The sequence below is a fragment of the Streptomyces sp. NPDC048419 genome (assembly GCF_043200415.1).
Lineage (GTDB): Bacteria > Actinomycetota > Actinomycetes > Streptomycetales > Streptomycetaceae > Streptomyces.
Map to the genome: position 1 here is coordinate 221420 of NZ_JBICXT010000011.1, position 53071 is coordinate 274490.

A 53071-nucleotide genomic window follows, 5' to 3' on the forward strand; every position below is an offset into this window, starting at 1 on the left:
CTCGATCGCCGGCCTCGCCGGAAACGCCGGGCAGACGAACTACGGCGCGAGCAAGGCCGGCGTCGTCGGCCTGGTCCGCTCCCTGGGGCCGCGCGCGCTCGCCGAGCACGGGGTGACCGTCAACGCGGTCGCGCCGGGATTCATCGAGACGAAGATGACGGCGGCCGTCCCGCTGTTCATCCGAGAGGCGGGGCGCCGCATGAACTCCCTTGCGCAGGGCGGGGTTCCGGCGGACGTCGCCGAGACCACGGCCTGGCTCGCGCACCCTGCGTCGGGCGCGGTCAACGGCCAGGTCGTCCGGGTCTGCGGCCAGAGCCTGCTGGGGGCGTGATGTCGACGTCCGTCGTCCTGCCCGGCTCCCCCGCTCTCGCGCCGCTGCTCGCCCGAGGCGCGGTGCTCTCCCCCTTCAAACACCCGCGCCCGGACGCCGACTTCCCCCGTGACCGGCTCGTCCTGCCCGGACTGCGCATCGACCTCGCACAACTGGCGGCCTACGAGCGGGTGTGCGGCATCCCCACCGGCGACGACGCGCTGCCGCTGACGTACCCGCATGTACTGGGCTTCCCGCTCGCGATGCGGCTGATGAGCGACCGTGACTTTCCGCTGCCGCTGCTCGGTCTTGTCCACACGTCGATCGAGATCACCCGGCGGCGGGCGCTCGCCGCCACCGGGGTGTACGAACTCTCCGTCCACGTCGGCGGGTTGGAGCCCCACAGACGCGGCACCGAGGCGTCCGTGATCACCGAGGTGCGGACCGGCGGAGAGGTCGTGTGGGAGTCACGCAGCACCTATCTGGCGCGGCACCGGACCGAGCGGACGGACGAGCCGCGCCGGGCCGTGCGCGAGCCGCTGCCCGCCGTCGACGAATGGCACCTGAGCGGGGACGTCGGACGCCGCTACGGTGCCGCGTCCGGCGACCGCAACCCCATCCACATGTATCCGCTCACCGCCCGCCTGTTCGGCTTCCCGCGCGCCATCGCGCACGGCATGTGGACGGCGGCCCGCTGCCTCGCCGCGCACGGGGCGCCCGAACGCGCCCGTGTACAGGCGGAGTTCAGGGCGCCCGTGCTGCTGCCGGGCACGGTGACGTACGCGGCGCACGGGGGACGGTTCGAGCTGCGCGGTGGGGAGCGCGTCCATGTGAGCGGCGTCGTCGAGGACCTCAGCCCCGGCTGACGCTGACGCCACCGAGCAGGCCCCAGACGTCGATACGGACCGTCGGGCCGCCGGGCTCGGCCGGGCCGTCGTCCTTCACACCGCCCAGGCGGATGCCGTGCACCTCGACGCGGACGTCGGGACGGACCCGGAGGCTGACGCCGCCGATCAGGCTCAGCTTGGTGATGCGCACCTCGGCGCCGTCCGGGATGTCGATGTCGGTCAGGTCGATGTCGGCGCCGCCGACGAGGGAGACGGTGAGCGTGCGCTCGTGCAGGGTCTCGCCCTGGAGGCGGTGGCCGCCGATGAGGCTCACCTTGACGTCGGTCTTGTGCTGGTCGTCTGCGCCGCTGGTCTTCGTCATGGCCAAGAAGGTAAGGGCGGAGGGGTGCGTTCCCTCAGTGCCCTGCGTCCCGATCGGCGCATGACAGTTGTCACGCCTCCGCGGTGAGCGGGGGTGACCACGGCCGGCCCTCCATGAGGTTGCCCAGGCCCGCCCAGGCGAAGTTCATCAGGGTGGCCGCCGCCTGCCGGGCCGTGGTGCCGGGGGTGGCGTTGGCCCAGGCGGCGAGCGACTCGGCGGCGCCGACCAGGGCCTCGGCGAGCCCGGCGACCTCTCGTTCGGGCAGGTCGGGGTCGCGGTGCGCGTCCCGGGCCGCGACGACGATGAGCTGGGTGACGAACGCGACGATCTCCTCGCGCATCGCGGTCACCTCGGCCGCGAACGGTTCACGGGTACGGGCCTGCAGATGCAGCACCGCCCAGCCGTCGGGGTTGTGCGCGGTGTGCGTGAAGAACGCCCGCAGCCCCTCCCACAGTTGGCGGTCGGCGGGCAGCTCGGCCCGTACACCGGCCCGGACCGCCTCGACGAGCGCCGTCGCCTCCCGCCGGATACAGGCGGTGAACAGGTCTTCCTTCGAGTTCAGGTACAGATAGACCAACGGCTTGGACACACCCGCCAGTTCGGCGATCTCGTCCATCGACGCGGCCATGTACCCACGCTGCCCGAAGGTCCGCACGGCGGCGTCCAGCATCTGCTGCTCACGGACCGCCCGCGGCATGCGCTTGGTCTTCACGGCACCCATGGGAGAAGGGTAATTGGGCGGGCGTTCCCCGAGACCCCCGCTTGCCTCACGACTACGGGGTGTGCCCTCGACGGCTACGAGGTCTGGCCCTGCGCGCGGGCCGCGTCGTCCGCGCCGTCCTCCTGGCTGCGGTTGGCCTCCAGGTTGGCCTTGGCCCGGTCGACCCGCTCGACGATCTGCACCGAGGCCCGGTCGCGCTCCTTGCGCAGGACCACGAAGCTGATCGGGGCCGAGATCACCAGGGCCAGCAGGACGACCCACATGCCGTTGGACTCGCCGAGCCCGCGCGGGACGATGCCGGAGTAGACGAGGCCCCAGACGACCACGAGGCAGCCCGCGAAGATCCCGAGGCGCATCAGCGTGTAGCGGAGCATCTCAATCCACTCTTCCGTCTCTGACAGTTTCGAACGGCCTCAGAAGGGCCACCGTCCAGTGAAGCACGCCTGACCGGCGATCTTCCAGCGGGGTCAGGTCAGCGGCAGCAGCATGAAGACGTCGTCGCGGTCGTCGTCCGGGGCGACGCGGATGGCGCCGGGCACCCGCCCGACCTCCTTGTAGCCGCAGGAGCCGTAGAACCGCTCCAGGCCGTTGCCGCCGCGGCAGGTGAGCCGGATCGCGCCGATGCCGTCGAAGCCGCGGGCCGCGTCCTCGGCGGCGGCGAGCAGGTCGCGTCCGTATCCCCTGCCCTGGTGCCGGGGGTGCACCATCACCGTGTAGAGCCACACCCAGTGCTGCATCAGCCGGTGGGTGTTGAAGGCGAAGAAGGCGGTGGCCGCGACCTCGCCGGACTCGTCGTGGCCGACCAGCAGCCGGGTGCGGCCCTCGGCCATGCCGGCGAAGTGCTTCACGAGCTCCGGGCGTATGTCGTGCGCTGTGACCGGTGGCACGAAGCCGACCGAACCGCCCTCGTTCGAGACGTCCGCCCACAGCTCGAGGATGCCGTCGCGCAGAGCGGGAGTGACGGCGGGGTCAAGAGTGAAAGTAAGGGACACCGGGCCATGGTACGCATTACCTACAGCAGACGTGCCGCCGCTCCGAGATCCGAGACGAGCCCCTGGTACGCCGCCTCCCGGTCGTCCGCCCGCAGCACGGACGAGGGGTGCACGGTCGGCACGAGCCGCTCCGCGCGCCCGTGGATCTCCTCCTCCATGACCGTCCCGCGCACCTGCGTGACCCGGAACGACGAGCCCAGGAGCGCCTTCCCCGCGGTCGCGCCCAGCACCACGATCAGCTCGGGTTCGACGACCGCCAACTCGGCGGCGAGCCACGGCCCGCAGGCCGTCATCTCGCGGAGCGTGGGCGCCTTGTGGATACGGCGCTTGCCGGGCTCGGCCTGCGTGAACTTGAAGTGCTTGACGGCGTTGGTGACGTACGCGTCCGCCGGGTCGATGCCGGCTTCCTCGAGAGCGCGGTCGAGGAGTTTCCCGGCGGGGCCGACGAACGGCTTGCCCTGGCGGTCCTCCTGGTCACCGGGCTGCTCGCCGACGAGCATCACGCGCGCGTGTGCGTCGCCCTCGCCGAAGACGGTCTGCGTGGCGTCCCGGTGCAGGGGGCAGCCGCGACAGTCGGCGGCGGCTTTGCGTAGTGCCGGGAGCCCGCCCCGCTCAGGAAGAAAGGGTTCAGCGGTATAGGCATCCTCGGGCGCCTTGTCAGCCATGCGGCCCGAGTACCCCACCTGGGGCGCGGGGAACTGTGCGACCAGCCCCCACGCGCCCGCAGCCGAAGTAGCAGCCCTCACACCCGCATCGGCTGCGGCGACTCCCGGCGGGCGGGGTCCGGGGCGTCGTACTCGCGGATGATCTCGTAGCGCGTGTTCCGCTCCACCGGGCGGAAGCCGGCGTCGCGGATCAGGTCGAGGAGGTCCTCGCGGGTCAGCTTGTTCGGGGTGCCGTAGTTGTCGGCGTCGTGCGTGATCTTGTACTCGACGACCGAGCCGTCCATGTCGTCCGCGCCGTGCTGGAGCGCCAGCTGGGCGGTCTGCACGCCGTGCATGACCCAGAAGACCTTGACGTGCGGGACGTTGTCGAAGAGCAGGCGGGAGACCGCGAAGGTCTTCAGGGCCTCGGCGCCGGTGGCCATCTGGGTGCGGGCCTGGAGGCGGTTGCGGACCTTGCCGTCCTTCATGTCCACGAAGTCGTGCTGGTAGCGCAGCGGGATGAAGACCTGGAAGCCGCCCGTCTCGTCCTGGAGCTCACGCAGGCGCAGCACGTGGTCCACGCGGTGGCGCGGCTCCTCGATGTGGCCGTAGAGCATGGTGCACGGGGTCTTCAGGCCCTTCTCCTGCGCCAGGCGGTGGATGCGCGACCAGTCCTCCCAGTGGGTGCGGTGGTCGACGATGTGCTGCCGGACCTCCCAGTCGAAGATCTCGGCGCCGCCGCCGGTCAGCGACTCCAGGCCCGCGTCGATCAGCTCGTCGAGGATCTCGGAGGCGGACAGCCCGGAGATCGTCTCGAAGTGGTGGATCTCGGTCGCCGTGAAGGCCTTCAGGGAGACGTCCGGCAGGGCGGCCTTCAGCTCCCGCAGCGAGCGCGGGTAGTAGCGCCACGGCAGGTTCGGGTGCAGGCCGTTGACGATGTGCAGCTCGGTGAGGTTCTCACCCTCCATCGCCTTGGCGAGCTTGACCGCCTCCTCGATGCGCATCGTGTACGCGTCCTTCTCGCCCGGCTTGCGCTGGAAGGAGCAGTAGGCGCAGGACGCCGTGCACACGTTGGTCATGTTGAGGTGGCGGTTGACGTTGAAGTGGACGACGTCGCCGTTCTTCCGCGTCCGCACCTCGTGCGCGAGGCCGCCGAGCCATGCCAGGTCGTCCGACTCGTACAGCGCGATGCCGTCCTCGCGGGTCAGGCGTTCCCCCGCCCTGACCTTCTCCTCCAGCTCACGCTTGAGCCCGACGTCCATGCCCACACCTTTCTCCGACGACACCGACAACCGTACGTCCCGTCCGCTACACCTCTTCGGGCAGCTCCCCGACCCGGTTCTCCCACTTCGTGGAGAGAATGATCGTGGTACGGGTGCGGGAGACACCCTTGGTGCCGGACAGCCGGCGGATGATCTTCTCCAGGCCGTCCACGTCCGCCGCCCGCACCTTGAGCATGTACGAGTCGTCGCCCGCGATGAACCAGCAGTCCTCGATCTCGGAGAGGTCCTTCAGCCGCTGGGCCACGTCCTCGTGGTCGGTGGCGTCGGACAGCGAGATGCCGATGAGGGCGGTGACGCCGAGGCCGAGCGAGGCGGCGTCGACTGTGGCGCGGTAACCGGTGATGACACCGGCCGCCTCCAGCCGGTTGATGCGGTCGGTGACACTGGGTCCCGACAGGCCGACGAGGCGTCCCAGCTCCGCGTAGGAAGCCCGGCCGTTCTCCCTCAGGGCCTGGATGAGCTGCCTGTCCACCGCGTCCATGCGATCGAAGCCTTCCGCTGAAGAGTTCCTGAAGTGATGAGAGGTGCTGGGGGTGCCGCGGCGTGCGCTACTCGCCCGTCCCGCGGTGCAGTTCGCCCTTCCAGCGCCGGTACAGACCGTGCTCGACGCCCGCCGCGTCCAGCACCCGTCCGCCGACGAAGTCCACGAGGTCCTGGATGTGGGCGGCCCCCGCGTAGAAGCCCGGTGAGGCGGGCACCACGCTCGCGCCGGCGTCGTCCAGCGCGACCAGGTGCCGGAGGGTCTGGCCGTTCAGCGGGGTCTCCCGTACGGCCACGACCAAGGGACGGCGTTCTTTGAGGGTGACGCTCGCCGCCCGCTGCAGCAGATCCTTGGACAGCCCGAGCGCGACACCCGCGACACAGGCCGTGGAGGCGGGCACGATCAGCATGCCCTTGGTGCGGTACGACCCGGAGGACGGTCCGGCCGCGAGGTCGCCCGCGTTCCAGTACCGCACGTCCGAGAGGTCGGTCGCGAAGGCCCCGGGCTTGCCGTCGGCGCCCCGGGTCAGCCATTCCCGCAGGTCGTCCTGCCAGTGCGCGTCCCGGAAGGCGATGCCGGTCTCGTCCAGCAACGTCAGCCGCGAGGCCCGCGAGACGACGAGGTCCACGCTCTCGCCGGCGTCGAGGAGTGCTCGCAGCACCGACGCGGCATATGGCGTGCCGGAGGCGCCGGAGACCCCTACGATCCAAGGCGTACGCGGCGTCTCTCCTGGCTTGACTGGGTTCACAACACCGAGCCTATCCGGCGTCGCAGGATGGGAACCGGCCAAGGGGTCCGGTCGTTCCCCGGAGGGGACGAGCGAGTGGTGGGGGGTGCCATGCCGGGTACGGAGCTCGAGTGGTCGCGCAGCGACCGTGCGAAGGCCGCGGCCAAGCTGATGGTGGGCTGGGTCGCGCTGCTGTGGCTGCTGGAAGTGGTCGACGTGCTCAGCGGCCACGCGCTGGACGGCCTGGGCATCACGCCGCGCGAACCGTCCGAGCTGATCGACGTCGTCCCCGCCGCGTTCATCCACTTCGGCTTCGCCCATGTCGCCGCCAACAGCGTGCCCTTGCTGGTCATGGGCTTCCTCGCGGCCCTGGGCGGCCTGCGCAGGTTCGCGACCCTGTGTCTCGCGATCATCGTGGCCGACGGACTCGGCGTGTGGCTGATAGCCCCGGCACACACCAACACCGCGGGCGCCTCCGGCCTCATCTTCGGCCTCTTCAGCTTCCTGCTGGTCAACGGCTTCGTGGAGCGCCGCCCGCTCGGCGTCCTGGTCGGGCTGCTGGTGGGGGCGGTCTGGGGCGGCTCGATCCTGCTGGGCATGTCCCCGCTGCAGACCGGCGTGAGCTGGCAGGCCCATCTGATCGGCCTGGCGGCGGGAGTGACGGCGGCGTTCTGGTTCCGCCACGGCACGCCTGCGGCGCCCGGGCGGTGAGATCCGCACACCCGGTCCGATGAGATCCGCGCCCCTGCCCGGTGAGATCCGCGTCCCTGCCCGGTAAGAGGCGGGCCCCCTCCCGGCAGGCCGCGGGCCCTCTCCCGGCAATGGGCCTTGTCCCTGCAACGGGCTGGCCTTCTCCCGGCAATGGGCGGACCCTCTCCCGGCGATCCGGCACGGCGTCTTCCGGTGGCGGCCGCCTCGGCGAGCATGCGCGGCCACTTCCTGGCCGCCGGGCCCTCTCTCCTGCTTCCGCCGCCGCACGCCTGCGGCGCCCGGGGGGTGAGATCCGCGCACCCTGCCCCGTGAGAACGGCTCAGACGGTGAGGCCGCGCACCAGCAGGTCCAGCAGCGCGCACGCGAACAGGGCGATGCCGATGAAGCCGTTGACGCTGAAGAACGCCCTGTTGAGGCGGGACAGGTCGTGCGGGCGGACGATGGAGTGCTCGTACACGAAGGCGCCGGCGACGATCATCAGGCCGAACCAGAAGAAGCCGCCCGCGTCCGTGGTCACCGCGTAGGTGACGAGCAGCGCCATGACCGCGGTGTGGCAGACGCGGGCGCCCCAGATGGCGGCCGGGATTCCGAAGCGGGCCGGGACCGACATGACGCCGATCTCACGGTCGGTCTCGACGTCCTGACAGGCGTAGATCAGGTCGAAGCCGCCGATCCAGATGCCGACCGCGAGGCCGAGGATCACCGCGTCCCAGGACCACTCCCCGCTGATCGCCAGCCAGCCGCCGACCGGGCCCATCGCCTGGGCGAGACCGAGGATGGCCTGCGGGAAGTTCGTGAACCGCTTGCCGTAGGGATAGACCACCATCGGGATCACGGCGATCGGGGCCAGGGCGAAGCAGAGCGGGTTGAGCAGGGCCGCCGATCCCAGGAAGACCACGACCGCGATCAGCGCGCCCGTCCAGGCGTGCTTGACCGACATCGCGCCGGTGACCAGCTCGCGGTGCGCGGTCCGCGGATTCCGGGCGTCGATCTCGCGGTCGATGATCCGGTTGACCGCCATCGCGAAGGTGCGCAGGCCCACCATGCAGATGGTGACCAGGAGCAGCCGCCCCCAGTGGATGTTCCGGTCCCACTCGAACATCGCCGTGAGGGCGGCGATGTAGGCGAAGGGCAGGGCGAACACCGAGTGCTCGATCATCACCAGACGGAGGAACGCCTTGGTTCTTCCTGGCTGCGGGATCGCGGCGGAAGCGCTGCTCACAGGCCGTACTCCTTCCATCGGCGGTCGACCTTCGCCGCCGTCTCGGGATCGGACAGGACCATGTCGGGCCAGCCGCCGTCGCGCGTGTAGCCCTCCTCGGGCCACTTCTTCGTCGCGTCGATCCCGGCCTTCCCTCCCCAGAACTGCTGGTAGGAGGCGTGGTCGAGATGGTCGACGGGGCCTTCGACGACGCTGAGATCACGGGCGTAGTCCGTGTTGCCGAGGGCGCGCCAGGCGACCTCGTGCAGATCGTGGACGTCGCAGTCCGAGTCCACCACCACGATCAGCTTCGTCAGGGACATCATGTGTGCCCCCCAGACAGCGTGCATCACCTTTTGGGCGTGCTTGGGGTATTTCTTGTCGATCGAGACAATCGCGCAGTTGTGGAAACCGCCGGCTTCCGGCAGGTGGTAGTCCACGATGTCCGGCACGATGATCTTCAGCAGCGGGAGGAAGAACCGCTCCGTCGCACGCCCCAGCGGTCCGTCCTCCGTCGGAGGGCGGCCTACGACGATCGACTGAAGCAGCGGCCGCTTGCGCATCGTCACGCAGTCGATGGTCAGCGCGGGGAACGGCTCCTGCGGCGTGTAGAAGCCGGTGTGGTCGCCGAAGGGCCCCTCGGGCAGCATCTCGCCGGGCTCCAGCCAGCCCTCGATGACCACCTCGGCCTGCGCCGGGACCTGCAGCGGAACGGTCTTGCAGTCGACCATCTCGATCCGCCTGCCGGCGATGAACCCGGCGAAGAGGTACTCGTCGATGTCGCCGGGGAGCGGGGCCGTGGAGGCGTAGGTCACCGCGGGCGGGCAGCCGAAGGCGATCGCGACCGGCAGCCGCTCGCCCCTGCTCGCCGCCACCTGGTAGTGGTTGCGGCTGTCCTTGTGGATCTGCCAGTGCATGCCGATGGTGCGCCGGTCGTGGCGCTGGAGGCGGTACAGCCCGAGGTTGCGGATGCCGGTCTCGGGGTCCTTGGTGTGCGTGAGGCCGAGGTTGAAGAAGGAGCCGCCGTCCTGGGGCCAGGTGAACAGCGCGGGCAGGGCGTCGAGGTCGACGTCGTCGCCGGTGAGCACGACCTCCTGCACAGGGGCGTCCTTCACCTTCTTCGGCGGTACGTGCGTCATCGCGCCGAGCTTGCCGAAGGCCTCCCGCACGCCGACGAAGCCGTGCGGCAGCTCGGGGCGCAGCAGTCCGCCGATCCGGTCGGAGATCTCTCCGTACGACTTCAGGCCCAGCGCCTTCAGGAGCCGGCGGTCGGTGCCGAAGACGTTCATCGCGAGGGGCATGGACGAGCCCTTCACGTTCTCGAAGAGCAGTGCGGGGCCGCCCGCCTTCTGCACGCGGTCGACGATCTCCCCGACCTCCAGGTACGGATCGACCTCGGTCTTGACGCGCTTGAGGTCGCCCTCGCGTTCCAGTGCCCTGAGCAGGGAGCGAAGATCGTCGTAAGCCATGCGTCCCAGTATCGGCCACCCGCTAACCTGACCCCGTCACCGGGGCCGGACAGCGCCTCGCCACCGTCTGTTGGGGGATCGCACCACCATGCTCAGGTATCTGCCGTTCCTGCTGGTCCTGGCGCTGTGGATCTTCGCTTTCATCGACTGCCTGAACACTCCGGAGGAACAGGTGCGCGGGCTGCCCAAGGTGGTCTGGGTGCTCATCATCCTGTTCTTCGGCGAGGTGCTGGTCGGCCCGATCGCCTGGCTCGTGGCGGGCAAGGTCCGGCACGCCCCCACGGGCGGCGCCACGCCCTCCGAGTGGCACCGCAGCCACCGCACCCGGTTCGTCGCCCCCGACGACAACCCCGAGTTCCTGAAATCCCTTCGCGAGGAGAACAAGAAGGACGAGACCCTCCTCAAGGACTGGGAGGCGGACCTGCGCCGCCGCGAGGAGGAGCTGCGGCGGCGGGAGCAGGGAAACCGGGAGAGCCAGGAGAACGAGGACAAGGGGTAGCTCATCCCGCGTCCGACGGCTCGGCCTGATCGGCGTGTTCGACCCTGATGTACCTGCTGCCGCTCTCCCCGTAGGCCTCCTTGAGGATCGGGCCCGCCCGGCCGGGATCGTCGACCCCGACATGGACGAACCCCCGCTCGTCCGCGGCGACTTCGCGCAGGACGAAGGTGCCGTCCCAGCGATGCATGTCGTCGGCGATCCGGTCGGACAGGGCGTCGAGCGTCCTCCCGCTGACGTCGGCCTCGTGCAGCCGCACCGTCACGCCTCGCACGGCGCTGCCGCAGACCTCGTCGTCGAAGGCGGCGGAAGGGATGCGCCAGACGTCGGCCGTCCGGTGGACCTCGTCGACGGAGAGACCCGTGTAGACGTCCGGGTACTTCGTCCGGGCCAGCTCGCCGATGTGTGCGACGACGCGTGTCAGCGGGGTGCCGCCGTCGCGGTCGGGCAGGCTTTCGGCTGGGCGGGTGCCGGCACAAGTCCGGTTCGTGGCAACGGGCTTGACGCCTCCCGGGTCCACCCCGAGCCCGCCGTCGGTGTGGCCGGTGCGCAGCGCGTCGGCGTACAGACCCGTGGCCACCAGCAGGGCTACCGTCGCCCCGGCCGACGCGATCCAGGTGCGCTTCCTCATGGTCCCTCCGTCCGCTGCCTTCGGACTGTGACGCCGGAGGGGGTGGAGACGTTCAGGCGGTCGGATCGTCCCGCAGGACCAGGGCGAGCAGTCCCGGGAAACGCGCGTCGAACTCCGTCCGGCGCAGCCGGTTGACCCGTCGGGCCCCCTCGTCGCGCTGCTCCACCAGCCCGGCGCCCCGCAGTACCGCGAAGTGGTGGCTGAGGGCCGCCTTGCCGACGGGTACGTCGAAGCTGCCGCAGCTGCGGGTCCAGTCGGCCGAGGCCGCCAACTCCCTTACGAGGGTGAGGCGTACGGGATCGGCGAGGGCGGCGAACGCCGTCAGGACGGGGACCTCGTCGGGGTGCGTATGGCCGGGGGCGGCCCGATGACCGGTGGTGCGCTGCGCCACGCCCTGCTCCTTGCCGAGGACTCGCTCGCCGGGTAATCGCTATCCGAGTGTCCGCTTGCCGAGTATCCGCTTGCCGAGTGTTCGATGAAAACCATACACTCAGCAGTGTTCGCTTCCTATCGAACACTCGTGAGGAGTGCTGTCATGCGCGCGGTCGAGTTCCAGGAGTACGGCGGACCCGAGGTCCTGAAGGTCGTGGAGGCGGAGGTGCCCGAGCCGGGCCCCGGCCAGGTGAGCCTCGACGTGGCGTACACCGGGGTGAACTTCGCGGACCTCAAGGCGCGCGCCGAGGGATACCGCGTGCCCCGACTCCCGTTCGTACCGGGCCTGGAGGCGTCCGGCCGGATCCGCGCGCTCGGCGCGGGCGTCACCGGACTGTCCGCCGGGCAGGAGGTGACGGCGCTGACGGAGGGCGGCGCCTACGCGGACGTGCTGCTCGCGCCCGCCTCGACCGTGTTCCCGGTCCCGGCCGGGGTCGGACTGCGTACGGCGGCGACGCTGCCCACCGTGCTGCCGACGGCGTACGCCCTCGTCCATTCCGTCGGCCGGCTCCAGCCCGGCGAGACGGTGCTCGTGCAGGGCGCGGCGGGCGGAGTGGGCACCGTGGTGGGGCAGTTGGCGAAGGCGGCGGGCGCCGGGGCGGTGTACGGAGTGGTGTCGGGCGCGGCCAAGGCGGACTACGCCCGCGAGCAGGGGTACGACGAGGTGTTCGTCGGCGAGTTCACCGAGGCGGTGCGGACCGCGACCGGCGGCCGTGGCGTCGACCTCGCACTCGATCCCGTCGGCGGCGAGACCCTCCGCGGCAGCCTCGCCTCGCTCGCGGTCTTCGGGCGTCTGGTCTCCTTCGGCAACGCGAGCTCGGCCCCGGCCTGGACCGTGGGGCAGGCCGAGCTGTATCCCTCCGGTGTCTCGGTGGGCGGCTTCTCGATCCTGACCCTGGCGAAGACGGCCCCCGGCGAGCTGCGCGCCCTGGCCGACCGGGCCTTCGCCAAGGCCCTGGACGGCACCGTGTCGCTGCCCGTCACCGCCGAGTTCGGCTTGGAGGAGGCGGCGGAGGCGCACCGCCTGATGGGCACGCGCACCAGCACGGGCAAGCTCCTGCTCAGGGCGAACGGCGAGTAGCGGGTCAGCCCTCCGGGTCCGCCTCCAGCCACGTCAGCTGGAGGTCGTCCAGGAGCGACTGCCCCGGCCGCCCCGAGGCGTGCGCGTTGATCTCCACCTGGACCGTCGCCCAGCACGCGAGGCTCATGGCGAGGACCCGCAGTCCGTCCGTGCCGTACCGGTCCAGGACGTCGTCGGCGCAGTCGAGCGCCTCCTGGGCGACGCGTTCGGCGGGGTAGCTGCCGACCGCACGGCGCAGCAGGTCGATGGAGAGACGGGAGACCTCCGGAGCGATGGCGGACAGATGCCGGTCCTCTTCTTCGTCCACGCCGTCACACTAGGGGACCTGGTCGTTCTCGTACGGATTCCGCCATGAATCTGCCAGTTGGTGAAGATCCGGCAACGGGCGACGGCGGGCCCGAAGCGGATCCGCACCCGCTGGTCAAGGGGTACGGCCCGGTGGCGGCGACGCACATCATGCGGTCGGTGCACGCCGGCGACGTCGCCGGCGCCCTCGCCCTGGTGGACGCCGCACATGCCGCCCCGCACACCGAGCCGACGGATCCACGCGCGGCGACCGCGGCGCCGGAGGCGCTGGCGGGGGTGGGCGGCGATCACCGCGCACGGGGAGGCGCTGACCTCCACGGCCGGCTCCCGATCGCCGGGCCGCTGGACAATTCGCGGGGAATTTTGACACGGTGAGGCGCACCGGCCCGTAATCGAACACGTGGCCGATGACGCCGAAAGGGAGGCTTCGTGCCCCTCTCCTTCTACGCAGCGCAGAGCACCTTCTCCGACCCCGGTGAACTCGTCACCCACTACGCCGACCTGCCGTCTGATCCGGCCCAACTCGCCCGCATCACACGGGACTTGCTCATCCACCGCCTGGAAGACGGCATCTTCGGCCACACCCACCCGTCCGACCGCCTGCACAACGACGCCGAGACCCGCTACGTCGACGACATCCTGCGCGTCCTCGTCTCGCGCGACGACGCACCGCTGGCCCAACGGCGCGCGCTCGAGGGCCGGTTCGTCGGGACCTGCCGGGACTTCGCGCTGCTGCACTGCTCGTTCCTGCGCCACGCCGGCATCCCCGCCCGCACCCGGAGCGGCTTCGCCGACTACTTCGGGGACGGCCGCTTCCACGTCGACCACGTCGTCACCGAGTACCTGGACGAGGAACGGGGCTGGCTGCTCGCCGACCCCGAGCTCGCCGACCCCTTCGTCGCCGGCCACTGGAACGTGGACTTCGACCCGATGGACGTCCCGCGCGACCGCTTCCTCGTCGCGGGCGAGGCCTGGCGGGCGATCCGGGAGGAGGGCGCGGACCCGGAGACCTTCGGACTGCATCCGCCGGAGCAGGGCCCGTTCTGGGGCGAGCGGTTCGTCTCGGGCAACGTCCGGCTCGACCTGGCCGCACTGAACAAGGTGGAGCCGCTGCTCTGGGACGTCTGGGGCGAGGCCGAGGGCGAACCCGGAGATCCCCTGCCCGAGCCGGCCCGCCTCCTCTACGACCGCGTCGCCCCCGTCGTCAGCGGTGACATCTCCTTCGACGCCGTACGGAAGCTGTTCACCGAGGACGACGTCCTGCGCACTCCGAGGACGGTGACGTGCTACGCCCCCTTCAACGGGCCGAGCCGGGTGACTCTGCGCTGACCGCCCGCCCTCCTGGGCCCGAGTGCGGCGTTGCCCGGACGCCCCGCCCCCTGGACAGTGGGAGACATGGATCAGGCACAGGCACGCACCTGGCTCACCACCGCCGTCGAGGAGGCCCGCGCCGGACTCGCGGAAGGCGGCATCCCGATCGGCGCCGCACTCTACGGAGCCGACGGCACCCTCCTCGGCCGCGGCCGCAACCGGCGCGTCCAGGACGGCGACCCCTCCATGCACGCGGAGACGGCCGCGTTCCGCGCGGCGGGACGGCAGCGCACGTATCGCGGGACGACCATGGTCACCACGCTCTCGCCGTGCTGGTACTGCTCCGGGCTGGTCCGACAGTTCGGCATCTCGCGGGTCGTGGTCGGCGAGGCGGCGACCTTCCACGGCGGGCACGACTGGCTGGCCGGGCACGGCGTGGACATCGTGCTGCTCGACGACCCCCAATGCGTCGGGATGATGCGCGACTTCATCGAGAGGGAACCGGCGCTGTGGAACGAGGACATCGGTGAGTGACTCCCCCGCCCCGCGCATCCCGGCCATCGACCTGCGGCCCTGGACGTCCGGCGGCCCCGAGGACCGCGCCAGGATCGCCCGCACCGTCGACGCCGCCCTCCAGACCGCCGGATTCCTGCTGGTCACCGGCCACGGTGTGGACCCCGGACTGCGCTCACGCATACGGGAGTCGGCCCGCGCCTTCTTCCGCCTGCCGGCGGAGACGAAGAGGGCCTACGAGGCGAAGGTCGGCGGCCGCGGCTGGCTCGGCCCCGGCGCGGAGGCCAACGGCTACGCGGAGGGGACCGAGACCCCGCCGGACCTGAAGGAGTCGCTGACCTTCGCGACCCACGAGCCCTTCGAGGACCCGGTCGTCAACGCGGAGTGGTACGCGCCCAACGTGTGGCCCGCGGAGGTGCCGGAACTGAAGGGGCTGTGCGAGGCGTACCTGGAGCAAATGGCCGGGCTGGAGAAGCAATTGCTCTCCCTGCTCGGCGAGGCCCTCGGGGTCGCTCCGGACTTCTTCGCCCGGCACATGGACCACCCGACGTACGGCTTCAACATCAACTGGTATCCGGGCACGGAGGTCGTCGGCGAGCCGCAGCCGGGGCAGTTCCGCATCGGCCCGCACACCGACTTCGGCACGGTGACCATCCTCGACCGGCAGGCCGGCAGGGGCGGTCTTCAGGTCTACACGGACGAGGGCGGCTGGGAGGACGCGCCGTACGACCCCGAAGCCTTCACCGTCAACATCGGCGACCTGCTGGCCCGTTGGACCGGCGACCGCTGGCGCTCGGGGCGGCACCGGGTGCTGCCGCCGCCCGCGGACGCGCCCGCCGAGGAGCTGATGTCCCTGGTCTACTTCGGCGAGTGCACCCCGGGCACCCTGGTGGAGTCCCTGCCCGCGCCGGTGGGGCGGGTGGCGCACCCGCCCGTCGACTCGCACGTGTACCTGCGCGCGAAGCTGGACTCGATCACCGTGGGCTGAGCGCGCCGCCCGCTCGGCTCACACGCCCGCGTAGGAGTGCTTGCCGGAGACGAAGATGTTGACGCCGTAGTAGTTGAACAGCCAGCAGCCGAAGGCGATCAGGGCCAGGTAGGCGGCCTTGCGGCCCTTCCAGCCGGCGGTGGCGCGGGCGTGCAGGTAGCAGGCGTACGCGACCCAGGTGATGAACGCCCAGGTCTCCTTCGGGTCCCAGCCCCAGTAGCGGCCCCAGGCCGACTCGGCCCAGATCGCGCCCGCGATGATCGTGAACGTCCACAGCGGGAAGACCGCGGCGTTCAGGCGGTAGGCGAACTTGTCGAGGGACGAGGACGCGGGCAGGCGCTCCAGGAAGGACGTCGCGAAGCGGCCGGGCGTGCCGCCGTTCTCCAGCTTGGTCTCGTAGGAGTCCTTGAAGAGGTAGAGCAGCGTGCCCGCCGCGCCCACGTAGAAGACCGCGCCGCACAGGATGGCGGTGGAGACGTGGATGTAGAGCCAGTACGAGTGAAGGGCGGGAACCAACTGGTCGCTGGCGGTGTACAAGACAGTGACGGCGATGCCGAGATCGAGGAGGACCGTCGTGACCAGGAACAGGCCGAGCCAGCGGACGTTCTTCTTCAGCGCCAGCAGCGTGAGGTACACACCGACGGCGACGGTGGAGAAGGTGATGTTGAACTCGTACATGTTGCCCCACGGCGCGCGCTGCACCGAGGCCGCGCGGGCGATCACGCCGACGAGGTGGACCAGAAAGGCGAGCACCGTGAGCGAGATGGCGATACGCCCGTAGAGGTCGCCCTGCTCGTCCCCGCCGTGCGCCCCGGGCCCGTCGGGCACGTCACGGGACCCGGCCGAGGACCGTACGACGACCTTGGGCCGCTCGAGCACGGCCGTACCGCCCGCCGTCTGCACGGTGACGGCCGGGGCCCCCTTGCTCTTCCCCGTCGTGGTCAGCGCGGCCGCGGTGCGCGCGACCTTGCTGCGGCTGCCGAAGAGCCACTCGGCGATGTAGGCGAAGAAGGCCAGGGTGTAGACGGCCATCGCGGAGTAGATCAGCGTGTTGCTGATGTTCGCGAGGTGTTCGTTGGCAGCGGTGGCCAACTCGGTTCCGGCGGCGAGAGTCACTGCTCAGCCCCTTCGGCAGGTACGACTTGGGGGTCGGGGGTGGTGTCGTGGTCTGGGGAGTCGTCGGGCTCGGGTGCGCCCGGCGCCTGGTCGTACAGGATTCCGGCGAGGTCGCCGAGTTCCTCGGGTACCTTCGCGGACTCGCTGCGGCCGAGTCCGGCCATCTCCACGACCGTCACGCCGTCGGCGCCCCGGACCGCCCGCACCCAGACGCGGCGGCGCTGGATGAACAGGGAGCCGGCGAGGCCGAAGATGGCGGCGAGCGCGCCGCCGAGCGCCCAGGCGGTGCCGGGCTGCTGGACGACCTGGAAGTTCGCCCACTCCTTGGTGCCCTCGTAGGTGATCGTGCCCGCGCCGTTCGGGAGCGTCATGGTCTGGCCCGGCTTCAGGTTGTCCCTGAGCTGGGCGCCCTTGGCGTCCTTGAAGCCCTTCACATGCGACTTGTCGAGCTGGTACACGCTCTGCGGGATACCGGAGTCGACGCCGAGGTCGCCGTAGTACGGCGTGAGGTTCAGGACCGGGTTCCTCAGCGCCGGGAAGGTGGAGGCCGTCTCGCTGCCCTTGGTGTAGGTGGGCAGCAGGAAGGCCGAGATGCCCAGCTGCTGGCTGACGCCCTTGGCGTTCTTGTAGCCGTCGAGGACCTTGATCACGCCGGTGGAGGTGACGTTGGAGTCGAGCGGAAGGAGGGGGACGGCGTCGCGGTAGACGACCTTGCCCCTGCCGTCGCGGACGGTGATGAGCGGTGCGTAACCGTGGGCGGTGAGATAGACGTTGGCGTCGCCGATCTGCAGCGGCTCGTTGACCTTGACGAGGTCCTTGTGGTCCTTGCCGTAGGCGCCCTTGCTGTAGGTGAGGGCGGCCTGGTAGGTGCGCGGGGTGCCCTTGTTGGGGCCGCTGGCCTCGTAGGTCCCGGTGAACTTGTCCAGGGTGAAGCTGAACGGCACCAGGTCGTCGGAGGTGAAGAGGTTGCCGGACTTGAAGTCGTCGTACTGCGTGGTGGTGTTGGAGAAGCCGTCGCCCTCGACGATCAGCTTGTTGCCTTCGGACTTGAAGAGCTGGCCCCAGGCGAAGGCGATCAGCAGCACGATCAGCGCGATGTGGAAGGCGAGGTTGCCGATCTCGCGCAGATAGCCCTTCTCGGCGGCGACGGCGTCACCGGCGCGGTGCGCGCGGAACCGGCGCTTCTTCAGCAGGGCGAGCGCGGCCTCGCGGACCTGCTCGGGCTCGGCCTCGGTCCGCCAGGTCGTGTAGGCGGGCAGCCGGGTCAGCCGCTTGGGCGCACCCGGCGGGCGGCCGCGCAGCTGCCCGACGAACTGATAGGTGCGCGGGATGATGCAGCCGATGAGGGAGACGAACAGCAGGATGTAGATCGCGGAGAACCACACCGAGCCGTAGACGTGGAACAGGCCGAGCCGGTCGTAGACCGGCGCGAGGAAGGTGTGGGCCTTGCGGAAGTCGGCGACCTTGGTCTCGTCGGTGCCGGCCTGCGGGATCAGCGAGCCCGGGATCGCGCCGAGCGAGAGGAGCAGGAGCAGGAGCAGGGCGACCCGCATGGAGGTGAGCTGCCGCCAGAACCAGCGCGCCCAACCGATCACGCCCAGCGAGGGCAGGTTCGGCAGGTACTCCTTGGGGGCGGTGGACAGCTGCGAGCCGGCCGCACCGAGGTCGTCGTCGGCCCGCTCGGCGCTCGTGCCGGACGCGGTCTTTGGAGTGGTGCTCATCGAGTCAGATCCCCACAGTGAAGCCGGCGGACCAGGACTGCATGTCCTGCACGAGGCGGTCCCAGGCGCCGGTGAGCAGCAGCAGACCGGTCACGATCATCATCGTGCCGCCGATCCGCATCACCCAGACGTAGTGGCGCTTGACCCAGCCGAAGGCGCCGAGCGCCTTGCGGAAGGCGACCGCGGCGAGCACGAACGGCACTCCGAGGCCGAGGCAGTAGGCGACGGTCAGTATCGCACCGCGCCCCGCGCTGGACTGCTGGGAGGACAGGGCCAGCACGGAGGCGAGGGTGGGTCCGATGCACGGCGTCCAGCCGATGCCGAACAGCGCGCCGAGGAGGGGGGCGCCGGCGAGTCCGGCCACAGGCCGCTTGTGGAGGCGGAATTCGCGCTGGCTCATCCAGGGCATGAGGCCCATGAAGAAGACACCCATGACGATCATGAGCGCGCCCAGCACCTTCGACAGGACGCCCTTGTTGTCCTGCAGCGTGTCGCCGAAGAAGCCGAAGAGGGCACCGCTGGAGACGAACACGGCGGTGAACCCGAGCACGAAGAGCGAGGCGCCGGCGACCATCCGCCCGCGCCGGGCCTCGGCCAGATCGGTGCCGGTGACGCCGGTCACGTACGACAGATAGCCGGGCACCAGCGGCAGGACGCACGGGGAGAAGAAGGAGACGAGGCCGCCGAGGAGCGCGATGGGCAGGGCTGTCAGCAGGGCGCCGTTGAGCACCGTGTCGTTGAGGCCCGGCTCGGCGAGCGTGGTGAGTGGGCTCACGTCACTTCTCCGCGAGGACCGGGGCGATCATCTTGCGCAGCTTGTCATCGCTGAGCGCGGCGAGCGAACGCGCGGCGATCTTGCCCTCCCGGTCGAGGACGAGCGTGGAGGGGATCGCCTGCGGATTGAGGGTGCCTCTCTTGAAGCGGAGCATCAGCTTGCCCGTGGGGTCGTACAGGCTGGGGAAGCTGACGCCGTACTTCTCCTCGAAGGCGCGGGCGCTCGCGGTGCTGGTGTCGCGGGTGTTGATACCGACGAACTGGACGCCCTTGCGCTGGAGGTCCTGGGAGACCTTCTCGAAGCCCGGCGCCTCTGCTCGGCAGGGGGGACACCAGGAGCCCCACACGTTCAGGACGACGATCTTGCCCTTGTAGGAGGTGACGTCGAGCTGTTTGCCGTCAACGGTCTTGCCGGACAGGTCGGGCGCTACTGCGCGCTCGCCCTTCTTGGCGGTGGAGATGCCGTCCTTGCCCATGACGAAGTTGGTGTCACCGCCTCCGCCGGAGGTCCCTCCGGACGAGCAGGCGGACATCAGCAGCGCGGCGACCGCGGCACCGGCGGTGGTCAGGACGACGCGGCGGTGTGCGCGGTTCGAGCGCATGGGGGCGCGGCTGGCGGCACTCATGTGAAAAGTTTCGCATGTCCGTTCCGGGGATCTTGCGCACCCCCCTCGCGGGGGGATTTCCGCCTCTCAGGCGGCCTGCCCGGAGGGCGAGGAGGAGGACGACGGGGCGGCCTGGAGGAAGGTCTTCCAGCCGCCGGCCGGCGCCTGTCCGACGTCAAGGGTGCGCAGCTTGCCGAGCACCTCGGGCTTCTGCACGTCCATCCAGTCGACGAACTGCCGGAAGGAGACGAGGCGTACGTCCGCGCCCTTCTCCTTCTCCCGCGCGATGTGCTTGAAAGCCTCCTCGACGGCGTCCATGTAGATGCCGCCGTTCCAGTGCTCGAAGTGATTGCCGACGAAGAAGGGTGCCCGGTTGGTCTCGTATGCCCGCTTGAAGCCGGATATGTAGGCGTTCGCGGACTGGGTGCGCCAGGCCGGGTAGTTGTAGGCGGGCGCGTTGGTCGAGTTGACCGACTGGTTGGCGAGCATGTTGTAGTCCATCGAGAGCACCTCGAAGCTGCGCCCGGGGAACGGGATCTGCTGCAGCGGCAGGTCCCAGACGCCCTGCTTCTTGTCGGGCCAGGTCTGGCGGCCGCCGGGCGAGGAGGCGTCGTAGCGCCAGCCGAGCGACTTGGCGGTGGGCAGCAGGTTGTTCTGGCCGAGCAGACAGGGCGTACGGCCGCCGACGAGTTCCTTCTCGTAGTCGAAGGGCAGGGAGGGCAGGTTCGTCCACCCGGTGTTGGTGCGCCACTCCTTCACGAAGGACTTGGCCTGCTCGATCTCGCTGCGCCACTGCGCGGGCGTCCAGTTGCCGACGGTGCCGTAGCCGGAGCAGAAGTGGCCGTTGAAGTGGGTGCCTATCTCGTGCCCTTCGAGCCAGGCGCGGCGCACGTTGGTCAGCGTGGCCTTCACGTGCTCGTCGGTGAGGTAGCCGATGTCGGAGGCGCCGCGCGGGTTGTTCGGCGGGTTGTAGAGGCGCTTCTTCGACTCGGGCAGCAGATACAGCCCGGAGAGGAAGAAGGTCATGGCCGCGCCGTGCTCCTTCGCGAGGTCGAGGAAGCGCGGGAAGAGGCCGTTGCCGACCTCGCCGGCCCCGTCCCAGGAGAAGATCACGAACTGGGGCGGGGTCTGGCCCGGCTCCAACGGCTCGGCCTTGGCGGGCTGGTGGGGCTGCCTGCCGGTGTAGGACGTCGAGCCGTCACCGATGGGCCGGGCCGGGTGCGACGTGGCACCGGACCCGGCCGCGTTGGAACCCGATGCATGGCTCGAACCGTCTGAGGACTTGAGGGCCCCGCAGGCCGAGAGTGAGGCGGCTGCCGCGGCGCCCGCGCCGAGACCGAGCATTCCCCTGCGAGAGAGCGTGCGCATTCCATCCCCGATTCGTCATGTGCTCTGGTGGTCACCCAGTCAGAGGACATGACGAACGGGGAGGTTCCTCGCGAATATGTTGCTTTCGTAACAAAATGTCACGGACGCGTCAGGGAACCCAAAGGGGATGAATCGCCTCTTACCCTCAGGCGCCGAAAGCTTTCCCTTGGCCCTTCACCGGCTTGGCGCCGGCGAGCAGATGAGCCGGGACGAGATCGCGGGCCGGCTCGCTGTAGCCCACGGAGAGGAGCTTGTCGCCCTGGTAGGTGAAGCTCGTCAGCGAGGCGAGCGTGCACTGCCGCTTGCGCGGGTCGTGCCACAGCCGCCGCTTCTCGACGTACGACCGCACGATCCAGATCGGCAACTGGTGGCTGACGAGCACCGCTTCGTGCCCGCGCGCCCGGTCCTTGGCGGAGTCCAGCGCCTGCATCATCCGTACGACGATGTCGACGTACGGCTCGCCCCACGAGGGCTTGAAGGGATTGACGAGGTGCTTCCAGTTGCCGGGCTGCCGCAGCGCGCCGTCACCGACGCCGAAGGTCTTGCCCTGGAAGACGTTGTCTGCCTCGATCAGCCGCTCGTCGGTGGCGAGGTCGAGGCCGTGCGCCTTGGCGATCGGGGTCGCCGTCTCCTGCGCCCGCTCCAGCGGGGAGGCACAGACGTAGGTGATGTCGCGCGGGGCGAGGTGCTCGGCGACCCGGTCGGCCATCTGCCGCCCGAGCTCGGAGAGGTGGTAGCCGGCGAGCCGCCCGTAGAGGACCCCGCTCGGGTTGTCGACCTCGCCGTGCCGCATGACGTGGACGACGGTGATCTCGCTGCCCGCCGTGTCGTTGGTCTCGCTCATGCTGCCGTGGCCTCCGCCGCCGCTCGGGCCGCCGCCGGGAGGGCGTCGGCGATGCGCTGTACGGCCTGTTCGTCGTGGGCCGTGGACACGAACCAGGACTCGAAGGACGAGGGCGGCAGATAGACGCCCTGCGCCAGCATCGAGTGGAAGAACGCGGTGAAGCGGAACGACTCCTGCCGCTTGGCGTCCTCGTAGTCCCGGACCTCACGGTCCGTGAAGAAGACCGAGAACATGTTGGAGGCGTTCTGCAGCCGGTGCGCGACGCCCTCCTTCGCCAGCGCCTCGGTGACGAGCGTGCGGATCTGCTCCGAGACGGAGTCGACCTTGGCGTAGGCGGCGTCGTCGAGCAGACGCAGCTGGGCGAGGCCGGCCGCCGTGGCGACCGGGTTCCCGGAGAGGGTGCCGGCCTGGTAGACGGGACCGGCGGGCGCGAGGTGCGCCATGACGTCGGCGCGGCCGCCGAAGGCCGCGGCGGGGAAGCCGCCGCCCATGACCTTGCCGAAGGTCATCAGGTCGGGCGTGACCCCGTCGATGCCGAACCAGCCCGCGCGGCTGGTGCGGAAGCCGGTCATGACCTCGTCGGAGATGAACAGGGCGCCGTTCTTCGAGCAGGCGTCCTTCAGCCCCTGGTTGAAGCCGGGCCGCGGCGGCACCACGCCCATGTTGCCGGGCGAGGCCTCGGTGATCACACAGGCGATCTCGCCGGGGTGCCGGTGGAAGGCCTCCTGTACGGCCTCGAGGTCGTTGTAGGGAAGGACGATCGTGTCGCCCGCCTGCGCGCCGGTGACACCGGGGGTGTCGGGCAGGGCGAAGGTGGCCACACCGCTGCCCGCCGAGGCCAGCAGCGAGTCGACGTGACCGTGGTAACACCCGGCGAACTTGATCACCTTCGTGCGCCGGGTGAAGCCCCGGGCCAGCCGGATGGCGCTCATGGTCGCCTCGGTCCCGCTGGAGACGAGCCGCACCTGCTCCAGGGGCTCGATCCGGGCGACCATCTCCTCGGCCAGGGCGACCTCGCCCTCGCCGGGCGTACCGAACGACGTACCGCGCGCGACGGCCGTCCGGACGGCGTCGATGACGGCCGGGTGGGAGTGCCCGAGGATCATCGGACCCCAGGAACACACCAGGTCGACGTAGTCCCGCCCGTCCGCGTCCGTCAGATAGGGGCCCTCGCCGGACACCATGAACCGGGGCGTGCCGCCCACGGCCCGGAAGGCGCGCACCGGGGAGTTCACGCCGCCGGGCGTGACGGCCGCGGCCCGGTCGAACAGAGCCTGCGAGACAGGCGCTTCGTATGCATATGGCAGTTCACTCATGACCTGCGACTTCTCCGACCTTCTCCGAATCGTCCGGCTCCGGGTTGCCAGTGACCTCCTCAGGGTAGGCCAGGGTGTGACCACGCCAGCGGGGCACCGCTGCTGACCCGGGAGACAGCCGCCCGCCGGATCGATCTGCGAAACTGACTCCTGATACACACAGCTCAAACGGCCCTCGCGTACGTATAGCAGTACGGAAGGGTGTACGGAGGCTTGTCCAGAGGCTGCGGAGATCCTGCGGGCAGGTGTTTCGACGCACGTTTCGGCGGGCGGCCGTGGGGGAGGTCACTGACACGATGATCGGGTTGCGCGGCGGGGGCCACGCGTCCTAGAAAAGCACTCGGGTGGAGATATGCATCGCGGTGGCGGACTGGGCGAGGGGACTGATGACCTGGGTCCTCGACGTGCCCGGCGGGGAAGGCACCGACGCGAGGCGGAGGAGGCCGAGTCCCGGCAGGCTCAGGGTGTACCGAGTGACTCCGAGCGGATCGACCGGCGGATCGACCGGCGGGGCGAGACGCTCCGGGCGGGGAGCAGGAATGGTGGTCGGGTGGGGGTGACCTACAAGTACTTCGGCGCGCCGGACGGTGCGACGGCGGCCCGCGTCCCGATCTCGATGCGCCCCGAGGAACTCGGCGGCGACGAGCTCGGGATGAACGGCATGTTCACCAAGATCAAGCCGGAGACGATGGCGGCGATGGTGCTCACCGGCATCGAAGGCGTCCCCCTGCACAAGGTCCCGCCGCTCGAACTGGTCGTCCTGCACCCCGACTACGCGGTCGTCAAGCTCCCCATGACGGTCGTCGACCCGCTGCGCGGCATAGGCGAGGAGGCGGTGGGCGCGGCGGCCTTCATCTGGTCGACGGTCCCGGACCGCGGCGGCCCGCGCGACGCGTTCAACGTCTACCAACTGCTGCACGAGTGGCAGGACTTCAGCCACCGCCTGCATGAGGCGGGGCATCAGCCGTACTGCCTGGTGTGGCCCTGACCTGAGGGTCGGTGGGCGAGGGCGGGCTCTCGGGGCGCCCTGTTCACCAGATGGCTACACCGGTCGGCTTCCGGAAAGCCGTCAGGCAGGGCCCTGTGACGCGTTTCCCGGCACCCCCACCACCGTGAACCCGATGACCGACCCGCCGCCCTCCCGCTGGAAGGCGAACGGTGCGCCGCCGTGGGCCGTGGCGACCTCGCGGACGATCGAGAGGCCGAGGCCGGAGCCGGGCAGGGAGCGGGCGTCGGCCGCGCGGTAGAAGCGGTCGAAGATGCGGATCAGGTCGCAGTCGGCGATGCCGGGGCCGCGGTCGAGGACCTCGACGCGGACCGTGCCGGGCCGGGCGGGACCGGAGACGGAGATCTCGATGGGGCCGGTGCCGTCGCGGTCGAACTTGGCCGCGTTCTCCACGAGGTTGGAGATCGCGCGCTGGAGCATGCCGGGGCGGCCGTCGGTCGTCGTGTCGCCGCTCGCGCGGACCCTGACCTCGTGGCCGGTGCGCCGCCGGGCGAGCCCCGCGACGTCCTCGGCGATCTCGGCGAGGTCCACCCGCTGCGGGGGCTCGGTGTCGGACTGCCCGGCGGCGAGGTCCACCAGCTCGTTGACCAGGTCGGTCAGTTCGCGGGCCTCCTGGCCGAGGTCGGCGACCAGGTCCTCGCGGGCGGCCAAAGGCAGTTCGTCGATACGGCGCAGCAGCGAGATGTTCGTACGCAGCGAGGTGAGCGGTGTGCGCAGTTCGTGGCCCGCGTCCTGGACGAGCCGGCGCTGGTCCTCCTCCGACTGCGCCAGCCGGCCCAGCATGCGGTCGAAGGCGCGGCCCAGGCGGCCCACCTCGTCGTAGCCGGTGACGGGCACGTCGATGCCGAGCCGGCGGGTGCGGGCGACGTCCTCCGCGGCCGAGGTCAGGATGATCAGCCGACGGGTGATGCGCCGGGCCAGCCACCAGCCGAACAGGCCCGCGGCGACCACCACCGCGCCCATCAGGATCAGCGTGCGCTGCTGAAGCGCCCGCAGCAGGTCCTCGGTGTCGCTGAACTCCTGCGCGACCTGCACCGCGCCCCGCCCATCGCCCAGGGAGACGGTCGCGATGCGGTAGACGTCCGCGGCGACGTAGACGTCCTTGTGCTCGACCATCTTCCCGGACGTCCGGCTCGCCGCGATCGCCCGGTCGTCCGCGCCGACCGGCAGCCCGGGCCGGCCCCGGTCGACGACGTCACCGGCCGGCCCCAGCACCTGCACGTCCGTGCGCGCGGGGCGCACCACGTCGTGGCCGGGCGCGGACGAGGAGAAGTCCTCGGGCGTCATCCGGTGCTGCCGCACCTCGTCGCGTACGTCCTGCACGACCTGGTCGAACACCGACTCCTGGTCGACCCGGACCAGCCGGGCGGCCGCGCTGTACGACAGCACGCCGACCAGCACCGTCACGGCCGCGGTGACGGCCGCGAACGACACCGCGAACGTGGTGCGCAGCGAGACCAGCCCGGGCCGCCGTCTGTCCAGCAGCCGCCTGAGCCGCCCCACTCAGTCCTCCCGCAGCACGTAACCCACACCGCGGACCGTGTGGATCAGCGCCGGTGCCCCCGGTTCGTCGAGCTTGCGGCGCAGATAGCCGACGTAGACGGCGAGGTTCTTGGAGCCGGGCCCGAAGTCGTAGCCCCAGATGCGGTCGTAGATGGTGGAGTGGTCGAGGACGATCCCGGCGTTGCGGACCAGCAGTTCCAGCAGCTCGAACTCCGTGCGGGTCAGCTCCAGCTCGCGCTCGGCGCGCCAGGCGCGCCGTGCCTGTACGTCCATGCGCAGTCCCGCGGCCTCGATCTGCCGGTCGGAGATCTGCGGCTGCTCCTTCGGCGCGTCCACCGGGATGCCCTGGTCCGGGCTGGTGCGGCGGAGCAGGGCGCGCAGCCGCGCGAAGACCTCGTCGACGTCGAACGGCTTGACCACGTAGTCGTCGGCGCCCGCGTCCAGGCCCGCGATACGGTCCGCGGTCTCGACGAGCGCGGTGAGCATGAGGATCGGCGTCCGGTCGCCCTCGGCCCGCAGCACCCGGCACACCTGGAGCCCGTCGATGCCGGGCATCATCACGTCCAGCAGGAGCACGTCCGGCGGCGACTTGTGGGCCTGCGCCAGCGCCTCCACGCCGTCGGCGACCGCGGTGACCTGGTAGCCCTCCAGGCTCAGGGCCCGCTCCAGGGCGTGACGGATGGCGCGGTCGTCTTCGGCGAGCAGCACAGTCTGGGACACGTACCCCAGTCTGCCTTGGCCTCCGGCGGTTCCGCCGAGCGTGCTTGCCTACGATCAGCCTTTTTACCGCGCTCTCACCGTCACAGAGGCAACCCGGATGCGATGCCTACCGTCTTCTCACCGAAAGCGGCCGTTCGCCGGCGGCGAGAGCGCCGCCAGCTGATCGGCGAAGGGGACCACCGTGAAGTCGTCCTTCACCGGCCGCCGGCTCGCCGACAGGCCCGTCATCAGCGCCGCCAGCTCGCCCGCGGCCCGCTCGATGCGGTCGTCCAGGCCCTTTGCGCCCCAGTCCTCCGAGGCGGCGTAGACACCGGTGGGCACGACCACCGCGCGCAGGTAGGCGAAGAGCGGGCGCAGCGCGTGCTCCAGCACCAGCGAGTGCCGGGCCGTGCCGCCGGTCGCGGCGATCAGCACCGGCTTGCCCGCCGACGCGTCCTTGTCGAGCACGTCGAAGAAGGACTTGAACAGGCCGCTGTACGACGCCGAGAACACCGGCGTGACGACGATCAGCCCGTCGGCACCGGTCACGGCGTCCAGCGCCGCGGACAGGTTCCGGCCCGGGAACCCGTTGGTGAAGTTGTGCGCGATCTCCACCGCGAGGTCGCGCAGTTCGACGACCTGGACCTCGGCCGGAGCCTGCCGGCCCACCGCGGCCGCGAGCCGGTCGCCCAGCAGCCGGGTGGACGAGGGGACGCTCAGTCCCGCCGAGACGACGACGAGCTTCATACGGCGGCCTCCTTCTTCGAGTCCTTCGAGTCCTGGGCCGCGGCCAGCAGGGACGCGTGGGTCGGCGCCTCGGGCACGCCGGCCGGGCGCCCCGCCGCGAACTCCTTGCGCAGCACCGGCACGACCTCCTCGCCCAGCATGTCGAGCTGCTCCAGCACGGTCTTCAGCGGCAGCCCGGCGTGGTCCATCAGGAACAGCTGGCGCTGGTAGTCACCCGCGTACTCCCTGAAGGCCAGCGTCTTCTCGATCACCTGCTGCGGGGAGCCGACGGTCAGCGGGGTCTGCTCGGTGAAGTCCTCGAGCGAGGGGCCGTGGCCGTACACCGGCGCGTTGTCGAAGTACGGGCGGAACTCGCGTACCGCGTCCTGCGAGTTCTTCCGCATGAAGACCTGACCGCCGAGGCCCACGACCGCCTGCTCGGGCGTGCCGTGCCCGTAGTGCGCGTAGCGGCTCCGGTACAGCTCGATCATGCACTTGGTGTGGTCGGCCGGCCAGAAGATGTTGTTGTGGAAGAAGCCGTCGCCGTAGTACGCGGCCTGCTCGGCGATCTCGGGCGAGCGGATGGAGCCGTGCCAGACGAACGGCGGGACCCGGTCCAGCGGCCGCGGCGTGGACGTGAATCCCTGCAGCGGCGTACGGAACTTGCCCTCCCAGTCCACCACGTCCTCGCGCCACAGCCGGTGCAGCAGCGCGTAGTTCTCGATCGCGAGGTTGATGCCCTCCCGGATGTCCTTGCCGAACCAGGGATAGACCGGGCCGGTGTTGCCGCGCCCCATCATCAGGTCCATCCGACCGTCGGCCAGGTGCTGGAGCATCGCGAAGTCCTCGGCGATCTTCACCGGGTCGTTCGTGGTGATGAGGGTCGTGGACGTGGAGAGGATCAGCCGCTCGGTCTGCGCCGCGATGTAGCCGAGCATCGTAGTGGGCGACGAGGGCACGAACGGCGGGTTGTGGTGCTCACCGGTCGCGAAGACGTCGAGCCCGACCTCCTCGGCCTTCAGCGCGATCGCGACCATCGCCTTGATGCGCTCACGCTCGGTCGGCGTACGGCCCGTCGTGGGATCCGGGGTGACGTCCCCGACGCTGAAGATCCCGAACTGCATGGTCGCTCAACCTCCACTTTGTTGACGCTTCAACTATACCGGCAAACGGTGACCGGTCCCCGCGTATTCCGCGGACTGTCAGTACCCCGCCCTAGGCTCAGCGCATGGCCGCTCCACGCCGTGACACCCGAGGCATCGTCGGCGCCGCGGACTTCCTCGCGCGCGTGGACTTCCGCCGCCCCGATCCCGCCGAACCGCTGCGCCGCCATGTCGAGCACTACTGGCTGATCGACTGGGACCTCACCGAGCCGTACGTCTCCCACGTGGTGCCGCATCCCGCGGTCCACATCGTCTTCCAGCGGTTCGAGGGCCAGGAGGCCTTCGTCGAGGTCGCGGGCGTCCAGCAGGGCCTGTTCACGCAGAAGCTGGAGGGCCGCGGCCGGGTGTGCGGCATCAAGTTCCGGCCCGGCGCCTTCCGGCCCTTCGCGCCGGGGCGGGCGGTGAGCGAGTGGACGGGACGGCGGATCCGCTCCCCCGAGGACTTCCCCACCGCCGACCCGGCCGCCGTCCTCGATCCGGACGACGAGGCCGCCCGGATCGCCGCCCTGGACACCTTCCTCCTCGCACTCGACCCCCGCCCCGACCCGCAGGCCGAGCTCGCCATGGCCCTGGCCGACCGCATCCGCACCGACCGCACGATCCGCCGCGTCACCGACTTCGCCCGGTCCGAGGGGATGTCCGTACGACTGCTCCAGCGCCTGTTCGCCGGGTATGTGGGGGTCGGCCCCAAGTGGGTCGTCCTGCGCCACCGCATCCACGAGGCCCTGGAGCGCGCGGAGACCGAGCAGGACGTGGACTGGGCCGCCCTCGCGGCCGACCTCGGCTATGCCGACCAGGCCCATCTGGTACGGGACTTCACGGCGACGGTGGGCGTGCCGCCGGCGGCGTACGCGGCGCAGGGCGTGGACTGAGACCTCGTCAACGGGCTTCGCCCTCACTAATCGGTTGACCGTGAAGAGTCCACCGCGGATATTTATCTGCGTGATACAGATTCTTCGCAACGCAAGAGAAGCTCCACCGCTCCCCGGCCGCACCCGCTGGGCCGTCCTCGCCGTCGTCCTCGCCGCCGACGTCCTCGACCTCCTCGACGCCACGATCACCAACGTCGCCGCGCCCACCATCACCCGCGACCTGGGCGGCGGCGCGAGCCTCGTGCAGTGGCTCGGCGCCTCCTACGCCCTCGCGCTCGGCGTGCTGCTGGTGCCCGGCGGGCGGCTCGGCGACAAGTACGGGCGCCGGCGGCTGTTCCTCACCGGGCTCGCCGGATTCGTCGCGGCCTCGCTCGCGTGCGGGCTGGCGCCGGCGCCGTCGTTCCTGGTCGGCGCCCGGCTGGTCCAGGGCGCCTTCGGGGCCCTGCTCATCCCGCAGGGCTTCGGCATCCTCGGCGCGACCTGGCCGAGGGAGGAGATCGGCAAGGCGTTCAGCCTCTTCGGGCCGGTGATGGGGCTGTCGGCCGTCAGCGGTCCGATCCTCGCCGGTTTCCTGGTCGACGCCGATCTCGCGGGCCTTGGCTGGCGCCCCATGTTCCTGATCAACCTGTTCCTGGGCGGCGCGGCCCTGCTCGCCGCCGCGCGGTTGCTGCCGCGCGACTCCGGCGATGCGTCCGTCTCCGTCGACGGGCCGGGCTCCGCGCTCCTCGGCGGTGCCATGCTCGCCCTGCTCGGCGGCCTCATCGACGGCTCGGCGGGCTGGAGCGTGCGGCCCGTCGCGTTGCTCGTACTGGGCCTCGCGCTGTTCGCCGCGTTCTGCCACCGCCAGCGCACCGCCGCCGAGCCCCTGATCCGCCCGAGCCTGCTCCGCAACCGCGGCTTCACCTCGGGCCTGATCCTCGGCGCCCTCGCCTTCGCCGCGGTCGCCGGCCTCCTCTACGTCGTCTCGCTCCACTTCCAGCGGGGCCTCGGCCGCTCCCCCGCGGGCACGGCGCTCGGCCTGATCCCGCTCTCCGCGGGCATCGTCCTCGCGTCCATGGCCTGCTACCGGCTGATCCACCGCTACGGCCGCCGGCTGGTCGTGGCCGGGCTGCTGTTGATCCTCACCGGCTGCGGCGGCCTGGCGCTGCTCGCCGACCGCGACGGCTGGGTGCTGATTCCGCCGCTGCTCCTGGTCGGCCTCGGCATGGGCACCTGCTTCGGCACCGTCTACGACGTCACCATCGGCGACATCGCCCCCGAGGAGGCGGGCAGCGCGAGCGGGTCGCTCAACGGGGTGCAGCAGCTGGCCAATTCGGTCGGTGCCGCCGCGGTGACGACCGTGTACTTCAAGACGGTCGACGGCGGCGAGAGCCACGCCCTGCTGGCGAGTCTCGCCGCCGTCGCGGTGACCGTGCTCGTTTGCCTGCCTCTTGTACGGCTGCTGCCGTGTCGTGCGCCGTCGCACTCCGGGGAGGGGGGATAGGCCGGTGGCGGCTGCGGGGCCGTCGTGGCGATCGCGCAGTTCCCCGCGCCCCTGCGTGGGCTGCTGGTCAGGGGATCAGGACCAGGCGGCCCCTTACTCCGCCCTCCTCCAGGCGGGCGTGGGCCTTTGCCGCTGCGGCCAGGGGGTAGGTGTCGGCCACCCGGAGGGTGAGGACGCCTTCGTCCACCAGGGTCGCCAGCTTGGACAGGCGGGCTCCGTCGGCGGTGACGGAGACCGCGGTGGTCCGTATGTCGCGTACGGACTCCGGGTGGCCGCCGGGGCGGACGCCCACGTAGGCGCCGCCGTCGCGCACCCACTCCAGCGCCGCCTCGCCGAGGTTCGCGGCGTCCAGCACGCCGTCGAAGGCGCCCGCCTCGGCGGTTCCGGAGGCGAAGTGGGCGGCCCCCAGGGACCGTACGAGCTCCTCGTCGCCCTCCCTCGCGAGCGCGGTCACCGACAGGCCACGGGCGACGGCGAGTTGGATCGCGAAGCCGCCGACCGCGCCCGCCGCACCCGTCACCAGCAGCGACTGCCCCTGCGCCAACTCCAGCAGATCCAGTGCCTGTTCGGCGGTCAGCGCGTTCAGCGGCAACGTAGCCGCATGCACCGCGTCGACCGTGGCCGGCGCCTTCGCCACCGCGTCCGTGTCGACGACGACGTACTCGGCGTGCGTGCCCAGCGGCCGCACCATGCCGGGGTCCAGGGCCACCACCTCGTCGCCGGCGCTCCAGGCCGTGGCCACGCCCGTGGCGTCCACGGTCCCTGCGACGTCCCAGCCGAACCCGATCTGCTTGCCCGCACCTCCGAAGAACCCGCCGCGCACACCCGCGTCCACCGGATTCAGCGTGGCCGCCGCCACCTTGATCCGCACCTGGCGCGCACCCGGCTCGGGCACCTCGGTCTCGACGATCTCCACGGCCTCGGGCCCGCCGAAGGTCCTCACCACTGCAGCACGCATGACTGTCTCCCGGAATCGAAATGCTTCGTAAGGTTTCCCCTGTGCTGCAACAACCCTAGGAAGAGTTACTATCCAGGAGGAAGTAGTTACCTGAAGGTGCCTACCTCACCCGGAGGAGACCCATGGCGACCATGACCGCGGCCCAGAAGCGCGAGCAGGCCCGCGTCGCGTACGACGCCTTCCTGAGCGCCTGCCCGACCAACCAGCTCCTCGACCGCCTCAGCGACAAGTGGGTCAGCCTGGTCGTCGCGGCGCTCTCCACCGGGCCCATGCGCTACAGCGACCTCAGCCGCAAGATCGCGGGAGTGAGCCCCAAGATGCTGACGCAGACGCTGCGTTCACTGGAGCGCGACGGCATCCTCACCCGCACGGTCACCCCGTCCGTACCGGTCCGCGTGGACTACGAACTCACCCAACTCGGCGGCAGCCTCGCCCAGTTGATGACCGCGGTGAAGAGCTGGGCCGAGACCCACTTCGACGAGGTGCACGCGGCACGCGAGCGCTACGACACCGGGTCCGAGGACGCCAAGGGCAAGAACAAGACCAAGGCCAAGGCCTAGACCTCGCCCGCCCGCAACCGGGCGATCTGCGCCGCACTGAACTCCACGGTCCGCCCCATGTGCCCGATCACCACGGCCAGTTCGGCGTCGTCCAGTTCGTCGAAGAGCGCGGACCACCCGCCGCTCAGCCGGTCCCACATCCGCCCGAACTCCGCGATCCGCTCCGGCACGGTCGCCACCAGCACCCGCCGCCGGTCCGCCGCGTCCCGCTGCCGTACGACGTAGCCGGCCCTCTCCAACCGGTCCACCAGCCGTGTCGCCGACCCGGTCGTCAGCCCCGTCATGCCGGCGATCCGGCCGGTCGTCACCGGCCCGCCCTCCAGCGTCAGCAGATTCAGGCACTGCAGATCGGTGGGGTGCAGCCCGAGACGGTCGGCGACGGCCTGGTTGAACAGGGCGTACGAGGCCATGTAGCGGCGCGAGACCACGGACAGCTCCCCGAGCAGCCGCTCACGCGCGTTCCCGGCCATGCCTCGCTCCTCCTCGTCCACACCGTGCAGAGATCGTACGGCGCACACGGTCGTGGTACGGCTCTCCACAATCCCTGGAAGTAGTACTCGTCAGAAGTAGTACTCGTCACCGGTGTCGAGGACGAGCACCCGCTGCCGGTCGTTCAGCCGGTTGCGGTCGACGGCGCCCCCGCTCCACGCCGTGTCCGTCTCCAGCACCACCTCGGACGGCGCGCCCCGCAGCCGCACCCGCAGCCCGATCGGCCGGCCCACGTCGTCCGCGGCCAGCGCCCCCACCCGGCACAGCACCACCCGCGCGCCCGACCGGGCGCACCCCTGCGGCAGCGCCTGCCCGTCCACGAGCGGCGCCGACCAGAGCAGCCGCACCGTCGCGTCCGGCACGGCGGACGGCCCGTGGTTGCGCGGAACGAGCCGCAGGTCCACGCGGCCGCCGGTCATGGAGACGACGCCGTGATAGGCCAGATCGGCCTCGGGAGCACCGCCGGCGGCAGCGGGCACCGCACCCGCGGCCCCTGCGGCCACCGCCGCGAACACCGCCACCGACACCGACACCGACACCGGGAGAACCCTGCGCATGCCACCACTCCTCACTCCGCGGACGTACGGATGTATCCCACGCGCAGCGCACCGCAGGCGCCGTCCATCAGGTGACAGCGCGCATGGCAGGCTGCCGCCATGCTCATCGCCCGCTCCGCCGCCCTGTTCGTCGTCGCCGCGATCTTCGAGATCGGCGGCGCCTGGCTGATCTGGCAGGGCGTGCGCGAACACCGCGGCTGGCTGTGGATGGCCGGGGGCGTGCTGGCCCTCGGCGCCTACGGCTTCGTCGCCACCTTCCAGCCCGACGCCCACTTCGGCCGCATCCTCGCCGCGTACGGCGGGATCTTCGTGGCCGGCTCGATCCTGTGGGGCGTGGTCGCGGACGGCTACCGCCCGGACCGCTGGGACATCACCGGCGCGCTGGTGTGCCTCGCCGGCATGGCCGTGATCATGTGGGCCCCGCGCAACGGCGGCTGAGCCTCACTTACGCTGAACAAAGCCGACCGCACACCCCAGACCAGGAGCACCGCATGGCAACCGCACCGTCCGCCGCCTCCCGCATCGCGATCGTCACCGGTGCGAGCAGCGGCATCGGCGCCGCCACGGCCCGGCAGCTCGCCGCGGCCGGCTACCGCGTCGTCCTCACCGCCCGCCGCAAGGACCGCATCGAGGCGGTCGCGGAGGAGATCAACGCGGCGGGACACTCGGCCGCGGCGTACCAGCTCGACGTCACGGACCGCGCGGCGGTCGACGAGTTCGCGAGCGCCTTCAAGACGATCGGCGTCCTGGTCAACAACGCGGGCGGCGCGCTCGGCGCCGACCCGGTGGCGACCGGCGACCCGGCCGACTGGCGCTCGATGTACGAGACGAACGTCATCGGCACCCTGAACCTCACCCAGGCGCTCCTGCCCAAGCTCGTGGCGAGTGGCGACGGCACGGTCGTCGTCGTCTCCTCCACCGCCGGGCTCGGCACGTACGAGGGCGGCGCTGGCTACGTCGCCGCCAAGCACGGCGAGCACGTCCTCGCCGAGACCCTCCGCCTGGAGATCGTCGGCCAGCCGGTCCGCGTCATCGAGATCGCCCCCGGCATGGTCAAGACGGACGAGTTCGCCCTCACCCGCTTCGGCGGCGACGAGCAGAAGGCCTCGAAGGTCTACGAGGGCGTGCCCGACCCCCTGACGGCCGACGACGTGGCGGAGACGATCACCTGGACGGTCACCCGCCCCAGCCACGTCAACGTCGACCTCCTGGTCCTGCGCCCCCGCGCCCAGGCCTCCAACACGAAGGTCCACCGCGACCGGTGACTCCGGACGAGACGGAACGCCGCCGCCTGCGACTGGAGAAGAAACGCGAACGGTACGTCTGGTACTACCTCGCCTACTTCCTCTTCGGCATCCACATCGTGGCCTTCGTGATGATCTACGCGGTGCTGCACGCCAAGTAGCCGACCGACGGCTCGTGCAGCTCACAGGAGTGAACACAGCCGATCACCCGAACGGCGGGCCTGATCGATGCAGACGGTTCAGTCGGCCTCACCAACAAGGGGTTCCCGTTCATCTCCCCGACCACGGCCAGCACCGCCATCGCATGCTGCATGCGCGACTACGGCAGGGACGTGAGCGGAGCCGAGCGCAGCCTGAAGCGCAACACCGCCGCAGCCCAGCGATCAGTGGCCAAAGAAGACAAGCCCCCGGTACCAGCCGGGGGCTTGGCCTTTCAGCCCTTCACGCAGACGACCTGCTTCAGCTTCGCCACGACCTCGACCAGGTCCCGCTGCTGGTCGATGACCTGCTCGATGGGCTTGTAGGCGCCCGGGATCTCGTCGACCACGCCGGAGTCCTTGCGGCACTCCACGCCCCGCGTCTGCTCCTCCAGGTCCTTCGTCGAGAAGCGCCGCTTCGCCGCGTTGCGGCTCATGCGCCGACCCGCGCCGTGCGAGGCCGAGTTGAAGGACTTCGCATTGCCGAGGCCCTTCACGATGTACGAACCCGTGCCCATGGAGCCCGGGATGATCCCGTACTCGCCGGAGCCGGCCCGGATCGCGCCCTTGCGGGTCACGAGCAGGTCCATGCCCTCGTAGCGCTCCTCCGCCACGTAGTTGTGGTGCGCGCTGATCTCCGGCTCGAAGGTCGGCTTCGCCTTCTTGAACTCCTTGCGGATCACGTCCTTCAGGAGCGCCATCATCAGGGTGCGGTTGTACTTCGCGTACTCCTGCGCCCAGAACAGGTCGTTGCGGTACGCCGCCATCTGCGGGGTGTCCGCGATGAACACCGCGAGGTCGCGGTCGACCAGGCCCTGGTTGTGCGGGAGCTTCTGCGCCACGCCAATGTGGAATTCAGCGAGTTCCTTACCGATGTTCCGCGAGCCGGAGTGCAGCATGAGCCACACCGAATCGGACATATCGATGCACACCTCAACAAAGTGGTTGCCCTGCCCGAGAGTTCCCATTTGCGTGACCGCCCGCTCCTTCCTGAAGTGCACAGCCTCCGCAACGCCGTCGAACCGCTCCCAGAAGTGGTCCCACCCTGCGGTGGCAAGCCCATGGAACCGCCGCGGCTCAACGGGTGCCCGATGCGCACCCCGCCCCACCGGGATCGCCTGCTCGACCTTCGACCGCAGCCGGGACAGATCGCCCGGGAGGTCGTTCGCCGTGAGGGACGTCTTCACCGCCGACATGCCGCAGCCGATGTCGACGCCGACCGCCGCGGGGCACACCGCGCCCTGCATGGCGATGACGGAGCCGACCGTCGCGCCCTTGCCGAAGTGGACGTCCGGCATGACCGCGAGGCCCTTGATCCAGGGCAGGGTCGCGACGTTGCGGAGCTGCTGGAGCGCCGCGTCCTCGACCGACGCCGGGTCGGTCCACAGACGGATCGGGACCTTCGCGCCCGGCATTTCCACGTACGACATATCGTCCTCATTCCCCCGGAAACACAACAGAAGTTAGAAATCGCAAAACCGGCGCCAAGGTCGATGAAACAGGTCAGCGGACCGGCGTCCACGGCAGTGCGTGCGATACACATTGTCTCCGGGGGACGCCCCCGCCCGGCAAGCGAATAACCAGCGGGGACATTGGAGCCACGGCCCCAGCCCCACCGTCGAGAGGAGCCAGCCCGTGCAGCGGAAGGCCTACGTATCCGGCATCGCCGCACTCCTCGCGGCATTGCTGGCCGGCTGCACCGGCGGCTCCAGCGGCGGCGGTTCGACCGACGACTCCAACCCCGGAGACGCCGGCACCGCGACCGCCGCGGCCCAGCCGGGCAAGTACCGCACGCTCCCGGAGCCGTGCAGCGCCCCCGGCCACAGCACCCTCGACTCGCTGCTGCCGGGCATCAAGGAGATCACCGACGAGCAGCAGCGCGAGAAGGCGTACGAGGGCGAGGCCACGCTCACGTACGACACCGACCGCAAGGTGGGCTGCCGCTGGAAGGTCCAGTCGTCGGACGCGACCGACCATCTCCTCGTCGACTTCGAGCGCGTCGTCTCCTACGACAACTCCGTGAGCGACGACGCCCAGGCGCAGGAGTTGTTCGCGCAGAAACAGACGGCGGCCGACCTGCCCGAGCCCGAGGTCTCCAGCACCGCCGACAGCGGCTCCGGCGCGAGTTCCACCCCCAGCGCCACCGGGTCCGACGGCTCACCCTCCGCGTCCGCCTCCGACCCGGCCTCCGGGTCCGCCTCCCCCTCCGTCGCGCCGTCCGACCTCCAGCCCCGCGTCCTGACCGACCTCGGCGACGAGGCGTACCTGGACGACGCGCTCAGCGGCTCCGCGTCGACGGCTCAGCAGCGCACGGTGATTGTGGCGTTCCGCACGTCCAACGTCATTGTGACCATCCAGTACGAGGAGCAGCCGGCCGTCGTCGGCACGGCGCCGGACAGCAAGGAAATGCAGGACAGGGCCCAGAAACTGGCGGCTCAGCTGGCCGACACCCTGGGCGGCTGAGGCCCTTTCGGCCGTCCAGGACGTCCGACTGCAAAGCCCGTGAAGCAGAAGCACACAGTTTCCTCACCGCGTACCGTGGCCCCTCGGACCCGAACCGCCGACCGCAGGAACCACAGCGTCATGAGTGAAGGAACCATGCAGCGAGCAGCAGATCGAGACCAGCGGAACCAGCGAGAGCGTCAGCCGAGGCGCGCGGGGCGTGTCGCCGTCTGCGCACTCGCACTGCCCGTGATGGTGTTCGCGGCCGCCTGCTCGTCGGACTCCGGCTCCGGCGACGGGGGGAGCAAGAAGGCGGGCGGTGACACGTCTTCGGCCGCGTCGGGTGCGAGCGCGTCGCCGACGGTCCAGGCCGCGGCGTACCGGAAGTTGCCGGGCTCGTGCGCGGTGCTGTCGAAGAAGACGCTGACCTCGCTGGTGCCGAAGGGCGCGAAGTCCGGCAAGGAGGGCACGTCGGACGACACCGGCACGCGGGCGAGCTGCTCCTGGAGCAGCCTGGACAACAACGGCGTGAAGGGCTCGCAGTTCCGCTGGCTCAACGTCTCGCTGCTGCGCTTCGATTCGGACGCCCAGCGCGGCGAGGGCAACCAGCTGGCGCACGCCTACTACGAGAAGCAGGTCAAGGACGCGCAGGGCGTCGAGGGCGCGAAGAACGCCAAGGCGCAGCCGGTCGCCGGGACGGGCGACGAGGCGACGCTGGTGAGCTACGACCTGAAGAAGAAGGAAGGCGCCTTCAAGCAGCAGACGATCGTGACGCGCGTCGAGAACGTCGTCGTCACGCTCGACTACAACGGCGCCGGTCTGGCCGGTGAGAAGACCCCGGACGCCGGTTCGCTGGCGAAGGACGCCGAGCAGGCGGCCAAGGAGGCCGTTGCCTCCGTGGCGTCGGCGAACGGCGCGGGCGGCTCGGGCACGGGCAGCGGTTCGGGCTCCGGCAAGGGTTCGGGCACGGCGAAGCCCTCGCCGTCCAAGTCGGCTTCGAAGGGGGCGTCCCCGTCGCCGTCGAAGGCCGCGAAGTCGTCTTCGCCCTCCCCGTCCTCCTCAGCGGCGAAGAAGAGCTGACTGTCACACCTGGACGCCAATTCGCAGCTCAGCCAGGCTGTTTGACGGAGCCCGGCCCCCTGTGGGGTCCGGGCTTCGGCCGTCCCGGCACCGCGTTCACCGGACACTTGTGCCACTCTGTTGCGCGCAACAACACGCAAGGGGAGGGGAGTACGGGTGGCCGCGCCACTGCAGCTGACTCGATTGCACCGGATTCTCATCGGCGTGGTCGTGACCGGCGCCGTGATCATCGCCGGCATCGGCTTCGCCGGTTCGTATGCGGCGGTCCGCGAGTTGGCCTTCAAGAAGGGCTTCGGGAACTTCGCCTACGTCTTCCCGATCGGCATCGACGCGGGCATCTGCGTCCTGCTGGCCCTCGATCTCCTGCTCACCTGGATCCGTATCCCGTTCCCGCTGCTGCGGCAGACGGCCTGGCTGCTGACGGCCGCGACGATCGCCTTCAACGGTGCCGCCGCCTGGCCGGACCCGCTGGGCGTGGGCATGCACGCGGTGATCCCGGTCCTCTTCGTGGTCTCCGTCGAGGCGGCCCGGCACGCGATCGGCCGCATCGCCGACATCACGGCCGACAAGCACATGGAGGGCGTCCGCCTCACCCGCTGGCTGCTCTCGCCCGTGCCGACGTTCCTGCTGTGGCGGCGCATGAAGCTGTGGGAGCTGCGCTCCTACGAGCAGGTGATCAAGCTGGAGCAGGAGCGGCTGGTCTACCAGGCCCGGCTGCGCTCCCGCTTCGGCCGCGCCTGGCGCCGCAAGGCCCCGGTGGAGTCCCTGATGCCTCTGCGCCTGGCCCGCTACGGCGTTCCGCTGGCGGAGACGGCCCCCTCGGGCCTGGCCGCCGCGGGGATCGAGCCCGCGGTGCTGCCGGCGGCGCCCCGGATCACGGCCCCCGCGGAGAACCGCGCCGCCGTGGCTCCGCCCGTCCCGCAGCAGGCCGGCCCGCCGGAGGAGAGCCCGTGGCTGCACGCCCGGCATCCGCAGCAGATCCAGTACCACGGCGACTACGACCCGATGTACGAGCCGGAGCAGTACCCGGAGCAGTATCCCGAGCAGTACTTCGAGCCGGAGCGGTTCCCGGAGCAGTACTCGGAGCAGTTCCCGGTGGAGGAAGAGCCTCTGTACGAGGAGATGCCGGGTGAGGAGACGGGCAGCTTTCCCATCCCGGTGAGCCCGGGCCGTACCCGTGAACTGGGCGAGGGCGGTGGCACTCCGGAGCCGGACGAGGAGTCCTACTACCAGGTCTTCAAGCAGTCGATCAACGGCAGCTACCCGACTCCGCGGGAGTTCAGCGACAACGCCGAGGCCACCTTCGGCGCGGCTGTCCCGGACGCCGAGGCCAAGCGCATGGTGATGCGCTTCCAGAACCGCCACACGGCGGAACTGGAAGACGATCACATCGCGTAGACCCCGGCCCTGCGGGGCCCGGTCCTACTCGCCGAGCAGGCGCCGCACCCGCTCCTGCCCCACGGCCAGCAGGAGTGTGGGCAGGCGCGGTCCCGTGTCCCGCCCGACCAGCAGGTGGTACAGCAGCGCGAAGAACGTCCGCTGGGCGGTCTTGATCTCCGGAGGCAGTTCCTTGGGCGTGGCGTCGGCGGCGAACCCGGCCTGGACCTTGGGCACGCCGTATACGAGGTGGGTCAGCCCGTCGAGCGACCAGTGCTCGGCGAGCCCGTCGAGCAGCAGCCTTACGGACTGCGAGGTCGGCTCGTCGAGGGACTTCAGCAGCTCGGCGTCGGGCTCGTCGCGCACGATGGTCCGCTGGTCGGCGGGCACCTGCGTGTTGATCCAGGCCTCGGCCTTGTCGTAGCGCGGCCGGACCTCGTCGAGCGTGCCGAGCGGGTTGGCGGGGTCCAGCTCGCCGAGGATGCGCAGCGCCTGGTCCTCGTGCCCGGCGGTGATGTCCGCGACCGAGGCGAGCGTGCGGTACGGCAGCGGGCGCGGGGTCCTCGGCAGGTCACCGGCGGCCGTGCCGACCGCACGCGCGTGCGCGGCGATGTCCGCCGGGAGCGCGGACCCGTCGGCGACCTTGGCGTCGAGCTTGTCCCACTCGTCGTAGAGGCGCTGGATCTCCTGGTCGAAGGCGATCTTGAAGGACTGGTTGGGCCGGCGGCGGGCGTAGAGCCAGCGCAGCAGCTGGGGCTCCATGATCTTCAGCGCGTCGGCGGGCGTGGGCACGCCGCCGCGCGAGGACGACATCTTCGCCATGCCGGAGATTCCGACGAAGGCGTACATCGGCCCGATCGGCTGCTTGCCGCCGAAGATCCCGACGATCTGCCCGCCCACCTGGAAGGAGGACCCCGGGGAGGAGTGGTCGACGCCGCTGGGCTCGAACACGACGCCCTCGTACGCCCACCGCATCGGCCAGTCGACCTTCCAGACCAGCTTGCCGCGGTTGAACTCGTTGAGCCGGACGGTCTCCGAGAAGCCGCAGGCCGTGCAGGCGTACGTCAGCTCGGTCGTCGCGTCGTCGTAGGAGGTGACCGTGGTCAGGTCCTTCTCGCAGTTGCCGCAGTACGGCTTGTACGGGAAGTACCCGGCCGAGCCGGAGCCGTCGTCCTCGGCGGCCGCGCCGGAGCCCTCCGCGGCCTCCAGCTCGGCCTCGTCGAGGGGCTTCTGCTGCTTCTTGGCGGGGGCCTTCTTCGTCCGGTACTGCGCGAGGACGGCGTCGATGTCCTGCCGGTGCTTCATCGCGTGCAGGACCTGCTCGCGGTAGACGCCCGAGGTGTACTGCGCGGTCTGGCTGATCCCGTCGAACTCCACGCCGAGTTCGGCCAGCGAGGCGACCATGGCGGCCTTGAAGTGCTCGGCCCAGTTCGGGTACGGCGAGCCCTTCGGCGCCGGGACGGAGGTCAGCGGCTTGCCGATGTGCTCGGCCCACGTCTCGTCGACCCCGGCGACACCGGCCGGCACCTTGCGGTAGCGGTCGTAGTCGTCCCAGGAGATGAGGTGGCGCACCTGGCGTCCGCGGCGCCGGACCTCGTCGGCGACCAGGTGCGGGGTCATGACCTCGCGCAGGTTGCCGAGGTGGATCGGTCCCGACGGGGAGAGACCGGACGCGACGACGACCGGTTTGCCAGGGGCCCGGCGCTCCGACTCCTCGATGACCTCATCCGCGAAACGGGAGACCCAGTCGGTGGTCTCGGTGCTCTGAGCCACGATCGGCACGTCCTTCTTTCTGAACGGGGTGACGCTCCATTCTCACAGACGGGCATGCGACGGAGAAAACGGCTTTACCCCCCGTGGGATACTTGCTGGGTCTATCCATCCCCACGAGGAGAACGGCACCCATTCCTATGGCCTCGGTCACGTCCCTCAGCGACTCCGTCCGGCAGCAGCTCGCGTCCGCCCTCTCGGCCACCCTGCCGGAGGCCGCCGGTGCGGACCCGCTGCTGCGACGCAGCGACCGGGCCGACTTCCAGGCGAACGGCATCCTCGCCCTCGCCAAGAAGGCCAAGGCCAACCCCCGGGAGCTGGCGACGCAGGTCGTCGGCAACCTCGTCACCGGTGACGTCGTCAAGGACGTCGAGGTCTCCGGCCCCGGCTTCCTGAACGTCACGCTCTCCGACAGGGCGATCACGGAGAACCTCGCGGCGCGTTACGCCGACGAAGCCGGCCGCCTCGGTGTGCCCCTGAAGGAGAACGCGGGCATCACGGTCGTCGACTACGCCCAGCCGAACGTGGCGAAGGAGATGCACGTCGGCCATCTGCGCTCGGCGGTCATCGGCGACGCCCTGCGCGGCATGCTCGACTTCACCGGCGAGACGACGATCGGCCGGCACCACATCGGCGACTGGGGCACCCAGTTCGGCATGCTCATCCAGTACCTGTTCGAGAACCCCGGCGAGCTGGCCCCGGCGGCCGACGTCGACGGCCAGCAGGCGATGAGCAACCTGAACCGGGTCTACAAGGCGTCGCGCGCGGTCTTCGACTCGGACGAGGAGTTCAAGGAGCGGGCCCGCAAGCGGGTCGTCGCCCTGCAGTCCGGCGACAAGGAGACGCTCGAGCTGTGGCAGCAGTTCGTGGACGAGTCGAAGGTGTACTTCTACTCGGTCTTCGAGAAGCTCGACATGGAGATCCGCGACGACGAGATCGTCGGCGAGTCCGCGTACAACGACGGCATGCCCGAGACCGCCCGCCTCCTGGAGGAGATGGGCGTCGCGGAGCGTTCCGAGGGCGCGCTCGTCGTCTTCTTCGACGAGATCCGGGGCAAGGACGACAAGCCGGTCCCGCTGATCGTGCAGAAGGCCGACGGCGGCTTCGGCTACGCGGCCTCCGACCTGACCGCGATCCGCAACCGCGTCGTCGACCTGCACGCGACATCGCTGATCTACGTCGTGGACGTGCGCCAGTCGCTGCACTTCAAGATGGTCTTCGAGGCCGCCCGCCGGGCCGGCTGGCTGACCGAGGACGTCACCGCGCACAACATGGGCTACGGCACGGTGCTGGGCGCGGACGGCAAGCCGTTCAAGACGCGTGAGGGCGAGACGGTCCGGCTGGAGGACCTGCTGGACGAGGCGGTCGAGCGCGCCACGGCGGTCGTGCGGGAGAAGGCCGAGAAGGTGGGCCTGACCGAGGAGGAGATCGTCGAGAACGGCCGGTACGTCGGCATCGGCGCCGTGAAGTACGCGGACCTGTCGACCTCGCCGAACCGTGACTACAAGTTCGACCTGGACCAGATGGTGTCGTTGAACGGCGACACGAGCGTGTACCTGCAGTACGCGTACGCCCGTATCAGGTCCATCTTCGGCAAGGCCGGCGACCGCACCCCGCTCGCCCATCCGGAGCTCGAACTCGCCCCGGCGGAGCGGGCGCTGGCCCTGCACCTGGACGCGTTCGGCGAGACGGTCTTCGAGTCGGCGGCGGAGTACGCACCGCACAGGGTGGCCGCGTACCTCTACCAACTGGCGTCCCTGTACACGACGTTCTACGACCAGTGCCCGGTGGTGAAGCCCGCCCCCGCCCAGCACGTCGCGGAGAACCGCCTCTTCCTGTGCGACGTGACGGCGCGGACCCTGCACCAGGGCATGGCCCTGCTCGGCATCCGGACGCCCGAGCGGCTCTGAGTTCCGGTACGCGCGCGCGGCCCGTCCTCCCCGGCACGGGGAGGGCGGGCCGCGGCCATCGGCGTCAGCTGCAGGGGTAGAAGACGCTCATGTCGTTGGCGAACCGCTTGAACGCGGCCTGGGTGTTGGGGCCGGCGTCGCCGTCGATCTTGTCGGTGTAGTTCCAGCCGAAGGCCAGCATGCGCTGGAGCGCCTTGATCGTGTTGGGGCCGGGGTCGCCGTCGATGGAGTCGGTGTAGTTCCAGTACGCCTTCAGGTGGCGTTGCATCGCCTTCCAGCTGTTGGTGCCCAGCTGTCCGTCGATGGAGCCCGTGTAGCTCGCCGGGGCCCCTCGCATGAAGCACTGCACGTTCTTCGCCTGCTGGCTGCTCAGGCCGAAGTTGTGGGTGGCGAGGATGGAGACGGATCCGGTCTGCGCGGTCTGGGCGGGCGCCGCGAAGCTGGTGCCGGCCGTCGCCAGTCCGCCGGCGGCGAGTCCGATCACGGCGGCAGCGCTGACCAGGGTCCTGGCCAAGGCGTTGGATCGCATGTGTGTCCCTTCCGGGGTGGTTGCTGAGGTGGCGACACGAGAGTGCGCGGCGGGCGGCGCGGACGGCCACAGTTGCCGCGGAAGTGACGCTCCGACGGGACGTCCCGCACTCCGACCTGCGCGGACGCCGTCCGGGTCGGCGGCGGGGAGGGACGGCCGGCGGCGGGCGACGGCCCATTCCGTGTGGATGCACTGCACATGTTCCGGTGCGGTTGTGTGAATGCTGGTGCAGAATGCGGCGCGGGGCACGGCGGCCACTGACCACGGCCACTGATGAAGTCGGACGCGAGTGGGGGAAACATGTCGCGTTGGAAGGCGCTGCCCGCGGAACTCGACCCACGGGTACGGCAGTTGGTGGTGCGCCTACGCCGGCTGAAGGACCACAGCGGGCTGAGCGTGCGGCAGCTCGCGGCACGGACGGGGTACAGCCCGAAGTCGTGGGAGCGGTACCTCGGCGGCAGTTCGCTGCCGCCGCCGGAGGCCGTCGCGGCGCTGGCCGGGATCGGCGGCGACGACCCGACCCGGCTGCTCGCGCTGCGCGAGGTCGCCGCCGAGGCCTGGCGCACGGGGCGCGGCCAGGCCGCTGTACCCGAAGGACCCTTACCCGGACCGGAGTTGGTGTCGGGGGGTCCCGACGAGGAGGAGCGGCCGCACACGCGGTCGCTACGCGTCGCACTCGTGGCCGGGGCGGTGGCCCTGGTGCTGGCCGTGTCGTCGGCGGTATTGGTGACGATGCGGCTGATGGACCACGACGGCGGCGCGGCGAAGCGGACGGCTCCGCTCGCGGTGTCGGCACCGGCGTCGTCGCCGCCCTCGTACGGCTGCCGCGTCGAGCGGGTCGACGGGCGCTGGTACGCGGGCAACAGCCGTACCGCGAAGGCCACCGTGGCGTACGGCGACGCGGGGCCGGACGTGGCCGAGGTGCAGTGTCTGCTGCGCCGGGCGGGCGTCTCGCCGGGCGGGATCGACGGGATGTTCGGCCCGCTCACGCGTGGCGCGGTCGTGCGGTTCCAGAAGCGGGCCGGGCTGATCGGGGACGGCATCGTCGGGCCGCACACCTGGAAGGCTCTGCGGGGATGACGCCGGAGCGGGCGCGACTGGCCGCCGCGCTGAGGGAGTTGCGGGCGGCCACCGGTCTGAGCATGGCGGACCTCGCGGCGAAGACGGCGTTCAGCAAGTCGTCGTGGGAGCGCTACCTCAACGGCAAGACGCTGCCGCCGCGGCAGGCGGTGGAGGAGCTGTGCCGGCTCGCGGGCGAGCCGGACGGCCGCTGTCTCGCGCTGTGGGAGATCGCGGAGGCGGAGTGGAGCGGGCGCGGGAGGGAGGCGGCGCGGACGAAGCCGCCGGCGCGGGTGCCGGCTCCGGCCGAGTCACGGGACCTGCCTCAGGACGCGCCGCAGGACACTCCCCCGGACTCACCCTCTGACACGCCTCAGGATCGGCCGAGGGTTACCCGTACCGGTCATCGTGGTGCGGTGCTCGTGGCCGTGCTCGCGTCCGTGTGTGCGGTGGCCGTGGGCGGCGTGACGGTCGCGCTTCTGCTGCTGCCGGGCCATGGTCACGACCCCCGGCCGCCGTCCGCGCCGGAGGCGTCCGCCGGACCGCGCTGCCGCGGTGCGTCCTGCGAGGGCGGGAGCCCGATGGAGATGCACTGCGCCGCGTCGCCGGACACCCTCGCCACCCGCCACACGCACTCAGGGGCCTGGCTGGAGGTGCGCTACAGCAAGGCGTGCGGGACGAGTTGGGCCCGGATGTGGGGCACGCGGGTCGGCGACCGGCTCAGGGTGACGGCGGGCGGGCGGACACGTGGGGCCGAGATCGGGAACGGCGTGGACGCGGACTCGTTCGTCTACACACCGATGACGGTGACGCCGCGCGGGACCGTGCTGCGGATCTGTTTCGACCCGGCGAAGGGTGCCGAGGAATGCTTCAGCTCCGTGCCGCGGTGACGGCCAGCGTCGCGTAGGGAATGGTGATGCTGCCGCCCCGCGCGTCGATGACGGCCCCGGCGGCGTCCAGGATCTCGGCGAGTCCTTCGGCCGGGAGGCGGGTGAAGGCGCCCTGGGTGGGCATGACGTCCAGCCAGGCGTCGCGGGTGTAGGTGAACTCCCAGTCGTGGCGCCACTGTTCGGGCTCGCCGAAGCAGCCGCCCTCCCGGATCACGTCGGCCGTCTTGACCAGGAAGGTCCGGTAGCCGTCCACCATCGACCTCGTCAGAGCCGCACGGAAGTCGAACGGCGAGTCGGGCATGACGCGTTCGCAGACGTCGGCGACGGCCTCGGCGAGGTCGGCCGGGATGTCGGCCACGTTCCAGAAGGGGGCCAGCAGGCCGCCGGGCCGCAGGACGCGTGCCGCCTTGGCCACGCCCGCGACGGGGTCGACCCAGTGCCAGGCCGTCCCGGCGACGACCCCGTCGAACCGCCGCCGCCCAGGCTCCCATTGCTCGAACGTCGCCACGTCGACGTCCATGTCCACGCCGACGCCGACGTCATGGCCCGATCGCCGCGCCAACTCGGCCATACTGGCGTCGGGTTCGACCCCGAGCACCCTGCACCCGGCGGCCCGGAACTGCCGGGCGGCGATCCCGGTGCCGCAGCCGACGTCGAGGACGTCCGGACCGGGCAGGGCATCGGCGATCCGCCGCACCAGGGCCTCGGGATAGCGGGGCCGGGCGCGGTCGTAGCGCTCGGCGTCTCCGCCGAAGGACTCGGCGATGTCCCGATGCTCATGGGGCCGGTTCGGGGTGGACCGGTTCGGAGCGGAGCCGTTCGGGCCGGACGAGGGAGTGGGCATGCGCCCACTATGAGTGGGCGGACGCCCACAGGTCAATGGGCAAGCGCCCACCCGCTGCCCGAAGAGACGGGGGAGAATGACTCGCATGCCCACAGGTACGGCCCTCCGCGACCCCCGTCAGCAGCTCTTCGAAGCCGCCGAACGCCTCCTGCTGCGCGCCGGCCCCAACGCGCTGACCAGCAGGGCGGTGACGGCGGAGGCAGGCGTCGCGAAGGGAGTCCTGCACCGGTACTTCCCGGACTTCGACGCGTTCCTGGCGGAGCTGGTGCGGGGTCGCATCCGCGCGCTCGACGCCCTGGGGACGGCCCTGAACGAGTCCGCCGGCACGGGCACGGTCACCGACAACCTCACCGCGGCCCTGGTGGACCTCTTCGACCCGGTCGCCACCTCGGTCGTCGGCCTCGTCATCGCCCGCGACGAACTCCGCGCCCGCCTGCGCGCGACCGGCTCGACGGGCATCCCGCTCATGGGAGAGGCGGCGGCCGTGCTGTCGGCCTACCTCACACGGGAACAGACCCTCGGCCGCATCACGCCCGACGCGGACGCGGACGTCCTGGCCCCGACCCTCCTCGGCGCGGCCCACCTGCTGTTCGCGGACCGGGAGTCGGGGACGCCGGACCGGGAGACGGTACGCCGGTCCGTGACGGCGGTGGTGGCGGGCGCGTCAGCGTGACGCCGGAACCCACCCGCACCACAGGGGAGCCGGTGCTCCACCACCGCGTCGGAGGGGCGGAGATCCGTTCCTGGAGACCCCCGACCACCAGCGCCTCGTCCACGCCGACGACCAGCTCGGCAGCCTCCGGATCTCCGACCCTGACCAGGCGGCCAACAGGGCTCACAAGTATGCGATGCTCCGCTCCCAGGCCCTTTCCCCGCAGGAGAACGATGAGCGGCATACCGCCCCAGTGGTTCAAGTCCAGCTACAGCGAAAACGCCGCCCGCCTCGAAGTGGCCGTCCTCCCCCACGCCATCCACATCCGCGACTCCAAAACCCCCGAAGACGCCCCCACCCTCCGGGTGAGCCCCACCACCTGGACCGCCTTCCTCAAGGCCGCCCACTGACATGGCCACGCTTCCCAACCCGCTGCCGCGGCTCGCGGAGCTCGGGCTTCGACTCCCGTCCGGTGTACTGGTGGACGCGACCGACGACGGCCCGTGGCACGAGCCGCTGCTGTGGCTGGCGGGCGGTCGGGCCGAGCCCGGCGAATGGACCGCGCTGCGGCAGACCGCACCGCGTCACGGACTCCTCCCCGTCGTCCTCGACGTAGGCCAGGGCCACGGCGGGCCGGAGCTATGGGAGTTGACGCCCGGAGGAATGTCGTACCCGGGGGATCACGACGCGGAGGAGGTGCTGGAGGAGTTCTGGGACGAGTACGCGGAAGAAGACGCGGACTGGGCCGGCCTGGCGCGGACGCCGCACACCCCCGGCGCGGAGCCAGAGGCCGTCGCCGCGGACGTGGTGGAGTCCCTTCTCGACGGCGGTGGTCCGCTCAAAGAGCCCCGCCTCGCCCTCGTCCCGGCCCGCCGCAGCGCCGACATACCCACGGCCATCGGCTGGATGGGACCGGCGAACCACGAGAACGACACCGCGCGTCTGTCCGCGATCCTCCGCTCCTGGGAGGACCGCTTCGGCATACGGGTCGTGGCGCTCGGCTTCGACACCCTGCTCGTGTCGGTCGCCGCGCCGCCCACCACGCTCGCCGAGGCGCAGGCGCTGGCCGCGGAGCACCACGCGTTCTGCCCGGACAACGTCGACCAGGGCAACGACCCGACGTTCACCGCGTATGCCGAGCGCCAACTCCTCAACAGGCCGGCCTGGTTCTTCTGGTGGGACTGACGCACCTCCCACCTCTCAGCTCAGCAGCGCGATCCCGTCCGGCGCCACGACCCCGAACTCCTGCTCCAGCAGAAGCCGTACCTGCACCTCCCGGGTCAACTCCCGCTCACGCACCGTCCCGTCGGCCCGCGTCTCGGTCAACAGGCTTCCATGCAGCTGGAGATGCCGCTCGGCGCTGACACTCTGGACGTAGAGCCGCTGCGTGAAGGGCGACCGCGGATTCGTGGCGATGTGCCAGTTGATGACGTCGTAGTCAGGCTTCTCGAAGGGTTCGAGGGTGAAGGCGTACTGGCCCGCCCAGTCGTCCTTGCCCCGGTCGTGGGCCTGGAGCAGCCACATCTGGAGCGGTCCGCGGTGCGGGACATGGACGAGGCGGTGGCGCCGCCCGGCATCCTGGAACTCGGCATCGGCCCGCAGCGGCACCGGCTCCAGCAGCGCGCCGATCGCCCCGAAGCCGACGTCGGCGAGATACGGCTGCGGCTCCCCGGGCGCCTCGACCAGCAACGCCATATGAGTGCGCGGGCGGCTCTCGACACGGTCGGCGCCGACGGCGACCCGCGCGGTCAGCAGCGTCACGCCGAAGCCCAGCGCCTCCAACGCCGAGGCGAGAAGGGTGTTGTGCTCGTAGCAGTAGCCCCCGCGCCTGCTGTGCACGAGCTTGGCCAGAAGGTCGGCCGGGTCGAGGGAGGGGGCGGTGCGGCGCAGGGCGTCCAGGTTCTCGAACGGGATGCCCCTCATGTGTGCCAGATGCACGCCCCGCAGCGTCGCCGCGTCGGCCCGCCGCTCCCCCTCCCAGCCGATCCGCCGGAGGTACGCGTCAAGGTCGAACTCCACTGTGTCGGACATGCCGCCACCGTAGGCACACCGCTCGCGTCCCGTCCGCCACCTGCGGTCGGAGTCGGTCGGAGTCGTCCCCCGCCTTTGGTCCCGGGTGACCCCGGGCCGTCGCCCCCAAGGCGGGAGACGCGCCAAGTCCCTTTCAGAGAATGCCGAGCACCCCGTGCAGAAGAACGACCACAGCAGCGAGCAGACCGGGGACGAGCGTGGCGAGCATGAGAGACCTCCGTGAGCGGAACGTGTGTTTTCTACCGCTCTCGATAACGCTCCATGATCGTCCGCGTTACGGTCCTGTTCGCGGCCGCCCCCGACCGCTGCGCTCAGGCCTTGTCGCCGACTCCCGCATACACGTTGATGTCCGCGTCCGTCACGTCGTTGATATCGGCGTACCGCACCTTCTCGATGTCGTCGAGGCCCGCCAGGTACGACGCCTCGGGCTGGTCCGGGACCGGTGCGGCGTCGTCCGCGCGCCAGTGGTGGACGGGCACGACGCCCGGCTCCATGACCCCCAGGGAGCTCTGCGTGAAGAAGCGCTCGACCTCCGCCCGGGTGCGCAGCACGAAGGTGAAACCCCGCTCGGTGTACGTCCGCTGGACCGCGCGGATGTTCTCGGGGTTGAGGTCCTCGGTGAGATGGCTGAGCACCAGTCGGCTGCCGGCCGGCAGCGCTTCGACGAGTTCGCGCACGATCGGGTACGCCTCCTCGTCCTCGACGAAGTGCAGGATCGCCACGAGGCAGAGCGCGATCGGCTGGTCGAAGTCGAGTGTCTTCGCGGCCTGTTCGAGGATCTGCGCCGGGTTCTTGAAGTCGGCGTCGACGTAGTCGGTGCGCCCTTCGGGGCCGCTGGTGAGCAGCGCCCGCGCGTGGGCCAGCACGACGGGGTCGTTGTCGACGTACACCACCCGTGCGTCGGGGATGGTCCGCTGGGCGATCTGGTGGACGTTCTCCGCGGTGGGCAGGCCGGTGCCGACGTCGAGGAACTGGCGGATGCCGTCCTCCTGGACCAGCGTGTTCACCGCGCGGCGCAGGAAGTCGCGGTTGTGCCGCACGTCGAGGTAACCGCGCGGGTTGGCGGCGAGCGCGGCCGCGGCGGCCGCCCGGTCGACCGGGTAGTTGTCCTTGCCGCCGAGGAAGACGTCGTAGACGCGGGCCGGGTGCGCCTTGCTGGTGTCGATCCTCCTTCTCAGCTCGGCGGGATCCTGGCTGAGGGCGTCACCGGACATGGGCGTCTCCCAGAAGAGTCGGCGGGTCATTCAACAGGCAACGAGCAGTCGCCAACAACCTAACTCCCGGCGGAACTTGATGGTGCCCGTACCGTGATCCCGCCGCGAGGCGTCCCGGACCCGCGTCCCGGGACAGGGCGTCCCCGCAGGTCAGCGGCGATCCCGCGACCTCGGCGTCCCGAATCCTTGGAGGAGAGTGGCGGGCCGGACCGATCACCGAGCAGGCTGGTGTCCCGACCCCGAGTTCGCCATCGAGAGGGCCGAGCCATGTCCGCACCCCCCACCCGCACCAGGGCCCGTCTGCTCCTCGCCGCGACGGCCGCACTCGCCGCGCTCATGCTGACGGCGTGCAAGGACGGCGAGGGCCTGCGCGACGAGGGACCGTCCTCCTTGACCACACCGGCCGCGCGGTCGGCCCCCGCCACTGCGCCGTCGCCCGCGGCCCCTTGAGACGGCGGCGCCGCGCTCAGCGCAGCTTCTGCGCGGCCTCGACCGCCCAGTACGTGAGGATGTTCTGCGCGCCGGCCCGCCTGATGCCGGTCAGCGTCTCCAGGATCGCGCGGTCCCGGTCGATCCAGCCCTTCTCGGCGGCGGCCTCGATCATCGAGTACTCGCCGGAGATCTGGTACGCCGCGACCGGCACGTCCACGGAGTCGGCGACCCGCGCCAGGATGTCGAGGTAGGGCCCGGCCGGCTTGACCATCACCATGTCGGCGCCCTCCTCCAGGTCGAGCGCCAGCTCCCGCAGGGACTCGCGCACGTTGGCGGGGTCCTGCTGGTACGTCTTGCGGTCGCCCTGCAGCGACGAGGCGACGGCCTCGCGGAAGGGCCCGTAGAAGGCGGAGGCGTACTTCGCGGTGTAGGCGAGGATCGCCACGTCCTCGCGCCCGATCTGGTCGAGCGCGTCCCGGACGACGCCGATCTGGCCGTCCATCATCCCGCTGGGGCCCACGACATGGGCGCCCGCGTCGGCCTGCACCTGGGCCATCTCGGCGTACCGCTCCAGGGTGGCGTCGTTGTCGACCCGCCCCTGCGCGTCGAGCACCCCGCAGTGCCCGTGGTCGGTGGTCTCGTCGAGACACAGGTCGGACATCACCAGCAGGTCGTCGCCGACCTCGGCCCGCACATCGCGGAGCGCGACCTGGAGGATCCCGTCCGGATCGGTGCCCGGCGTCCCGACGGCGTCCTTCTTCCCGTCCTCCGGCACACCGAACAGCATGATCCCGGAGATCCCCGCCGCCACCGCCTCCGCGGCCGCCTTCTTCAGACTGTCGCGCGTGTGCTGCACGACCCCGGGCATCGCCGAGATCGGCACGGGCTCACTGACGCCCTCACGGATGAAGGCCGGGAGGATGAAGTCGGCGGGGTGCAGTCGCGTCTCGGCGACCATCCGCCGCATGACGGGCGAGGTCCGCAGCCGCCGGGGACGCGCACCGGGAAAGGATCCGTACTTCGTCATGCCCTCTACGCTACGCCCGGCTCAGGGACACCTTTGCCGACGTGGCGTCGGCGCGCGGCTCCCCCGGAAGCAGGCTCGGGAACGGCGGCGGGACGCACCCTCACGGCGCGTCCCGTCACCTCGACTTCCATCCGCGGCTCACGTCGTGGAGCGACGCCTCCGGGCGCCCGGACGACGCTCGCTCGGGCGGGTCACCGGGTCGCCGGCCTCCAGGGCGGCGGCTCGGCGCTTCAGGCCGAAGTCGGCCAGCGCCTCCGCCAGCTTGTGCACCGACGGCTCCGGAGCCATGACATCGACCCGCAGCCCGTGCTCCTCGGCCGTCTTGGCCGTGGCGGGACCGATGCACGCGATGACGGTCACGTTGTGCGGCTTCCCGGCGATACCCACCAGGTTCCGCACCGTGGACGACGACGTGAACAGCACGGCGTCGAACCCACCGCCCTTGATCGCCTCCCGCGTCTCCGCCGGCGGCGGCGACGCCCGCACGGTCCGGTAGGCCGTGACGTCGTCGACCTCCCAGCCCAGCTCGATGAGCCCGGCCACCAGCGTCTCGGTGGCGATGTCGGCACGCGGCAGGAAGACCCGGTCGATCGGGTCGAAGACGGGGTCGTACGGCGGCCAGTCCTCCAGCAGACCCGCGGCCGACTGCTCCCCGCTCGGCACCAGATCCGGCTTCACGCCGAACGCGACGAGCGCCTTCGCGGTCTGCTCACCGACCGCGGCAACCTTTATGCCGGCGAAGGCACGGGCGTCGAGCCCGTACTCCTCGAACTTCTCCCGCACCGCCTTGACGGCGTTGACCGAGGTGAAGGCGATCCACTCGTACCGGCCGGTGACGAGCCCCTTCACCGCCCGCTCCATCTGCTGGGGCGTGCGCGGCGGCTCGACGGCGATGGTCGGCACCTCGTGCGGCACGGCCCCGTACGACCTCAACTGGTCGGAGAGCGACGCCGCCTGCTCCTTCGTCCGCGGTACGAGCACCTTCCAGCCGAACAGCGGCTTGGACTCGAACCACGACAACTGGTCGCGCTGGGCGGCGGCGGAACGCTCACCGACCACGGCTATCACCGGCCGGCCGCCCTCCGGCGAGGGCAGTACCTTGGCCTG

General features: G+C 70.7%; 59 protein-coding genes and 2 pseudogenes (2 of these 61 cut by a window edge). 26 read left to right on the forward strand and 35 right to left on the reverse strand.

Features of this window, described 5'->3' with window-relative positions; translation table 11 throughout:
- Together ACGFYN_RS23890 and ACGFYN_RS23895 are read left to right on the forward strand one after the other, a co-directional pair.
- Positions 1-331: pseudogene (locus tag ACGFYN_RS23890) on the forward strand (3-oxoacyl-ACP reductase) (it extends 969 nt beyond the left edge of the window).
- Positions 331-1176 (forward strand): MaoC family dehydratase, encoded by an 846-nt coding sequence (locus ACGFYN_RS23895; protein WP_393867855.1) that lies wholly within the window; start codon positions 331-333, stop codon positions 1174-1176. Before ACGFYN_RS23890 ends, ACGFYN_RS23895 begins: the two are co-directional and overlap by 1 nt.
- Here the strand turns inward: ACGFYN_RS23895 and ACGFYN_RS23900 are convergent.
- The 8 genes from ACGFYN_RS23900 to ACGFYN_RS23935 all read right to left on the reverse strand — a co-directional run bounded on the left by ACGFYN_RS23900 (position 1163) and on the right by ACGFYN_RS23935 (position 6388).
- On the reverse strand, positions 1163-1519 hold the full coding sequence (locus ACGFYN_RS23900) for a hypothetical protein (protein ID WP_393867856.1): 357 nt from the start codon (positions 1517-1519) through the stop codon (positions 1163-1165). The genes ACGFYN_RS23895 and ACGFYN_RS23900 overlap by 14 nt on opposite strands.
- Before the next feature lie 70 nt (positions 1520-1589).
- Positions 1590-2240 carry a TetR/AcrR family transcriptional regulator gene (locus ACGFYN_RS23905; protein ID WP_393867857.1) on the reverse strand — a complete coding sequence of 217 codons (651 nt, stop codon included), beginning with the start codon at positions 2238-2240 and terminating at the stop codon, positions 1590-1592.
- Between the two features lie 74 nt (positions 2241-2314).
- Positions 2315-2614: a DUF4229 domain-containing protein gene (locus ACGFYN_RS23910; RefSeq protein ID WP_393867858.1), complete on the reverse strand. Its 300-nt coding sequence runs from the start codon at positions 2612-2614 to the stop codon at positions 2315-2317.
- A 93-nt stretch (positions 2615-2707) separates the two neighbouring features.
- Positions 2708-3232 (reverse strand): GNAT family N-acetyltransferase, encoded by a 525-nt coding sequence (locus tag ACGFYN_RS23915; RefSeq protein WP_393867859.1) that lies wholly within the window; start codon positions 3230-3232, stop codon positions 2708-2710.
- 20 nt (positions 3233-3252) lie between these two features.
- Entirely contained in the window at positions 3253-3897 is a 645-nt protein-coding gene (locus tag ACGFYN_RS23920) for a UdgX family uracil-DNA binding protein (RefSeq protein ID WP_393867860.1), read from the reverse strand.
- Positions 3898-3974: 77 nt separating this feature from the next.
- Positions 3975-5138, reverse strand: a complete 1164-nt coding sequence (gene mqnE / locus ACGFYN_RS23925) for an aminofutalosine synthase MqnE (RefSeq protein ID WP_393867861.1) — start codon at positions 5136-5138, stop codon at positions 3975-3977.
- 46 nt (positions 5139-5184) lie between these two features.
- Positions 5185-5640 carry an Lrp/AsnC family transcriptional regulator gene (locus ACGFYN_RS23930; RefSeq protein ID WP_016437559.1) on the reverse strand — a complete coding sequence of 152 codons (456 nt, stop codon included), beginning with the start codon at positions 5638-5640 and terminating at the stop codon, positions 5185-5187.
- Between the two features lie 67 nt (positions 5641-5707).
- Positions 5708-6388, reverse strand: coding sequence for a UbiX family flavin prenyltransferase (locus tag ACGFYN_RS23935; RefSeq protein ID WP_393867862.1), 681 nt, complete (start codon positions 6386-6388; stop codon positions 5708-5710).
- 90 nt (positions 6389-6478) lie between these two features.
- On the opposite strand from ACGFYN_RS23935, the gene ACGFYN_RS23940 reads away from it, so the two are divergent.
- Complete coding sequence (locus ACGFYN_RS23940; protein ID WP_393867863.1) at positions 6479-7078, forward strand: rhomboid family intramembrane serine protease; 600 nt, start codon at positions 6479-6481, stop codon at positions 7076-7078.
- A 319-nt stretch (positions 7079-7397) separates the two neighbouring features.
- On the opposite strand, the gene mqnP is transcribed toward ACGFYN_RS23940, so the two are convergent.
- The gene (gene mqnP / locus ACGFYN_RS23945; RefSeq protein WP_393867864.1) at positions 7398-8300 is read right to left on the reverse strand and encodes a menaquinone biosynthesis prenyltransferase MqnP; all 903 of its coding nucleotides are present in this window, start codon (positions 8298-8300) and stop codon (positions 7398-7400) included.
- On the reverse strand, positions 8297-9748 hold the full coding sequence (locus ACGFYN_RS23950) for a menaquinone biosynthesis decarboxylase (RefSeq protein WP_393867865.1): 1452 nt from the start codon (positions 9746-9748) through the stop codon (positions 8297-8299). Before ACGFYN_RS23950 ends, mqnP begins: the two co-directional genes overlap by 4 nt.
- A gap of 88 nt (positions 9749-9836) precedes the next feature.
- Between ACGFYN_RS23950 and ACGFYN_RS23955 the strand changes: the two genes are divergently transcribed.
- On the forward strand, positions 9837-10247 hold the full coding sequence (locus ACGFYN_RS23955; protein WP_393867866.1) for a PLD nuclease N-terminal domain-containing protein: 411 nt from the start codon (positions 9837-9839) through the stop codon (positions 10245-10247).
- A gap of 1 nt (position 10248) precedes the next feature.
- On the opposite strand, the gene ACGFYN_RS23960 is transcribed toward ACGFYN_RS23955, so the two are convergent.
- Together ACGFYN_RS23960 and ACGFYN_RS23965 are read right to left on the reverse strand one after the other, a co-directional pair.
- Positions 10249-10875, reverse strand: coding sequence for a hypothetical protein (locus ACGFYN_RS23960; RefSeq protein WP_393867867.1), 627 nt, complete (start codon positions 10873-10875; stop codon positions 10249-10251).
- Positions 10876-10927: 52 nt separating this feature from the next.
- The gene (locus tag ACGFYN_RS23965; RefSeq protein ID WP_393867868.1) at positions 10928-11266 is read right to left on the reverse strand and encodes an ArsR/SmtB family transcription factor; all 339 of its coding nucleotides are present in this window, start codon (positions 11264-11266) and stop codon (positions 10928-10930) included.
- Positions 11267-11410: 144 nt separating this feature from the next.
- Here ACGFYN_RS23965 and ACGFYN_RS23970 point away from each other — a divergent pair, with 144 nt between their 5' ends.
- A complete protein-coding gene (locus ACGFYN_RS23970) occupies positions 11411-12388 on the forward strand; it encodes a zinc-binding alcohol dehydrogenase family protein (protein ID WP_393867869.1) in 978 nt (325 codons plus the stop codon).
- A 4-nt stretch (positions 12389-12392) separates the two neighbouring features.
- Here ACGFYN_RS23970 and ACGFYN_RS23975 read toward each other — a convergent pair whose 3' ends face one another.
- Positions 12393-12695, reverse strand: coding sequence for a hypothetical protein (locus ACGFYN_RS23975; protein ID WP_393867870.1), 303 nt, complete (start codon positions 12693-12695; stop codon positions 12393-12395).
- A 110-nt stretch (positions 12696-12805) separates the two neighbouring features.
- On the opposite strand from ACGFYN_RS23975, the pseudogene ACGFYN_RS23980 reads away from it, so the two are divergent.
- The 4 genes and pseudogenes from ACGFYN_RS23980 to ACGFYN_RS23995 form a co-directional block, all read left to right on the forward strand.
- Positions 12806-12970: pseudogene (locus tag ACGFYN_RS23980) on the forward strand (MerR family transcriptional regulator); the annotation flags it as partial.
- A 153-nt stretch (positions 12971-13123) separates the two neighbouring features.
- A complete protein-coding gene (locus tag ACGFYN_RS23985) occupies positions 13124-14023 on the forward strand; it encodes a transglutaminase-like domain-containing protein (protein ID WP_393867871.1) in 900 nt (299 codons plus the stop codon).
- A 66-nt stretch (positions 14024-14089) separates the two neighbouring features.
- A complete protein-coding gene (locus ACGFYN_RS23990) occupies positions 14090-14539 on the forward strand; it encodes a nucleoside deaminase (protein ID WP_393867872.1) in 450 nt (149 codons plus the stop codon).
- A complete protein-coding gene (locus ACGFYN_RS23995) occupies positions 14532-15506 on the forward strand; it encodes an isopenicillin N synthase family dioxygenase (RefSeq protein WP_393867873.1) in 975 nt (324 codons plus the stop codon). Before ACGFYN_RS23990 ends, ACGFYN_RS23995 begins: the two co-directional genes overlap by 8 nt.
- An 18-nt stretch (positions 15507-15524) precedes the next feature.
- On the opposite strand, the gene ccsB is transcribed toward ACGFYN_RS23995, so the two are convergent.
- From ccsB to hemL, 7 genes are all read right to left on the reverse strand, one after another.
- Positions 15525-16622: a c-type cytochrome biogenesis protein CcsB gene (gene ccsB / locus ACGFYN_RS24000; protein WP_393867874.1), complete on the reverse strand. Its 1098-nt coding sequence runs from the start codon at positions 16620-16622 to the stop codon at positions 15525-15527.
- Positions 16619-18343: a cytochrome c biogenesis protein ResB gene (locus ACGFYN_RS24005; RefSeq protein WP_393867875.1), complete on the reverse strand. Its 1725-nt coding sequence runs from the start codon at positions 18341-18343 to the stop codon at positions 16619-16621. The genes ccsB and ACGFYN_RS24005 overlap by 4 nt, the downstream gene beginning before the upstream one ends.
- 4 nt (positions 18344-18347) lie before the next feature.
- Complete coding sequence (locus ACGFYN_RS24010; RefSeq protein WP_393867876.1) at positions 18348-19118, reverse strand: cytochrome c biogenesis CcdA family protein; 771 nt, start codon at positions 19116-19118, stop codon at positions 18348-18350.
- Position 19119: 1 nt separating this feature from the next.
- Positions 19120-19743, reverse strand: a complete 624-nt coding sequence (locus ACGFYN_RS24015) for a TlpA family protein disulfide reductase (RefSeq protein ID WP_393867877.1) — start codon at positions 19741-19743, stop codon at positions 19120-19122.
- 66 nt (positions 19744-19809) lie between these two features.
- Positions 19810-21090, reverse strand: coding sequence for a hypothetical protein (locus ACGFYN_RS24020; RefSeq protein ID WP_393867878.1), 1281 nt, complete (start codon positions 21088-21090; stop codon positions 19810-19812).
- A gap of 145 nt (positions 21091-21235) precedes the next feature.
- On the reverse strand, positions 21236-21934 hold the full coding sequence (locus ACGFYN_RS24025) for a histidine phosphatase family protein (RefSeq protein WP_393867879.1): 699 nt from the start codon (positions 21932-21934) through the stop codon (positions 21236-21238).
- Positions 21931-23250, reverse strand: a complete 1320-nt coding sequence (gene hemL, locus ACGFYN_RS24030) for a glutamate-1-semialdehyde 2,1-aminomutase (protein WP_393867880.1) — start codon at positions 23248-23250, stop codon at positions 21931-21933. Before hemL ends, ACGFYN_RS24025 begins: the two co-directional genes overlap by 4 nt.
- 352 nt (positions 23251-23602) lie before the next feature.
- Here hemL and ACGFYN_RS24035 point away from each other — a divergent pair, with 352 nt between their 5' ends.
- Positions 23603-24238 carry a hypothetical protein gene (locus ACGFYN_RS24035; protein ID WP_393867881.1) on the forward strand — a complete coding sequence of 212 codons (636 nt, stop codon included), beginning with the start codon at positions 23603-23605 and terminating at the stop codon, positions 24236-24238.
- A gap of 81 nt (positions 24239-24319) precedes the next feature.
- On the opposite strand, the gene ACGFYN_RS24040 is transcribed toward ACGFYN_RS24035, so the two are convergent.
- From ACGFYN_RS24040 to ACGFYN_RS24055, 4 genes are all read right to left on the reverse strand, one after another.
- Entirely contained in the window at positions 24320-25759 is a 1440-nt protein-coding gene (locus tag ACGFYN_RS24040; protein WP_393867882.1) for an ATP-binding protein, read from the reverse strand.
- Positions 25760-26467: a response regulator transcription factor gene (locus ACGFYN_RS24045; protein WP_393867932.1), complete on the reverse strand. Its 708-nt coding sequence runs from the start codon at positions 26465-26467 to the stop codon at positions 25760-25762.
- A 129-nt stretch (positions 26468-26596) separates the two neighbouring features.
- Positions 26597-27205: an FMN reductase gene (locus ACGFYN_RS24050; protein WP_393867883.1), complete on the reverse strand. Its 609-nt coding sequence runs from the start codon at positions 27203-27205 to the stop codon at positions 26597-26599.
- Positions 27202-28308 (reverse strand): LLM class flavin-dependent oxidoreductase, encoded by a 1107-nt coding sequence (locus ACGFYN_RS24055; protein WP_393867884.1) that lies wholly within the window; start codon positions 28306-28308, stop codon positions 27202-27204. The genes ACGFYN_RS24050 and ACGFYN_RS24055 overlap by 4 nt, the downstream gene beginning before the upstream one ends.
- Before the next feature lie 104 nt (positions 28309-28412).
- On the opposite strand from ACGFYN_RS24055, the gene ACGFYN_RS24060 reads away from it, so the two are divergent.
- Together ACGFYN_RS24060 and ACGFYN_RS24065 are read left to right on the forward strand one after the other, a co-directional pair.
- Complete coding sequence (locus tag ACGFYN_RS24060; RefSeq protein ID WP_393867885.1) at positions 28413-29219, forward strand: DUF6597 domain-containing transcriptional factor; 807 nt, start codon at positions 28413-28415, stop codon at positions 29217-29219.
- A 70-nt stretch (positions 29220-29289) separates the two neighbouring features.
- The gene (locus tag ACGFYN_RS24065) at positions 29290-30702 is read left to right on the forward strand and encodes an MFS transporter (RefSeq protein ID WP_393867886.1); all 1413 of its coding nucleotides are present in this window, start codon (positions 29290-29292) and stop codon (positions 30700-30702) included.
- A 67-nt stretch (positions 30703-30769) separates the two neighbouring features.
- Here the strand turns inward: ACGFYN_RS24065 and ACGFYN_RS24070 are convergent, their stop codons facing one another.
- Entirely contained in the window at positions 30770-31660 is an 891-nt protein-coding gene (locus ACGFYN_RS24070; protein ID WP_393867887.1) for an NADP-dependent oxidoreductase, read from the reverse strand.
- Between the two features lie 122 nt (positions 31661-31782).
- Between ACGFYN_RS24070 and ACGFYN_RS24075 the strand changes: the two genes are divergently transcribed.
- Positions 31783-32220 carry a winged helix-turn-helix transcriptional regulator gene (locus ACGFYN_RS24075; protein ID WP_393867888.1) on the forward strand — a complete coding sequence of 146 codons (438 nt, stop codon included), beginning with the start codon at positions 31783-31785 and terminating at the stop codon, positions 32218-32220.
- Here ACGFYN_RS24075 and ACGFYN_RS24080 read toward each other — a convergent pair.
- Together ACGFYN_RS24080 and ACGFYN_RS24085 are read right to left on the reverse strand one after the other, a co-directional pair.
- Positions 32217-32690, reverse strand: coding sequence for a MarR family winged helix-turn-helix transcriptional regulator (locus ACGFYN_RS24080; RefSeq protein WP_393867889.1), 474 nt, complete (start codon positions 32688-32690; stop codon positions 32217-32219). The genes ACGFYN_RS24075 and ACGFYN_RS24080 overlap by 4 nt on opposite strands.
- 90 nt (positions 32691-32780) lie before the next feature.
- Entirely contained in the window at positions 32781-33266 is a 486-nt protein-coding gene (locus tag ACGFYN_RS24085) for a hypothetical protein (protein WP_393867890.1), read from the reverse strand.
- Between the two features lie 99 nt (positions 33267-33365).
- Between ACGFYN_RS24085 and ACGFYN_RS24090 the strand changes: the two genes are divergently transcribed.
- Genes ACGFYN_RS24090 through ACGFYN_RS24100 form a run of 3 tightly spaced genes read left to right on the forward strand, consistent with a single transcriptional unit; the run spans position 33366 to position 34671 of the window.
- On the forward strand, positions 33366-33704 hold the full coding sequence (locus ACGFYN_RS24090; RefSeq protein WP_393867891.1) for a YnfA family protein: 339 nt from the start codon (positions 33366-33368) through the stop codon (positions 33702-33704).
- A gap of 53 nt (positions 33705-33757) precedes the next feature.
- Positions 33758-34531 carry an SDR family NAD(P)-dependent oxidoreductase gene (locus ACGFYN_RS24095; protein ID WP_393867892.1) on the forward strand — a complete coding sequence of 258 codons (774 nt, stop codon included), beginning with the start codon at positions 33758-33760 and terminating at the stop codon, positions 34529-34531.
- Positions 34435-34671 carry a hypothetical protein gene (locus tag ACGFYN_RS24100; RefSeq protein ID WP_393867933.1) on the forward strand — a complete coding sequence of 79 codons (237 nt, stop codon included), beginning with the start codon at positions 34435-34437 and terminating at the stop codon, positions 34669-34671. Before ACGFYN_RS24095 ends, ACGFYN_RS24100 begins: the two co-directional genes overlap by 97 nt.
- Before the next feature lie 272 nt (positions 34672-34943).
- On the opposite strand, the gene ACGFYN_RS24105 is transcribed toward ACGFYN_RS24100, so the two are convergent.
- Positions 34944-36137 (reverse strand): RtcB family protein, encoded by a 1194-nt coding sequence (locus ACGFYN_RS24105; RefSeq protein ID WP_393867893.1) that lies wholly within the window; start codon positions 36135-36137, stop codon positions 34944-34946.
- Between the two features lie 205 nt (positions 36138-36342).
- On the opposite strand from ACGFYN_RS24105, the gene ACGFYN_RS24110 reads away from it, so the two are divergent.
- The 3 genes from ACGFYN_RS24110 to ACGFYN_RS24120 all read left to right on the forward strand — a co-directional run bounded on the left by ACGFYN_RS24110 (position 36343) and on the right by ACGFYN_RS24120 (position 39627).
- Positions 36343-37170 carry a DUF3558 domain-containing protein gene (locus ACGFYN_RS24110; RefSeq protein WP_393867894.1) on the forward strand — a complete coding sequence of 276 codons (828 nt, stop codon included), beginning with the start codon at positions 36343-36345 and terminating at the stop codon, positions 37168-37170.
- A gap of 120 nt (positions 37171-37290) precedes the next feature.
- Complete coding sequence (locus ACGFYN_RS24115) at positions 37291-38229, forward strand: DUF3558 domain-containing protein (protein WP_393867895.1); 939 nt, start codon at positions 37291-37293, stop codon at positions 38227-38229.
- Positions 38230-38385: 156 nt separating this feature from the next.
- The gene (locus ACGFYN_RS24120; RefSeq protein WP_393867896.1) at positions 38386-39627 is read left to right on the forward strand and encodes a DUF2637 domain-containing protein; all 1242 of its coding nucleotides are present in this window, start codon (positions 38386-38388) and stop codon (positions 39625-39627) included.
- A gap of 24 nt (positions 39628-39651) precedes the next feature.
- Here the strand turns inward: ACGFYN_RS24120 and lysS are convergent, their stop codons facing one another.
- Complete coding sequence (gene lysS / locus ACGFYN_RS24125) at positions 39652-41388, reverse strand: lysine--tRNA ligase (RefSeq protein ID WP_393867897.1); 1737 nt, start codon at positions 41386-41388, stop codon at positions 39652-39654.
- A gap of 128 nt (positions 41389-41516) precedes the next feature.
- Here lysS and argS point away from each other — a divergent pair, with 128 nt between their 5' ends.
- Positions 41517-43286, forward strand: a complete 1770-nt coding sequence (argS, locus tag ACGFYN_RS24130) for an arginine--tRNA ligase (RefSeq protein WP_393867898.1) — start codon at positions 41517-41519, stop codon at positions 43284-43286.
- 64 nt (positions 43287-43350) lie between these two features.
- Here argS and ACGFYN_RS24135 read toward each other — a convergent pair whose 3' ends face one another.
- The gene (locus ACGFYN_RS24135) at positions 43351-43815 is read right to left on the reverse strand and encodes a peptidoglycan-binding protein (RefSeq protein WP_393867899.1); all 465 of its coding nucleotides are present in this window, start codon (positions 43813-43815) and stop codon (positions 43351-43353) included.
- A gap of 300 nt (positions 43816-44115) precedes the next feature.
- Between ACGFYN_RS24135 and ACGFYN_RS24140 the strand changes: the two genes are divergently transcribed.
- Together ACGFYN_RS24140 and ACGFYN_RS24145 are read left to right on the forward strand one after the other, a co-directional pair.
- Entirely contained in the window at positions 44116-44895 is a 780-nt protein-coding gene (locus ACGFYN_RS24140; RefSeq protein WP_393867900.1) for a peptidoglycan-binding protein, read from the forward strand.
- Positions 44892-45764: a helix-turn-helix domain-containing protein gene (locus tag ACGFYN_RS24145; RefSeq protein WP_393867901.1), complete on the forward strand. Its 873-nt coding sequence runs from the start codon at positions 44892-44894 to the stop codon at positions 45762-45764. Before ACGFYN_RS24140 ends, ACGFYN_RS24145 begins: the two co-directional genes overlap by 4 nt.
- On the opposite strand, the gene ACGFYN_RS24150 is transcribed toward ACGFYN_RS24145, so the two are convergent.
- Positions 45745-46608 carry a class I SAM-dependent methyltransferase gene (locus tag ACGFYN_RS24150; protein WP_393867902.1) on the reverse strand — a complete coding sequence of 288 codons (864 nt, stop codon included), beginning with the start codon at positions 46606-46608 and terminating at the stop codon, positions 45745-45747. The two genes, ACGFYN_RS24145 and ACGFYN_RS24150, sit on opposite strands and share 20 nt — an antisense overlap.
- Positions 46609-46693: 85 nt before the next feature.
- Here ACGFYN_RS24150 and ACGFYN_RS24155 point away from each other — a divergent pair, with 85 nt between their 5' ends.
- From ACGFYN_RS24155 to ACGFYN_RS24165, 3 genes are all read left to right on the forward strand, one after another.
- Positions 46694-47281: a TetR/AcrR family transcriptional regulator gene (locus ACGFYN_RS24155; protein ID WP_393867903.1), complete on the forward strand. Its 588-nt coding sequence runs from the start codon at positions 46694-46696 to the stop codon at positions 47279-47281.
- 212 nt (positions 47282-47493) lie between these two features.
- A complete protein-coding gene (locus ACGFYN_RS24160; RefSeq protein WP_393867904.1) occupies positions 47494-47670 on the forward strand; it encodes a DUF397 domain-containing protein in 177 nt (58 codons plus the stop codon).
- Between the two features lies 1 nt (position 47671).
- A complete protein-coding gene (locus ACGFYN_RS24165) occupies positions 47672-48445 on the forward strand; it encodes a DUF4253 domain-containing protein (RefSeq protein ID WP_393867905.1) in 774 nt (257 codons plus the stop codon).
- A gap of 15 nt (positions 48446-48460) precedes the next feature.
- Here ACGFYN_RS24165 and ACGFYN_RS24170 read toward each other — a convergent pair whose 3' ends face one another.
- Positions 48461-49291 carry an arylamine N-acetyltransferase gene (locus ACGFYN_RS24170; protein WP_393867906.1) on the reverse strand — a complete coding sequence of 277 codons (831 nt, stop codon included), beginning with the start codon at positions 49289-49291 and terminating at the stop codon, positions 48461-48463.
- A gap of 311 nt (positions 49292-49602) precedes the next feature.
- Complete coding sequence (locus ACGFYN_RS24175) at positions 49603-50505, reverse strand: SAM-dependent methyltransferase (RefSeq protein WP_393867907.1); 903 nt, start codon at positions 50503-50505, stop codon at positions 49603-49605.
- Positions 50506-50772: 267 nt separating this feature from the next.
- Between ACGFYN_RS24175 and ACGFYN_RS24180 the strand changes: the two genes are divergently transcribed.
- Positions 50773-50955: a hypothetical protein gene (locus ACGFYN_RS24180; RefSeq protein ID WP_393867908.1), complete on the forward strand. Its 183-nt coding sequence runs from the start codon at positions 50773-50775 to the stop codon at positions 50953-50955.
- Between the two features lie 16 nt (positions 50956-50971).
- Here ACGFYN_RS24180 and hemB read toward each other — a convergent pair whose 3' ends face one another.
- Both hemB and ACGFYN_RS24190 read right to left on the reverse strand, forming a co-directional pair.
- On the reverse strand, positions 50972-51964 hold the full coding sequence (gene hemB, locus ACGFYN_RS24185) for a porphobilinogen synthase (protein WP_393867909.1): 993 nt from the start codon (positions 51962-51964) through the stop codon (positions 50972-50974).
- Positions 51965-52102: 138 nt separating this feature from the next.
- Positions 52103-53071 carry the 3' portion of a uroporphyrinogen-III synthase gene (locus ACGFYN_RS24190; protein WP_393867910.1) on the reverse strand. 738 nt of this gene lie beyond the right edge of the window, so 969 of the gene's 1707 nt are visible here — the last part of the coding sequence; its start codon lies beyond the right edge, outside the window; its stop codon occupies positions 52103-52105.

What these genes read in the sequence shown, in the direction of transcription:
- ACGFYN_RS23895 (WP_393867855.1), top strand. Translation starts at nt 331, where the DNA reads ATGTCGACGTCCGTCGTCCTGCCCGGCTCCCCCGCTCTCGCGCCGCTG.
- ACGFYN_RS24140 (WP_393867900.1), top strand. Translation starts at nt 44,116, where the DNA reads ATGTCGCGTTGGAAGGCGCTGCCCGCGGAACTCGACCCACGGGTACGG.
- ACGFYN_RS23930 (WP_016437559.1), bottom strand. Translation starts at nt 5,640, where the DNA reads ATGGACGCGGTGGACAGGCAGCTCATCCAGGCCCTGAGGGAGAACGGC.
- ACGFYN_RS23960 (WP_393867867.1), bottom strand. Translation starts at nt 10,875, where the DNA reads ATGAGGAAGCGCACCTGGATCGCGTCGGCCGGGGCGACGGTAGCCCTG.
- ACGFYN_RS24055 (WP_393867884.1), bottom strand. Translation starts at nt 28,308, where the DNA reads ATGCAGTTCGGGATCTTCAGCGTCGGGGACGTCACCCCGGATCCCACG.
- hemB (WP_393867909.1), bottom strand. Translation starts at nt 51,964, where the DNA reads ATGACGAAGTACGGATCCTTTCCCGGTGCGCGTCCCCGGCGGCTGCGG.
- ACGFYN_RS24150 (WP_393867902.1), bottom strand. Translation starts at nt 46,608, where the DNA reads ATGCCCACTCCCTCGTCCGGCCCGAACGGCTCCGCTCCGAACCGGTCC.
- ACGFYN_RS24005 (WP_393867875.1), bottom strand. Translation starts at nt 18,343, where the DNA reads ATGAGCACCACTCCAAAGACCGCGTCCGGCACGAGCGCCGAGCGGGCC.
- ACGFYN_RS24020 (WP_393867878.1), bottom strand. Translation starts at nt 21,090, where the DNA reads ATGCGCACGCTCTCTCGCAGGGGAATGCTCGGTCTCGGCGCGGGCGCC.
- ACGFYN_RS23955 (WP_393867866.1), top strand. Translation starts at nt 9,837, where the DNA reads ATGCTCAGGTATCTGCCGTTCCTGCTGGTCCTGGCGCTGTGGATCTTC.
- ACGFYN_RS24175 (WP_393867907.1), bottom strand. Translation starts at nt 50,505, where the DNA reads ATGTCCGGTGACGCCCTCAGCCAGGATCCCGCCGAGCTGAGAAGGAGG.
- ACGFYN_RS24060 (WP_393867885.1), top strand. Translation starts at nt 28,413, where the DNA reads ATGGCCGCTCCACGCCGTGACACCCGAGGCATCGTCGGCGCCGCGGAC.
- ACGFYN_RS24145 (WP_393867901.1), top strand. Translation starts at nt 44,892, where the DNA reads ATGACGCCGGAGCGGGCGCGACTGGCCGCCGCGCTGAGGGAGTTGCGG.
- ACGFYN_RS24160 (WP_393867904.1), top strand. Translation starts at nt 47,494, where the DNA reads ATGAGCGGCATACCGCCCCAGTGGTTCAAGTCCAGCTACAGCGAAAAC.
- ACGFYN_RS24080 (WP_393867889.1), bottom strand. Translation starts at nt 32,690, where the DNA reads ATGGCCGGGAACGCGCGTGAGCGGCTGCTCGGGGAGCTGTCCGTGGTC.
- ACGFYN_RS24035 (WP_393867881.1), top strand. Translation starts at nt 23,603, where the DNA reads ATGCATCGCGGTGGCGGACTGGGCGAGGGGACTGATGACCTGGGTCCT.
- ACGFYN_RS24170 (WP_393867906.1), bottom strand. Translation starts at nt 49,291, where the DNA reads ATGTCCGACACAGTGGAGTTCGACCTTGACGCGTACCTCCGGCGGATC.
- ACGFYN_RS23905 (WP_393867857.1), bottom strand. Translation starts at nt 2,240, where the DNA reads ATGGGTGCCGTGAAGACCAAGCGCATGCCGCGGGCGGTCCGTGAGCAG.
- ACGFYN_RS23990 (WP_393867872.1), top strand. Translation starts at nt 14,090, where the DNA reads ATGGATCAGGCACAGGCACGCACCTGGCTCACCACCGCCGTCGAGGAG.
- ACGFYN_RS24165 (WP_393867905.1), top strand. Translation starts at nt 47,672, where the DNA reads ATGGCCACGCTTCCCAACCCGCTGCCGCGGCTCGCGGAGCTCGGGCTT.
- ACGFYN_RS24025 (WP_393867879.1), bottom strand. Translation starts at nt 21,934, where the DNA reads ATGAGCGAGACCAACGACACGGCGGGCAGCGAGATCACCGTCGTCCAC.
- ACGFYN_RS23950 (WP_393867865.1), bottom strand. Translation starts at nt 9,748, where the DNA reads ATGGCTTACGACGATCTTCGCTCCCTGCTCAGGGCACTGGAACGCGAG.
- ACGFYN_RS24115 (WP_393867895.1), top strand. Translation starts at nt 37,291, where the DNA reads ATGAGTGAAGGAACCATGCAGCGAGCAGCAGATCGAGACCAGCGGAAC.
- mqnE (WP_393867861.1), bottom strand. Translation starts at nt 5,138, where the DNA reads ATGGACGTCGGGCTCAAGCGTGAGCTGGAGGAGAAGGTCAGGGCGGGG.
- ACGFYN_RS23940 (WP_393867863.1), top strand. Translation starts at nt 6,479, where the DNA reads ATGCCGGGTACGGAGCTCGAGTGGTCGCGCAGCGACCGTGCGAAGGCC.
- hemL (WP_393867880.1), bottom strand. Translation starts at nt 23,250, where the DNA reads ATGAGTGAACTGCCATATGCATACGAAGCGCCTGTCTCGCAGGCTCTG.
- ACGFYN_RS23920 (WP_393867860.1), bottom strand. Translation starts at nt 3,897, where the DNA reads ATGGCTGACAAGGCGCCCGAGGATGCCTATACCGCTGAACCCTTTCTT.
- ACGFYN_RS24070 (WP_393867887.1), bottom strand. Translation starts at nt 31,660, where the DNA reads ATGCGTGCTGCAGTGGTGAGGACCTTCGGCGGGCCCGAGGCCGTGGAG.
- ACGFYN_RS24015 (WP_393867877.1), bottom strand. Translation starts at nt 19,743, where the DNA reads ATGAGTGCCGCCAGCCGCGCCCCCATGCGCTCGAACCGCGCACACCGC.
- ACGFYN_RS23970 (WP_393867869.1), top strand. Translation starts at nt 11,411, where the DNA reads ATGCGCGCGGTCGAGTTCCAGGAGTACGGCGGACCCGAGGTCCTGAAG.
- ACGFYN_RS24075 (WP_393867888.1), top strand. Translation starts at nt 31,783, where the DNA reads ATGGCGACCATGACCGCGGCCCAGAAGCGCGAGCAGGCCCGCGTCGCG.
- ACGFYN_RS24050 (WP_393867883.1), bottom strand. Translation starts at nt 27,205, where the DNA reads ATGAAGCTCGTCGTCGTCTCGGCGGGACTGAGCGTCCCCTCGTCCACC.
- ACGFYN_RS24095 (WP_393867892.1), top strand. Translation starts at nt 33,758, where the DNA reads ATGGCAACCGCACCGTCCGCCGCCTCCCGCATCGCGATCGTCACCGGT.
- ACGFYN_RS24085 (WP_393867890.1), bottom strand. Translation starts at nt 33,266, where the DNA reads ATGCGCAGGGTTCTCCCGGTGTCGGTGTCGGTGTCGGTGGCGGTGTTC.
- ACGFYN_RS23910 (WP_393867858.1), bottom strand. Translation starts at nt 2,614, where the DNA reads ATGCTCCGCTACACGCTGATGCGCCTCGGGATCTTCGCGGGCTGCCTC.
- ACGFYN_RS24155 (WP_393867903.1), top strand. Translation starts at nt 46,694, where the DNA reads ATGCCCACAGGTACGGCCCTCCGCGACCCCCGTCAGCAGCTCTTCGAA.
- ACGFYN_RS24180 (WP_393867908.1), top strand. Translation starts at nt 50,773, where the DNA reads ATGTCCGCACCCCCCACCCGCACCAGGGCCCGTCTGCTCCTCGCCGCG.
- ACGFYN_RS24135 (WP_393867899.1), bottom strand. Translation starts at nt 43,815, where the DNA reads ATGCGATCCAACGCCTTGGCCAGGACCCTGGTCAGCGCTGCCGCCGTG.
- ACGFYN_RS24090 (WP_393867891.1), top strand. Translation starts at nt 33,366, where the DNA reads ATGCTCATCGCCCGCTCCGCCGCCCTGTTCGTCGTCGCCGCGATCTTC.
- ACGFYN_RS24105 (WP_393867893.1), bottom strand. Translation starts at nt 36,137, where the DNA reads ATGTCGTACGTGGAAATGCCGGGCGCGAAGGTCCCGATCCGTCTGTGG.
- ACGFYN_RS23900 (WP_393867856.1), bottom strand. Translation starts at nt 1,519, where the DNA reads ATGACGAAGACCAGCGGCGCAGACGACCAGCACAAGACCGACGTCAAG.
- argS (WP_393867898.1), top strand. Translation starts at nt 41,517, where the DNA reads ATGGCCTCGGTCACGTCCCTCAGCGACTCCGTCCGGCAGCAGCTCGCG.